General features: G+C 46.2%; 56 protein-coding genes (1 of these 56 running past the window's edge). 33 read left to right on the top strand and 23 right to left on the bottom strand.

Annotation, left to right across the window (positions count from 1 at the left end):
• Together GWO68_RS14875 and GWO68_RS14870 are read left to right on the top strand one after the other, a co-directional pair.
• Positions 1 to 364, top strand: partial view of a dipeptidase gene (locus tag GWO68_RS14875; RefSeq protein ID WP_162347260.1) — the end only. Its footprint begins 650 nt before the window's first position; 364 of the gene's 1,014 nt are visible here — the last part of the coding sequence; the start codon falls outside the window, past its left edge; its stop codon occupies positions 362 to 364.
• Between the two features lie 225 nt (positions 365 to 589).
• A complete protein-coding gene (locus tag GWO68_RS14870; protein ID WP_162347259.1) occupies positions 590 to 1,249 on the top strand; it encodes a hypothetical protein in 660 nt (219 codons plus the stop codon).
• A gap of 12 nt (positions 1,250 to 1,261) precedes the next feature.
• On the opposite strand, the gene GWO68_RS14865 is transcribed toward GWO68_RS14870, so the two are convergent.
• From GWO68_RS14865 to GWO68_RS14850, 4 genes are all read right to left on the bottom strand, one after another.
• A complete protein-coding gene (locus tag GWO68_RS14865; protein ID WP_162347258.1) occupies positions 1,262 to 1,819 on the bottom strand; it encodes a DUF4142 domain-containing protein in 558 nt (185 codons plus the stop codon).
• Between the two features lie 111 nt (positions 1,820 to 1,930).
• Entirely contained in the window at positions 1,931 to 4,246 is a 2,316-nt protein-coding gene (locus GWO68_RS14860) for a M20/M25/M40 family metallo-hydrolase (protein WP_162347257.1), read from the bottom strand.
• A gap of 141 nt (positions 4,247 to 4,387) precedes the next feature.
• Positions 4,388 to 5,179: a TerC family protein gene (locus GWO68_RS14855; RefSeq protein WP_162347256.1), complete on the bottom strand. Its 792-nt coding sequence runs from the start codon at positions 5,177 to 5,179 to the stop codon at positions 4,388 to 4,390.
• 122 nt (positions 5,180 to 5,301) lie between these two features.
• Complete coding sequence (locus tag GWO68_RS14850; RefSeq protein ID WP_162347255.1) at positions 5,302 to 5,799, bottom strand: YajQ family cyclic di-GMP-binding protein; 498 nt, start codon at positions 5,797 to 5,799, stop codon at positions 5,302 to 5,304.
• A gap of 351 nt (positions 5,800 to 6,150) precedes the next feature.
• Here GWO68_RS14850 and GWO68_RS14845 point away from each other — a divergent pair, with 351 nt between their 5' ends.
• Positions 6,151 to 6,582 carry a GNAT family N-acetyltransferase gene (locus GWO68_RS14845; protein ID WP_162347254.1) on the top strand — a complete coding sequence of 144 codons (432 nt, stop codon included), beginning with the start codon at positions 6,151 to 6,153 and terminating at the stop codon, positions 6,580 to 6,582.
• Position 6,583: 1 nt separating this feature from the next.
• On the opposite strand, the gene GWO68_RS14840 is transcribed toward GWO68_RS14845, so the two are convergent.
• The 7 genes from GWO68_RS14840 to GWO68_RS14810 form a co-directional block, all read right to left on the bottom strand.
• A complete protein-coding gene (locus tag GWO68_RS14840) occupies positions 6,584 to 7,777 on the bottom strand; it encodes a hypothetical protein (RefSeq protein ID WP_162347253.1) in 1,194 nt (397 codons plus the stop codon).
• Between the two features lie 59 nt (positions 7,778 to 7,836).
• Positions 7,837 to 8,319: a hypothetical protein gene (locus tag GWO68_RS14835; RefSeq protein WP_162347252.1), complete on the bottom strand. Its 483-nt coding sequence runs from the start codon at positions 8,317 to 8,319 to the stop codon at positions 7,837 to 7,839.
• 19 nt (positions 8,320 to 8,338) lie between these two features.
• Entirely contained in the window at positions 8,339 to 8,908 is a 570-nt protein-coding gene (locus GWO68_RS14830) for a GDYXXLXY domain-containing protein (protein ID WP_162347251.1), read from the bottom strand.
• Entirely contained in the window at positions 8,898 to 9,974 is a 1,077-nt protein-coding gene (locus GWO68_RS14825; RefSeq protein ID WP_162347250.1) for a DUF4401 domain-containing protein, read from the bottom strand. Before GWO68_RS14825 ends, GWO68_RS14830 begins: the two co-directional genes overlap by 11 nt.
• Positions 9,961 to 10,929 carry a DUF2157 domain-containing protein gene (locus tag GWO68_RS14820; RefSeq protein WP_162347249.1) on the bottom strand — a complete coding sequence of 323 codons (969 nt, stop codon included), beginning with the start codon at positions 10,927 to 10,929 and terminating at the stop codon, positions 9,961 to 9,963. Before GWO68_RS14820 ends, GWO68_RS14825 begins: the two co-directional genes overlap by 14 nt.
• Before the next feature lie 82 nt (positions 10,930 to 11,011).
• Positions 11,012 to 11,638, bottom strand: a complete 627-nt coding sequence (locus tag GWO68_RS14815; protein WP_162347248.1) for a hypothetical protein — start codon at positions 11,636 to 11,638, stop codon at positions 11,012 to 11,014.
• Between the two features lie 113 nt (positions 11,639 to 11,751).
• A complete protein-coding gene (locus tag GWO68_RS14810; RefSeq protein ID WP_162347247.1) occupies positions 11,752 to 12,276 on the bottom strand; it encodes a DUF2911 domain-containing protein in 525 nt (174 codons plus the stop codon).
• Between the two features lie 215 nt (positions 12,277 to 12,491).
• Between GWO68_RS14810 and GWO68_RS14805 the strand changes: the two genes are divergently transcribed.
• The 5 genes from GWO68_RS14805 (at position 12,492) to GWO68_RS14785 (ending at position 18,694) form a co-directional block, all read left to right on the top strand.
• A complete protein-coding gene (locus GWO68_RS14805; protein ID WP_162347246.1) occupies positions 12,492 to 13,151 on the top strand; it encodes an SHOCT domain-containing protein in 660 nt (219 codons plus the stop codon).
• 107 nt (positions 13,152 to 13,258) lie between these two features.
• Positions 13,259 to 13,705, top strand: coding sequence for a PepSY-like domain-containing protein (locus GWO68_RS14800; RefSeq protein WP_162347245.1), 447 nt, complete (start codon positions 13,259 to 13,261; stop codon positions 13,703 to 13,705).
• Between the two features lie 164 nt (positions 13,706 to 13,869).
• Positions 13,870 to 15,627 (top strand): ABC transporter ATP-binding protein, encoded by a 1,758-nt coding sequence (locus tag GWO68_RS14795; RefSeq protein WP_162347244.1) that lies wholly within the window; start codon positions 13,870 to 13,872, stop codon positions 15,625 to 15,627.
• Positions 15,628 to 15,733: 106 nt separating this feature from the next.
• The gene (locus GWO68_RS14790) at positions 15,734 to 16,795 is read left to right on the top strand and encodes a J domain-containing protein (protein ID WP_162347243.1); all 1,062 of its coding nucleotides are present in this window, start codon (positions 15,734 to 15,736) and stop codon (positions 16,793 to 16,795) included.
• 111 nt (positions 16,796 to 16,906) lie between these two features.
• Positions 16,907 to 18,694, top strand: a complete 1,788-nt coding sequence (locus tag GWO68_RS14785) for a DUF6044 family protein (RefSeq protein ID WP_162347242.1) — start codon at positions 16,907 to 16,909, stop codon at positions 18,692 to 18,694.
• A 142-nt stretch (positions 18,695 to 18,836) separates the two neighbouring features.
• On the opposite strand, the gene GWO68_RS14780 is transcribed toward GWO68_RS14785, so the two are convergent.
• The 4 genes from GWO68_RS14780 to GWO68_RS14765 all read right to left on the bottom strand — a co-directional run bounded on the left by GWO68_RS14780 (position 18,837) and on the right by GWO68_RS14765 (position 21,357).
• A complete protein-coding gene (locus tag GWO68_RS14780) occupies positions 18,837 to 19,289 on the bottom strand; it encodes a YybH family protein (protein WP_162347241.1) in 453 nt (150 codons plus the stop codon).
• 91 nt (positions 19,290 to 19,380) lie between these two features.
• A complete protein-coding gene (locus tag GWO68_RS14775) occupies positions 19,381 to 19,923 on the bottom strand; it encodes a transposase (protein ID WP_162347240.1) in 543 nt (180 codons plus the stop codon).
• Positions 19,924 to 20,212: 289 nt separating this feature from the next.
• Positions 20,213 to 20,458, bottom strand: a complete 246-nt coding sequence (locus GWO68_RS14770; RefSeq protein WP_162347239.1) for a hypothetical protein — start codon at positions 20,456 to 20,458, stop codon at positions 20,213 to 20,215.
• A gap of 50 nt (positions 20,459 to 20,508) precedes the next feature.
• Complete coding sequence (locus GWO68_RS14765) at positions 20,509 to 21,357, bottom strand: hypothetical protein (protein WP_162347238.1); 849 nt, start codon at positions 21,355 to 21,357, stop codon at positions 20,509 to 20,511.
• Between the two features lie 192 nt (positions 21,358 to 21,549).
• On the opposite strand from GWO68_RS14765, the gene mfd reads away from it, so the two are divergent.
• The 6 genes from mfd (at position 21,550) to GWO68_RS14735 (ending at position 31,716) form a co-directional block, all read left to right on the top strand.
• Positions 21,550 to 24,921 (top strand): transcription-repair coupling factor, encoded by a 3,372-nt coding sequence (gene mfd, locus GWO68_RS14760; protein WP_162347237.1) that lies wholly within the window; start codon positions 21,550 to 21,552, stop codon positions 24,919 to 24,921.
• Positions 24,922 to 24,958: 37 nt separating this feature from the next.
• On the top strand, positions 24,959 to 25,369 hold the full coding sequence (locus GWO68_RS14755) for a PAS domain-containing protein (RefSeq protein WP_162347236.1): 411 nt from the start codon (positions 24,959 to 24,961) through the stop codon (positions 25,367 to 25,369).
• Between the two features lie 165 nt (positions 25,370 to 25,534).
• On the top strand, positions 25,535 to 29,752 hold the full coding sequence (locus tag GWO68_RS14750; RefSeq protein WP_162347235.1) for a PAS domain-containing protein: 4,218 nt from the start codon (positions 25,535 to 25,537) through the stop codon (positions 29,750 to 29,752).
• A 27-nt stretch (positions 29,753 to 29,779) separates the two neighbouring features.
• Positions 29,780 to 30,187 carry a response regulator gene (locus GWO68_RS14745; RefSeq protein ID WP_162347234.1) on the top strand — a complete coding sequence of 136 codons (408 nt, stop codon included), beginning with the start codon at positions 29,780 to 29,782 and terminating at the stop codon, positions 30,185 to 30,187.
• A 153-nt stretch (positions 30,188 to 30,340) separates the two neighbouring features.
• A complete protein-coding gene (locus GWO68_RS14740) occupies positions 30,341 to 31,129 on the top strand; it encodes a hypothetical protein (protein ID WP_162347233.1) in 789 nt (262 codons plus the stop codon).
• 164 nt (positions 31,130 to 31,293) lie between these two features.
• Positions 31,294 to 31,716 (top strand): hypothetical protein, encoded by a 423-nt coding sequence (locus GWO68_RS14735; protein ID WP_162347232.1) that lies wholly within the window; start codon positions 31,294 to 31,296, stop codon positions 31,714 to 31,716.
• A 42-nt stretch (positions 31,717 to 31,758) separates the two neighbouring features.
• On the opposite strand, the gene GWO68_RS14730 is transcribed toward GWO68_RS14735, so the two are convergent.
• Entirely contained in the window at positions 31,759 to 32,337 is a 579-nt protein-coding gene (locus GWO68_RS14730) for a hypothetical protein (RefSeq protein ID WP_162347231.1), read from the bottom strand.
• 234 nt (positions 32,338 to 32,571) lie between these two features.
• On the opposite strand from GWO68_RS14730, the gene GWO68_RS14725 reads away from it, so the two are divergent.
• The 3 genes from GWO68_RS14725 to GWO68_RS14715 all read left to right on the top strand — a co-directional run bounded on the left by GWO68_RS14725 (position 32,572) and on the right by GWO68_RS14715 (position 35,252).
• The gene (locus GWO68_RS14725) at positions 32,572 to 33,153 is read left to right on the top strand and encodes a uracil-DNA glycosylase family protein (RefSeq protein ID WP_162347230.1); all 582 of its coding nucleotides are present in this window, start codon (positions 32,572 to 32,574) and stop codon (positions 33,151 to 33,153) included.
• Positions 33,154 to 33,206: 53 nt separating this feature from the next.
• The gene (locus GWO68_RS14720) at positions 33,207 to 34,355 is read left to right on the top strand and encodes a methionine aminotransferase (protein ID WP_162347229.1); all 1,149 of its coding nucleotides are present in this window, start codon (positions 33,207 to 33,209) and stop codon (positions 34,353 to 34,355) included.
• A 120-nt stretch (positions 34,356 to 34,475) separates the two neighbouring features.
• Complete coding sequence (locus tag GWO68_RS14715) at positions 34,476 to 35,252, top strand: amidohydrolase (protein WP_162347228.1); 777 nt, start codon at positions 34,476 to 34,478, stop codon at positions 35,250 to 35,252.
• 307 nt (positions 35,253 to 35,559) lie between these two features.
• Here GWO68_RS14715 and GWO68_RS14710 read toward each other — a convergent pair whose 3' ends face one another.
• Both GWO68_RS14710 and GWO68_RS14705 read right to left on the bottom strand, forming a co-directional pair.
• Complete coding sequence (locus tag GWO68_RS14710; RefSeq protein WP_162347227.1) at positions 35,560 to 35,958, bottom strand: hypothetical protein; 399 nt, start codon at positions 35,956 to 35,958, stop codon at positions 35,560 to 35,562.
• The gene (locus GWO68_RS14705) at positions 35,955 to 38,144 is read right to left on the bottom strand and encodes a T9SS type A sorting domain-containing protein (protein WP_162347226.1); all 2,190 of its coding nucleotides are present in this window, start codon (positions 38,142 to 38,144) and stop codon (positions 35,955 to 35,957) included. Before GWO68_RS14705 ends, GWO68_RS14710 begins: the two co-directional genes overlap by 4 nt.
• Positions 38,145 to 38,273: 129 nt before the next feature.
• Between GWO68_RS14705 and GWO68_RS14700 the strand changes: the two genes are divergently transcribed.
• From GWO68_RS14700 to GWO68_RS14685, 4 genes are all read left to right on the top strand, one after another.
• The gene (locus tag GWO68_RS14700) at positions 38,274 to 39,560 is read left to right on the top strand and encodes a UDP-N-acetylmuramoyl-tripeptide--D-alanyl-D-alanine ligase (protein WP_162347225.1); all 1,287 of its coding nucleotides are present in this window, start codon (positions 38,274 to 38,276) and stop codon (positions 39,558 to 39,560) included.
• 320 nt (positions 39,561 to 39,880) lie between these two features.
• Positions 39,881 to 40,654: a hypothetical protein gene (locus GWO68_RS14695; protein WP_162347224.1), complete on the top strand. Its 774-nt coding sequence runs from the start codon at positions 39,881 to 39,883 to the stop codon at positions 40,652 to 40,654.
• A 35-nt stretch (positions 40,655 to 40,689) separates the two neighbouring features.
• A complete protein-coding gene (locus tag GWO68_RS14690; protein ID WP_162347223.1) occupies positions 40,690 to 40,956 on the top strand; it encodes a hypothetical protein in 267 nt (88 codons plus the stop codon).
• Between the two features lie 216 nt (positions 40,957 to 41,172).
• Entirely contained in the window at positions 41,173 to 42,519 is a 1,347-nt protein-coding gene (locus GWO68_RS14685) for a T9SS type A sorting domain-containing protein (RefSeq protein ID WP_235942087.1), read from the top strand.
• A 145-nt stretch (positions 42,520 to 42,664) separates the two neighbouring features.
• On the opposite strand, the gene rfbC is transcribed toward GWO68_RS14685, so the two are convergent.
• Both rfbC and GWO68_RS14675 read right to left on the bottom strand, forming a co-directional pair.
• Positions 42,665 to 43,207: a dTDP-4-dehydrorhamnose 3,5-epimerase gene (gene rfbC / locus GWO68_RS14680; protein WP_162347221.1), complete on the bottom strand. Its 543-nt coding sequence runs from the start codon at positions 43,205 to 43,207 to the stop codon at positions 42,665 to 42,667.
• 24 nt (positions 43,208 to 43,231) lie between these two features.
• Entirely contained in the window at positions 43,232 to 44,350 is a 1,119-nt protein-coding gene (locus GWO68_RS14675; RefSeq protein WP_162347220.1) for a glycosyltransferase family 4 protein, read from the bottom strand.
• 146 nt (positions 44,351 to 44,496) lie between these two features.
• Between GWO68_RS14675 and GWO68_RS14670 the strand changes: the two genes are divergently transcribed.
• The gene (locus GWO68_RS14670) at positions 44,497 to 45,210 is read left to right on the top strand and encodes a SirB2 family protein (RefSeq protein WP_162347219.1); all 714 of its coding nucleotides are present in this window, start codon (positions 44,497 to 44,499) and stop codon (positions 45,208 to 45,210) included.
• Between the two features lie 3 nt (positions 45,211 to 45,213).
• Entirely contained in the window at positions 45,214 to 46,401 is a 1,188-nt protein-coding gene (gene hflX / locus GWO68_RS14665; RefSeq protein ID WP_162347218.1) for a GTPase HflX, read from the top strand.
• Between the two features lie 806 nt (positions 46,402 to 47,207).
• On the opposite strand, the gene GWO68_RS14660 is transcribed toward hflX, so the two are convergent.
• Positions 47,208 to 48,110, bottom strand: a complete 903-nt coding sequence (locus GWO68_RS14660; protein WP_162347217.1) for a histone deacetylase family protein — start codon at positions 48,108 to 48,110, stop codon at positions 47,208 to 47,210.
• 487 nt (positions 48,111 to 48,597) lie between these two features.
• Here GWO68_RS14660 and GWO68_RS14655 point away from each other — a divergent pair, with 487 nt between their 5' ends.
• The 3 genes from GWO68_RS14655 (at position 48,598) to GWO68_RS14645 (ending at position 50,635) form a co-directional block, all read left to right on the top strand.
• On the top strand, positions 48,598 to 49,239 hold the full coding sequence (locus GWO68_RS14655) for a porin family protein (RefSeq protein ID WP_162347216.1): 642 nt from the start codon (positions 48,598 to 48,600) through the stop codon (positions 49,237 to 49,239).
• A gap of 62 nt (positions 49,240 to 49,301) precedes the next feature.
• The gene (locus tag GWO68_RS14650; protein ID WP_162347215.1) at positions 49,302 to 49,985 is read left to right on the top strand and encodes a YceI family protein; all 684 of its coding nucleotides are present in this window, start codon (positions 49,302 to 49,304) and stop codon (positions 49,983 to 49,985) included.
• Between the two features lie 104 nt (positions 49,986 to 50,089).
• The gene (locus GWO68_RS14645) at positions 50,090 to 50,635 is read left to right on the top strand and encodes a DUF6992 family protein (RefSeq protein WP_235942086.1); all 546 of its coding nucleotides are present in this window, start codon (positions 50,090 to 50,092) and stop codon (positions 50,633 to 50,635) included.
• A 52-nt stretch (positions 50,636 to 50,687) separates the two neighbouring features.
• Here the strand turns inward: GWO68_RS14645 and GWO68_RS14640 are convergent, their stop codons facing one another.
• The gene (locus tag GWO68_RS14640; protein WP_162347214.1) at positions 50,688 to 51,245 is read right to left on the bottom strand and encodes a type 1 glutamine amidotransferase domain-containing protein; all 558 of its coding nucleotides are present in this window, start codon (positions 51,243 to 51,245) and stop codon (positions 50,688 to 50,690) included.
• Positions 51,246 to 51,617: 372 nt separating this feature from the next.
• Here GWO68_RS14640 and GWO68_RS14635 point away from each other — a divergent pair, with 372 nt between their 5' ends.
• The 3 genes from GWO68_RS14635 to GWO68_RS14625 all read left to right on the top strand — a co-directional run bounded on the left by GWO68_RS14635 (position 51,618) and on the right by GWO68_RS14625 (position 54,179).
• Positions 51,618 to 51,944 carry a hypothetical protein gene (locus GWO68_RS14635; RefSeq protein ID WP_162347213.1) on the top strand — a complete coding sequence of 109 codons (327 nt, stop codon included), beginning with the start codon at positions 51,618 to 51,620 and terminating at the stop codon, positions 51,942 to 51,944.
• 538 nt (positions 51,945 to 52,482) lie between these two features.
• Positions 52,483 to 53,565 (top strand): tetratricopeptide repeat protein, encoded by a 1,083-nt coding sequence (locus GWO68_RS14630; RefSeq protein WP_162347212.1) that lies wholly within the window; start codon positions 52,483 to 52,485, stop codon positions 53,563 to 53,565.
• Between the two features lie 59 nt (positions 53,566 to 53,624).
• Entirely contained in the window at positions 53,625 to 54,179 is a 555-nt protein-coding gene (locus GWO68_RS14625) for a GNAT family N-acetyltransferase (RefSeq protein ID WP_162347211.1), read from the top strand.
• A 35-nt stretch (positions 54,180 to 54,214) separates the two neighbouring features.
• Here GWO68_RS14625 and GWO68_RS14620 read toward each other — a convergent pair whose 3' ends face one another.
• Positions 54,215 to 54,592, bottom strand: a complete 378-nt coding sequence (locus tag GWO68_RS14620; protein ID WP_162347210.1) for a hypothetical protein — start codon at positions 54,590 to 54,592, stop codon at positions 54,215 to 54,217.
• Positions 54,593 to 54,874: 282 nt separating this feature from the next.
• Between GWO68_RS14620 and GWO68_RS14615 the strand changes: the two genes are divergently transcribed.
• From GWO68_RS14615 to GWO68_RS14600, 4 genes are all read left to right on the top strand, one after another.
• Positions 54,875 to 55,513, top strand: coding sequence for a C40 family peptidase (locus GWO68_RS14615; RefSeq protein ID WP_162347209.1), 639 nt, complete (start codon positions 54,875 to 54,877; stop codon positions 55,511 to 55,513).
• A gap of 186 nt (positions 55,514 to 55,699) precedes the next feature.
• Positions 55,700 to 56,242: a YkvA family protein gene (locus GWO68_RS14610; protein WP_162347208.1), complete on the top strand. Its 543-nt coding sequence runs from the start codon at positions 55,700 to 55,702 to the stop codon at positions 56,240 to 56,242.
• A gap of 18 nt (positions 56,243 to 56,260) precedes the next feature.
• Positions 56,261 to 56,446: a hypothetical protein gene (locus tag GWO68_RS14605; RefSeq protein WP_162347207.1), complete on the top strand. Its 186-nt coding sequence runs from the start codon at positions 56,261 to 56,263 to the stop codon at positions 56,444 to 56,446.
• Positions 56,447 to 56,700: 254 nt separating this feature from the next.
• A complete protein-coding gene (locus GWO68_RS14600; RefSeq protein WP_162347206.1) occupies positions 56,701 to 57,441 on the top strand; it encodes a M48 family metallopeptidase in 741 nt (246 codons plus the stop codon).
• Positions 57,442 to 57,671 lie beyond the last annotated feature (230 nt).

The following is a 57,671-nucleotide window of genomic DNA, read 5'->3' as shown; positions in this document are numbered from 1 at the left end:
GCACGAACGCAATTTGCCAGCCGAACTCGTGCAGGAAATCATCCGTCGCGATGGCTTGATAGGCATTAACTTTCTGCGCTCTTTCCTGAACAACGATGCCCCCGATGCTATACTGGAACACATTAAGTATGGCTTTGCGCATGGCGCCGAAAATGCCATCTGTTTCGGGGCAGATTACTTTTATACTGCTGATGAAAAAGATGCCAGCCGCCTGCCTTTCTACTTCCCGGACCTGGTACATGCCGGCATCAGCTATACGTATATATTAAACAGGCTGAAAGAAGAACTTAACACAGCACAACTACAGCAACTTGCCTACAAAAATGCGCACCGGTTTTTAGAACGTATCTGGTCAAAACCTTAACACCGGCTACACTATCCGTTCACAAAAAAATCTGATCAGCTTAAAAAATACAACAATTTATATATCAGTTGTTTATAACATAGCGTTAAAAAATAATAGTATGCTTTACTAAACTTTCTATATAGAAGGGTTGCCATATCTCCGGGAATGCCGTATACGCCAAAAAAGCCCTTACCATTTTTGCCATGCAGTAATATTGCATTTCGTACTTAAAGCCGAACCCACATGGATACTCCGGAATATTCGCCTTACTACGTTCAGATAAATGAACTCTACATCGATACAGTAGTAATCGACGATACGGAGTTTATAACCCTGTGGTGCTTTACCATGCTGGATGATGAGTACAAATTTATTTACCTGGGCTGCGATTTTACACAGTTTAACCAGATACTGCTGGCTGCCGGCGAAAAAGGCAAGGAGATATCGCTGCACATGGCCAACATCCTGAACAAGCCATACGACACCCCTACCCTTATACCTATTAAAGAACAATTTGACGAGTACCTGGAGCTGCTTGGCTTTGATATAATTGTGTATGAGCCGATGGCTGTTGAAGATGACCAGGACATTGAATTTGACGACGACGATACCCCGATTGAAGAACTTTTTGGCGCCCGCCAGAACAAGACGTCGCAGAAATACCTGATCTACCAGCTTGATAAACTATACCCTTCTAAAGTATTTGAGCCTGAAAAAAAGCTGGTAAAAAGCAAACTGACCGAGTGCTTTGAGGATGACTCTTTAGAACTTGCCCAACTATACTACGATTACCTTAACGCCATCGAGAACGGGTACGAAGAATGCGAAGCCCGCCAGGTAGCCGGTCTGGAGCGCGACCTGTTCTTCCGGATGGCATGTAAGGCTTCAGAGCTCTGGAGCTAACCAACTATAGTTTTACTCTTCTTCTTTTACTGAGTCGGCTTGGGCGTAAAGTTGTAGCTGGTTGCTTATCCGTGCCTGCATGGTTGTTAGCCATTGGCGCAGGCTGGGGTCATCGGTTTCGTGCATTGTTTCCCGGTACCTGCTAAGCTGGGCTTTATGTGTCAGTGTAATATACTCCAGGTAACGGCTTTCAAAATCTTCGCCTTGTAGCGCTTCAAACTCTTCTACCATTTCTTTGTCTGAGCCGGTCAGGCTGTCGGGTAACTGCACGCGTTTGTATTTGCCGGCAATGATACGCAGCCGCTGTAACGCCTTGGAGTGGATCAGCAACGCAGAATCAGCATAAGTATGGATAAGTGAGTCTGTTGTTTTTTGTATGGCAAGTTTGCCGAGCTGCTGTTGCAGCATACTGGTGCTGGCGGCATAATCCCAGAACATAAGGCTGGGCTCGTGCCTGTCTAAAGTATAAGTTATTTCGGTTGTTTTATAGTCTGAGGTACGGTTTTCGCAGGCCGGTAATAACAGCAAAACACTGCCCAAGGCAATGGCACGAATCTTATCTGTAAACATGATGCAGCAGAGGCTTTTATAGTTTTATACTACGCGTGCTGCACGGTAAGTTTTATACTCCGATTATTCCCCGGAAAAGTACAGCTATAGATTGCACCCTTAAACTATAGCTTAGAAACTATAGCCTTTACGCACAATGGTCAGGTTGCTGTCGCGGCCCTGTTCTGGTACTACGTACGCTGGCATGGCTTTTTGTACCAGTTGTTGCGGTAGCCCTATACTTTGGTCGTACAGCAGCAAATTAAGTGGAGTATTAAGAGGCTGTTCTACTTCCAGCATCACTTCTTTAGAAACCGGCAAGCCTTGTACCCTTATGTGGTAATAACTTTTGCCGTCTTTTTCGATTGGCTGTAACGAAAGCACTTCACCATTTAAGGCAACGCTGCTGATGCCTGTACTGTCCTGAGTCTGTAACATTAGCTCGAAGTGCGCGGCTCCTCTCGGGGATTGTAACTTTAACTGTAGCCTTCTTTTACCACTTACGGTTGTTTCGTTTACCAACTCTGCCACAGGTGCCTGTAAAGCTAAGGGTTCGGCTTCATTTTTCAGGAAACCGTAAGATGCTGTCGGATAGATTTCGGTTAGCGGAGCAGTTACAGGATTTGGGAAGAACTGCTTGTTCCAATCATCTGTTGTTTTAAATGCAGAAGCCCAGACAGCTTGTTTGGTATCTGTATTCAGGTAATAACTTACATGGCTATGCAAGGGCTTTTTAGCAGACGGGGTTTCGCTCTCGATGGCACTGTAAACCTGTATACATCCGGCTAATACCAGCAAAAGCGGCAGCAACGGAAGCATTCGCCAGCTGAAACTACGCTCCAGCAACACAAGCAATGGCACTGCCAAACCGAGTACCAGCACCAACATAACGACCATGGCAACGGGCATCTGCAGGGCAAACACTGTAAACAACAGCTTCACGATTGGCAAGACGATAAAGATAGCCGGCAAGAGCCCTGTTAGCAGAATCAGACCATACGTCCATCCGACTTTCTGCTGCAGGTGCAGCCCGCCCCGTAAAATTGCTAACGTAGCAGCCAGGCTAAACAACAACGGGAACAGAAACAAGTATGCTACAGACGGCACCAGGAAGAGCACAACCAGCAATAACACAAACCAAAGCAGGAACACGCCCGTTACCACCGAAAACAGCCTAAGCCAGCGCAGCACCAACCACGACAGCAACATAAACAACCCGATGGCCAGCAACAGGTAAGCCATAAAAAAGGCATCGGAACTATACACGCCATTGTGCTGGTGCCAGTACGGCAGCAGACTAGTTACAAAGGTGTTTATGGGAACAAAAAGCCCGGCAACTATAGCAAGCATCACTACATACAAGCCAAAACCACCCAGCACCTGGGCTATAGTTAGCGCCTGCTTTCTGAGCCCTGCCCTTAAAACCAACACAAGCAGCAGTGCCGCCAAGGCAACAAGTATATAGTTAAACCACGCCGGGTACTGCACCAGCAATGTACCTGCCGGGTTAAAGAAAACTTTATCAGGCGCTTTTGTATTTACCAAGCTGATGTTACCGAAGTGTCTGGCAAGTGCCAGCATGTTGCTGCCATGGTGTTGCAGGCTGTTACGGTCCAGGTTTTCGGGCGAATCGGTAAGTTTGTGGTAGTTTACAAATCCATCTATAAAAGCCGAATTTACACCGGTGTAGCCCTCTTTTCTAAAAACGGTAAAGTCGGTATCGTTGGGCAGGTTGCGGTACACTTCATAAGCCAGCGAGTTGGCGATAGGGTATGGTGCTGCTTTGGCAAACTCTTCAATCACCCAACCATTTTCCGGACTAATCTCGAAGGTCATGCTGGGGCCACTGTTGCCGCGTGCTTCCAGGTTTACGATCATGCCTACGTCCTTTGCCCACGGGTGCCGCAGAAAAGCTCTGGCACCGTACAAGCCGTATTCCTCCCCGTCTGTCATTAGCAAAATAACATCGTTCTGCAGTTGTGCTCCCTGTTTCAGGGCTCTTGCTGTTTCCAACATGGCGGCCACACCTGTGGCATCATCGGCGGCGCCCGGCGTGTTAGGCTGCGAGTCGTAGTGCGCCATCAGCAATACAGCTTTGCCATTGCCACTCCCTTTAAGCCGGCCCACTATGTTGTACACGTACCCTGCCTGCGCTACATAGCCCGGTTCTGCGGCAACGGTTGCTTCCTGCACCTCAGCCCCCAGCCCGAGTTGTTGCAGTTGGGCAAGCAGGTAACCCCTAACTTCGGCGTGCGCTTTTGTGCCCATAGCATGAGGTTCTTTTGCAACCCGACGTACATGGGTCATGGCTCTTTCAGCTGAAAACTGGGTAGCAGGGGCAGTAGCCGGCAAGGCCTCGGGGGCACGTACCAGCGAAACACTAAGTATAGCCAGGCCGGTAAGTGCCAGAAAAACAAACAGTGCCAGCGGGTAATTGCGGTATTGCATAAGTAGACTATAGTATATGATTACACTAATATATAAACTTATCAGCTATAGTTTATACTTACACCACCAGGCAAACTATAGAAACAAAAAAGGCTTCCGGCTGATAACACCGGAAGCCTTTTAACTTACTTTTAAAAGAGGTTAGTCGATAACGGTATACTTGTCTTCATCCAGGATCTCGTTCTGGCGCAGTTGCACCGGATTCACTTTCTTGCGAAGCCGCATGTTCAGCATTTCCACCATCAGCGAGAAGAACATGGCAAAGTAAATGTAGCCTTTCGGGATCTCGACATGGAAGGCCTCGGCCACCAGCATAACGCCAATAAGCAACAGAAACGACAGCGCCAGCATTTTTACGGTCGGGTGCTTGTTCACGAAATCGCTTACATACTTGGCAAACAGCAGCATGATAATCATGGAAATAATTACCGCAATAATCATGATGAACACATTATCTACCAACCCTACTGCCGTTAGGATAGAGTCGAAAGAAAATACAATGTCTATCAGGATGATCTGGATCAGGACCTTGCCCAGCGTAACACTGGACTTGGCAGTACCATGGGTTTCTTCTTCGCCCTCCAGTTTGTTGTGTATCTCGGTGGTGCTTTTGGCCAGCAAAAACAAGCCGCCGGCAAACAGGATCAGGTCGCGGATAGATACGGCCAGCTCGTTTTCGGTAAACGGCAGATTAAGTGTAAACAGCGGCTCTTTGGCCTGCACAATGTAGCTAATAAACAGCAAAAGTATCACCCTGAACACAAGTGCCAACAACAAACCAATTGTCCGGCCTTTGCTTTGCTGCTCTTTGGGTAACCTCGCAACTATAATCGAGATAAAAACAATGTTATCTATACCCAACACCACTTCCATAAAGGTTAATGTCAGTAAGCTTATCCAGGTGTCGGGGTTGGCAAAAATTGCGAAATCCATAGTTCGTATTGTTAATTGTTTATTGCTGGTTGTTGAACTATACTTTATACAAGCTTGATTTACTGCTGATCAGGAGCATCTATTGCCAACAATCAACAATCTAACAATTTAGAAATCAACAATTAGCTCTTCATGTTTACATATTGCAGGGGCATACCTATTGTTTCGGTGTTAGCGCGCAGTATGCCTATTATTTCCTGTAGGTCGTCTATTTTTTTGCCGGTTACCCGAATGGTCTCATCCATAATAGCTGCTGATACTTTTGCTTTGCTATCTTTTATCAGTTTCATGATCTTTTTGGATGTCTCTTTATCGATTCCGGCTTTCACTTTGATGTCTTTTTTAACCATGGCGCCGCTCTGGTAAGCTTCTTTCGAGAAATCGAGGGCAGTTGCATCAAGACCCTGCTTCACCATTTTGCTCATCAGCACGTCTTCGGTATGCTGCACACGCATGTCGTTTTCCATCACAATCTTTACTTCGCTGGTTTTTTTGTCGTACTCCAGAGAGCCTTTGGTGTCACGGAAATCGTAGCGGTTCATGATCTCTTTGCGAGCCACATTTACGGCGTTGTCCATAACCTGTGGGTCTACTTTGCTTACAATATCGAAAGATGCCATAGTTTTTAGCTTATGTTTTTAAGATTTGATTTTTACCTCTATTCAGGCAACAAAGTTATCTGATAATTGCTGAATTGTTAAATTGCTATATTGTTAATTGTTAGATGGCTTGATTTTAGAGAGAAAACGGTTTGGTAAGGAACAGCTCAACTGGCAACTTTTAGTAAAGGATAAGATCAGAAACTATAGTTTGATGCTAAATGGTAGTTGTGCAAGTATAGCCTGTGCCGCGAGGCTGTAGGCCTCCCAAAATTAGTTTAGAAACTTCGGCCTTATAGTTTATGTCTCACCAAGCCGCTATTCTATCCTGAACGCTTTACAATCAACGATAAACCCTTTAGCTAGTAAACCATGCACATATTAGAGCCCGCCACCCCCGAGCAGTTCGAGAAGTATTACCAGTTGCGTTATCTAACTCTGCGCCAACCATGGGGTCAACCCAAAGGCAGCGAACGCGCCGACGACGATGCAACAGCCACACATGCCCTGCTGGTAAACGATGCCGGCGAAGCTATTGGCGTATGCCGGATGCACCTGCAAACCCCGCACGAAGCACAGATCAGGTTTATGGGTATACACGAAAATTACCAGGGCAAAGGCTTAGGAAAACTATTGTTGGATTACCTCGAAAATAAGGCAAAAAGTATGGGCGCTACCAACATGGTGCTGCAGGCCCGCGAAAAGGCCATCAGTTTTTATGAGCGTAATGGCTATAAGCTGATTGAGAAAACCCACCTGCTTTTCGGTACTATACAGCACTATAAAATGGAGAAGCAACTATAGCTTACTTCGGACTTTTAAACTCTGAAATTATGGCTTTAGGTGCAGCCGCAGGGTTGTAGGTGTTAATTCCATGCTGGCGCCAGCGGTTTACATTATACAGGGTACGGGCAAGCGGATAAGCAAACCAAACTATAAAAAACAGCCATACTAGTTTTCGGTTTATAGTTACCATTCGGTTTTGCAGCACATAAAAAAGCAGGATGGTTAAGGGCGCATAAACCAGCGAAAGATAGCGCTCGTTGTCATCAGTAAGTAAGTCGCCTTTTAAGAGCATAAGCCCCGCATACCCTCCCGAAGTAAGCAGAAATAAAAGAACCAAATGCCTTGCTTTAGAACCATAGCTTTGCCGTACAGCCAGCCAGGCAACTATAGCATAGCCTATAAAAGCAACTATAGCCAACACTTCCGGAAAGGGCAAACCGGGTGGTGCCAGCCATACTTTCAGCACATCGGCGTACACCAGAAAATTGCGCTGCAGGTTTAAGTTACGGATAAGGTTATACTCCCCGGCATCGCCACTATGTGCCACTACCTGGGTGTGCCACCACAACAGGGCCAGCACCGGCAGCAGCACATTTAAAATAATAGGCATTAACTGCTTTCTGCTAAAATATTTGTAATGCATCAGCACATATACACCGCTGCACAGCACATACACTACCCCAATATGGCGCAACCCGACAAGTAATAATCCCAGTACGGGCAGTACATATAGCCAGGCAGTTTTATGAGTATGTAACAGGGCATGGTAGCTCAGCAAAAAGTACACACTAAGTACAAACAAAAAGAACGGCTCCGACCACAGAAAGCTATGCACCAGCATAAAAGGCGTAGCCGATGCCAGCACTGCCTTTGTAAGCCTCCTGAAAAAGAGATCATCTATGAGTATAGTTGCCAGTTTGAAATTTACCAGCAGGGTACCCGCCAGAAATAGCAGGTTCGATAGTTTTATAAGTTGAATATTGTTTTGCAGCAACGCATAAAGCGCCGATAGCACAGGAGGCTTCGTACGAAAGGCCGGCACTGTAAACAAATCTGTAAAGCCGTGTTGTTGCAGGTAGGTGCTGCCCAGCAGGTATAAATGCGAATCGAAAGTAATGCCAATTCCATCCCAAAGGCAAACCGAAAGGAGGGCCACCCCAACTGTTGCGAGCAACAGGTCTTCTTTCAGGGTGTTGTGTTGTAACAGATGCATGCAGGTGTAAAGGTAAAACAGATTTATACTTTTAGGGTACAGTGCCTGCCTTATAGTTATTAAAATTTCCTGTCGGTCTGGTCGCGCAGCACTATGCCAAGGTCATCGGCTATTTGCTCCAGTTTCTGTAGGGCTTTTTCTTTTGTGTGTTCCTGCACCAGGTGTAGTTTGGTCGCATCAGCCAGTTTCAGGTAGCCATCGTAGGTTATGCTCCGGAACTGCCTAACAGATGCCCTGGACATAGCTACGCTGGTACGTTTATTTTTATTCAGGTACAGGAAATCGACACCAGGCAATGGAAGCAGTTTACCAAACGTAAAGCCCAGTAACCGGACGCCCACTTTATAGGTTCTGTGTACCAGGTCAATTTCAAAACGACGATACAGGAGCAGCGACACGATACCGGCAGGTAAAAATAAAAATGCCACATAGGAGCCATTCAGAATGGCAAAGAAGGCAGAAACAGTAGCTACCCAACTATAGACCTGTGCCGTAGCGCTAAAAAAACGACCGGTGGTATAGCCGTGGATAGTTGCTTTCATCCTGGTAACTATAAAACCTTTACTTTTCCAACGTTTCGGCGCGTTTGGGTTTCAGCAGGTTCCGGTTCTTATCATAGAGCCCTACCAGCACGCTGTTCCCCTGTTTGTCTACTCTTAAACCACCGTATTCGGCCTGTTCAAAGGTTTTGGCCTGACCTTCTTCAAAAAAGTAAGATTCTGCCCCCAGGTTAAGTGCCCAGTCGCCTTTAGTATACTTTAATAGCAGCTCGCTCTGGTGCAGCGGTTCTTCTTCTGGCTGATACCGTACGAGTTGCGCTACGTGGTGTGCATCTAATTTCAGTACGGCATAGCCCCGGCTTTTCAGGTTGTCTAAAGTCTGTTGAGGTTGCTGGGTTGGCCTGGTTGTGCTATCGCCGGTCTGTAGTTGTTGCCAGGGTTGGCTGATGGCGTAATTCAGGCGCATGTAATCGCCCTGCATTAAAGAGCGCGGGTCTACCGGGGCTAGTTTCAGCAGCACCAGTTCACCGTTTTCCAGGGTATCCTCCTTCTCAGCTACCGACCAGTTTACATAAGCCAGCACCAGGACAAGGTTTACGAGCACAACTATAGCTTTCAGGTTAGTTTGCATGGTTTCTGAGGTAACGGTTCAGCAGGTATAGGCCACCTAAAAACAGGCAGCCGGTAAGCACCAGTATCCCCGATTTTGCCAGTAGCGTGAGCTGCAAATTATAGTAATACAGGATAATGAAATAGCCCAGCGCCAGCAAGCCAACTATAAAACTCAGGTGATGGCCTATGTAAAAGCTGGCCAGCACAACAAGCAGTGCCCCTGCCAGCGAAGGCGTAAGTATCGTTGGTGCAAGAAGGGCAATGCAGCAGGTATAAACTATAGTTTGAGTCTTGCTATCGGTAACGCCGTTGTCGTGCATAATGCGGCGCAACACTACCAGCAATGCAACTATAAGCAGCAGACTAGCCACCCACAGATACTCCAATTTTTCGGGGAGAAGGGTATGATGCGCCAGCAGTATAAGCAACCCTATAAACGAAAAAACCGACCCTATGCGTACCGGCGCGTATAGTTTGTTCAGGCGTGGGTGTTGGGCTATCAGGCGGGCTTCGTGAAGGCTGAGGTAAACAAGTATAGCTGCCATCACCCCGACATGCACATATAACAATTCAGGCATTTCAAAAATAAGCGGCAGGCTAACCAAACTTCCCCAGAAAACCAGCGTGGCCAAAAACAACAGCACCATACTTCCCGAGACAACTATAAATATAGCTGCTATGCCAGCCAACAAAAGGGCCAATGTTACATCGCTGTTCAGCTCGCTTACCCCCATCCCGAAAAGCAGGTACCCGGTAATGTTCAGCGATACACTCACAGCATCCAGCAACAGATCGTGGCGCAGGCGGCTTATTACTTCTGAACCAACTATAAAGGCTACGCCAAAAACCAGCAGCGCCACAGTAGAGTTGTAAAGACCCGTTGAGAACAAAAAGCCCATAAAAAAGAGCGTAGCCAGAAAGCCCCCGAAAATAGTGAGCAGCTTAATGGGAAGGTTGGTGTACCGCGATGAGCTGTAACGCGCTTCAGTTTCAATTTCAGCAGCATCATATGTAAAGCTATTGCCTTCTTCGTGGGCTATTGTTTGCAGCACGCGCTGCAGCTTTTCATTACTAAACTGTGCCATGCCATTTACGGTTTATCTGGATGATGTTGCGGATGAGCAGGGTAATGCTTCCAACTACGAACACGCAGGCCAGCAAAAACACGCCTACCGGGTCGGAGCCAGCCAGTTTTATAATGCCGGCTGCGCCAACTATAATTACACAAAACGGGATAACTGACAGGTAAAACAGGTCGCGGTGGCTGTACCCATACCAGATGCCAACTATAAAACCAACTGCTGCTAACCCAAAGCACAAACCCCTGTCACCTGAACTATAGGTATCAAACATAAACAGGATCATGCTAAGCGTAATATAGACCAACGCGGCCAACGCTACCAGCCTCGGAAACCACTTCCCGAAACGGCTGATCATGCCTTTACTATAAAGCACTTCCCAAACCAGCACTGCTACCGCGTTAACCCCAAACAAAACATCGAGCGCTACCGGAAACGCAAGTCCTGTGGCCACCTGCTGTACATATAGTATAAACGTGGTGTTGATGAGCGCCATAAAAATGACCCAAAGGGGTTGAAAGCGGGCTGCCAGCACCCAAAGTAATACAAACACCGTCCAGCCTAGGAAGAAATCGTACGCGTTGGCCCCGGTCTGGTAGATCTGCCCGTAAACGGCAAACAGCACGCCCACCAGCATGGTGGCAGCCAGCAACAGAAGGTTTTTTACAAGTTTGGTCCATGTAGTAAAAACGGCCAGCACGGTAACCGCCAGCAGCATAAGCTCTATTAAACCAAGCTTCAGGAACTTGTGCATATCGGCCCAATTGTAAGCAAAAAAGAACACCACACCCGAAACTATAAACCCGCCACCCAGCACCAGTAACAGCAACTGCATAAAGCGGATCCAGGCGGTGGTGTTGGCGTAAATGCGCTCTTTCCGGAACCATGCAGCTATACTTTGCCCACGCCAGTTGCTGTGCCGGGCAATGCTGTAAATAAGGTCGCGGGTAATTTTCTGCATACGTTTTATCCTGTTTGGGTACAGGAAGATACAAAAGTGGATAGTCTGAAACAACAGTGCTGTAACGGCAACTATAGCAGGCTTATTTCTGAAGTTTTTGGATTAGTCTGGTCAGGCGACGGTGTTTGGTTTCTGTAGTAACGTCGGGCAGGCGCTGCATTAAAATACGGAGCATTTCGGGTTTATAGGTAGGCGTAATGATGGTGACGGTGCTCTCGGCGTAGGTGGGCAGCTGGTTTACAGGCGCGTCTTTCAGCTGGTCGAGCAGCAGGGCAATGCAATCCTGGGTGTAAGCGGGCGTGGCGGCAAGTATAACCAGTATTTTAATTGTATGGTCTTTGGTGATAACTGAGCCTTTGGCTGCTGCATCCAGAATAGTGCCCAGGTTATTGTAAAGTATAGTTGGTGCGGCCGGGGCAAGGGCACTTAGGGCAGCCATCGTTCCCCATACCATGCGGTTATTTTTGTGTTGCAGTAGTGGTAGCAGTTCGGCAACATAAGGTGCTACTAGTTCTGGTTTCAGAGCACCGGTTTCTTGCAGCACTTTTATGGCATCACCTTGTATGTTTTTGTTTGCGTGGTGCAGTAAACTTACCAGTTCTTTTACAGCTGCCTTATTATTGGTATCGGCTATAGTTTGGGCCAGTTGCTTGTTCGGTTCTTCGTTGCGGCAGTTCAGGCTGGTAGCCAGCTTATCTATAATTTGCATGGTATTACTCCGGTTTGTAAAGTAAATCTATCAATTCCGGCAACCTAAACAACAAACCCCTGCACCACCGGATTTACCAGTAAATGCAGGGGCATGTTTACCTGTAAGTTTGCTTATTTCTTTGCTGTAATTTTAACCGGCACGGCCAGGTTTTCCCAGCTTAGCAGCAGACCATTGCTGTTTATGTCGTACTTCAGTCGCTCGTTCATGGTCGGGGCTTTACTTGGGGTTACAGTCAGGCGCAGGGCATCCTGTTTTTCGTCGTACTGGGTGCCCCATTGTTTGGCAGTTTTGTTAAAGATCACGGTCCACTTGTCTTCGGTAGGTATCGTATAGAAACTATAGGTTCCGGCTGCCAGCGGCTTGCCTTCTACCAGCACATCCTTATCAAATGTAACAGTAGTAGCCTCGTTAGCCCCGGAGCGCCAAACCTGTCCGTAAGGTACCAGCCCGCCCCAAATGGTACGGCCTTTAACCGATGGGCTGCTATAGTTTATAGTTACCGTTGCACCACCCACTTTGCCAGTAGCAGTTGCCGGCGGGCTCGCCTTTGGTTTTGCATCCTGGGCCATTACTGATGTAGAAACTAAAAATGCCAGCAGCAGGGCAAGCAAGCTAAAAATACGCGTGTTCTTCATAGTGATTTACTTAAAATGAAATTTAATAGGGATTTTTTACAAACTAAAGTATACCTACGAAACTAACGTTAAAGAGATATCTGAAAGTATATAAGCTACATAAATGTTATACTTATAGTACATATTCTTTAATTAAAGCAACATACTGCACCCTATGTTATATTAAAAAAGATTAATATTGCGCCGTTAAAACATCCTTAATTTCAGAACTGCTTATGAAGCTAACTTTTACCCGGTTAACATTTCTGCTCACGCTTACCTTTTTAACGTTTCTGGCCCATACAGGCACTGCACAACGGCTTGGCAGGCTAATGCAGGAACGCGACCAACTATACGAAGAATGGGAGTATTACCAGGACCAGAACAATGCGTTTTTTGGCGGGAAATCTAAGGATGATCTTGCTAATATTATTGGGGTGCAGAACGGAATTATTGCCAAGGATAACGAGATAATGGAGGAAGTACGCTCCCAGAACAACAGAACCGAAAAAGGCCTGCGCGACCAGCACAACATCACTAAAGACCAGCTATCGTCTGCCGAAGAAACTATAGCCAACCTGCGCACCGAACTAGAAACCACGACAGAGTTATACAACAATGCTATTTCGGATGTCGGCAGCCAGAGCGACTATAAGAATACCTCATTCATGCTTTCGCTTATTTTGCTAGGCACTACCGTATTTCTTGCCTTTAAACTACGCAAAGCCAAACTGCGCCAGGAAGAACTGTCAGAGCTTTCAATCTCGAGCAGGATAACCTACGACGCAGATGAATGCATTGCCCGCCTCGAAAAGATAGGTAAGCTAAAAGAAAATGGCCTGATAACTGAAGAAGATTTTAAAACACAGAAAGACAAGATACTGGCTGCTATGTAGCCTTAACACAGTTGATCACCTGACTTTTTTACTGCTACAGATTTGCTTCAGAATTGGGTTATAAGTTTACAGCATTAACTAACTGTTTAACTTATAACCAACAGCTTATGAAGACGCTATTATTTGGATTTGTATTTGCCGGAGCTGCCGGCTTAGCAGTAAATGCCCAGGATGTTGCCCCTAAAGATGTACCGGCCGCAGTAACCAACGCCATTTCTCAGAAATACGCTAATGCTGCGAAAATTGACTGGGAGATGAATGAGACAAACTACGAAGCTGAGTTTAAGATTAACCGCACAGAGCATACCGTGTTAGTAGACCCAGCCGGAACGATACTGATGGCCAAGCATGACGTGGATAAAAAAGAACTTCCGCAGGCTGTTAATACTGCCATAACCCAGAGCTACAAAGGCCTTAAACTGGATGATGTGGAAGTGCTGGAAAAAGACGGCACCACCTATTACCAGGTAGAGCTAAACGATAAAGCCGGCGACAAAAAGCTTGTATTTACAGCCGATGGCAGCGCCGCTTCCAACATCACGTACTGGGATTAACGTTCATAACTTTCATAGCAAAAGCGCCTGTAACTATAGTTGCAGGCGCTTTTGCTATGTTATACTTTATTGTTGCATCTCAGGCTATAGTTTGTAAGCCCCACCATGTATTTATACTTATAGTTTGCACAGCCGTACGTATAAACCTTTACAATTAAGCATACATGCGCGTACTTTGGAACTACCTGCAGCCTCACCGTGGGCTGGTTATACTTTCGCTTATACTTGCCGGCATCAGCCAGGTGCTGGCCCTCGTCGATCCTATTATTTTTGGGGAGATAATAGACAAATACGCCACGCCGCCTTTTACCATGACCAACGACGAGCGCGTAAAAGGTGCTTTGTGGCTGATGTTGCTGGCAGTTATAGTTGCGTTACTTTCAAGGTTGGCAAAGGCGTTTCAGGAGTATTTCACCAATCTGGTAGTACAAAAATTCGGGGTAAAGATCTTTAACGACGGCCTGAAACAAACCCTGAAGCTATCTTACCAGGAATACGCCAACCAGAACAGCGGCGAAACACTTTCTATACTTCAGCGCGTACGCCGCGACACCGAGCGCTTTATCTCGGCTTTCATCAACATCCTGTTCTCGTCTATAGTTGGCGTGGGCTTCCTGGTGTGGTATGCGGTTACAAAACACTGGGCACTGGTGCCTATTTTTGTTATTGGTATACTTGTGCTGGGCGGATTAACCAGTTTGCTGAGCGCCAAAATTAAAACCATGCAGCGCTCTATTAACCGGGCATCCAATAAAATGTCGGGGGTGATAACGGAGTCGTTGCGCAACATTGAGCTGGTAAAAAGCCTGGGCCTTACCTACCCCGAAATACGCCGCCTGCGCGAGCACACCGAACGTATTTTTCAGCTGGAAATGGAAAAAGTAAAACAGGTGCGCACACTTTCTTTTTTGCAGGGCACTGCGTTAAACCTGCTCAAGCAATCTATACTTTTTACGCTGCTGTGGCTTATTTTCAGGGATGTTTTAACGACGGGTGAGCTGATCTCGATGCAGTTTATTTCGGTGAGCATTTTCGGGCCGCTGCAGGATTTGGGCACCATTATACTTGCCTATCGCGAAGCCGAAGCATCGTTACAAACTTTTGATGCCCTGATGAACAAGCCCGTAGAAACCCGCCCAGAATCTGCCATCGACATTGGCCCGTTGCAGCAGCTGCGTTTCGAAGATGTGGTTTTTCACCATAGGGGCGCGAAGCAGAATGCGGTAGATGGTATCTCGTTTGAAGCCAACACCGGCGATACGATTGCTTTTGTGGGACCGTCGGGTTCGGGTAAATCTACGCTGGTAAAGTTGCTGGTGGGTTTGTATAAACCGGTGAGCGGCGAAGTATACTATAACAATTACCCCACCCACGAGATCTGGCTGAACGAAGCACGCCGCCAACTCGGCTTTGTAACTCAGGAAACCAACCTTTTTTCGGGAACTATAAAAGAGAATCTGCAATATGTAAAACCCGACGCTACCGACGACGAAGTGCTGGCTGCCATGAAAAAAGCATCTGCCACTAACCTGCTGTCCCGCTCCGAAAAAGGCATTCATACCCAGATCGGGGAAGGCGGCCTGAAAATGTCGGGTGGCGAAAAGCAGCGACTTTCCATTGCCCGCGCCCTTATCCGCAACCCGCGCCTGCTCATCTTCGACGAAGCCACTTCTGCTTTAGATTCGCTTACCGAAGAAGAGATTACCAGTACCGTCCGGGAGATTTCTGCATTGCGCGAGCAGATAACGATACTAATTGCCCACCGCTTATCAACTATCATGCACGCAGACACCATTTTTGTGCTTGAAAAAGGCAAGATAGTGGAGCAGGGCAGCCACGCCGAATTACTGGAACAAAAAGGCCTGTACTATGCCATGTGGCGCCAGCAGATTGGGGAACGTAAGGTGGAACTGATCCGCTAGACCTCACAGTGTCTTTCAGACCTGTGAGCGTCCGGTAGGCAAAGACGGATATACAACGGATAACCTGTACTTTTGTAACACCAACACTAGCTTATACTTTCTGTACATGTCCGCGTCCAACAAACCCGCTCCAAACCTAACACCCCAGATCTCCACTTCAGCAGAGCGCAAACTGAGCAAACTGCAGCAGGAGTTTAACCATAAAACCGAACAGATAGAGCTGCTTAAAAAGGAAATAACCACCCGCCGCGAAAGTATAAACCTGGCCCAGAAGCGCATCGAAAAAGAACTGCGCCCTATTATACTTCAGCAACTGGACAAGCGCGTAGAGTTAGCGCATTTGCTGGATCAGGCTTTCCCGCTTCCCATTTTCAGTATCCGCGAAAAGTTAAAAATATCCGCCCTTATCGAGAACATTACCTTCGATCTGATCTCGAACTATGAGCGCCGCGACATGATTGAACTCCATGACCGATATGCAGAATATACTTACGCCGAGCGCAATGCTTTTGAAGCCGAAGAAGAGAATGAAACTATAGCTGATGAGGAGCCAAGAATAGAAGATACGTTTGATGACCTGGACGATTTCGAGCGCATACAAGCCCAGCTGGACCGCGAACGCGAGCAGCGCGAACAGGAAAAACAGAACCGCCAGAAAAACCGCAAAACCAAAGCGCAACGCGAAAAAGAAGCCAAGGCAAAAGCCGAACTCAGTAACATCAGCAAAGCCAGCCGCCGCGTGTACACCGAGCTCGCTAAACAACTGCACCCCGACAAAGAACGCGACGAAACCAAACGCGCCTGGAAAGAAGAAGCCATGAAACGCGTCACACAAGCCTACCACCACGACGACTTTTTTGAGCTGCTGCGCCTGCAAATGGAGTTTATGCAGGAACAAGGCCAGCCATTAGACACACTACAAGACGAACAACTGCAATACTACATCAAGATCCTGACTGACCAACTGGAAGAACTAAAAGCAGAATTCCAAACTATAGCAACCGGCCCCGACGCTGGCTTCTACACCCGTTTCTGCGGCACACCCAAGCAAATGGACCATAAATTCAAATCCGCCAAAGAAGACCTGACCAAAGAACTAGAGCAGTTAAAGCAAAACGTAAGAACGTTGCAAGATGATCCGCAGATGATTAGAGTGGTTTTGAAGTAGATTATACTTCAGCCAGGCCAACCAAAGCGTGCTTCTAACCAGTGAAGTACCCGACATACTATAAAGCACTGCAGAAAATAAGTACATTTGTTAAGTAAGATTATTTCATCAATGGCTTTAAAGACAGTAGCACAAAATAAGAGCACCAGGTATAATTTAAGTCAACCAGAAGAAACTGGCAATGTACTTTTCTGGATAGGCTTGGCATTTGTAATATTGCTCTTTTCATTACCCAGAATACTTCTCGGCGAGGACTCTTATATAACTATACATGATAACCTGGACTCTGAGTTGGTTTGGAAAATGATCATGACCGAAGGCGGGAAACTAATCGGTGATAATGCAGTTACTCAACGGGTAATGAATGGCTTCCCTTCTAAACTATACCCGAGTCAGTTTAATATTTCTGTATGGTTTTTCCTGTTTTTAAGTCCCTTCCAGGCCTATGCGGTTAATGAGGTTGTGGTTCATGCCATAGCATTTATAGGGATGTTCCTGTTACTTAAAAGGTTCGTGTTACCATCAAAGAACTATAACTGGATTGTTTTGGGGGTATCAGTAACATTTGCTGCACTTCCTTTCTACTCTGTGTACGGTCTCTCTATAACAGGGCAACCATTCTTACTTTACGCTTTTCTTACACTTTTAAACAAAGGCTATAATTGGAAAAGCTATAGTATAATTGTACTGTATGCCTTTTACTCGAGCCTTCCTTTAACAGGCTTCTTTATACTTATAGTGCTGGCAGGGTGGTTTATAGTGCAATACTACCAGACTCGTGTCATTAATGTCCCTTTCCTTTTGGGCAGTATACTATTAGGCCTATGTTATGTAATTACAGAACATAATTTGCTTTATATGATGTTGTTGGAGTCCGGTTATGTGTCACATAGATTGGACTACGCTTCTGAGAATATATTTTCGAATGACATAAATGAATTAATTAAAAACACGACGGATGGTTTCGTTTTCGGGAATTACCATGCAGCCACAGTACACAGGCCAGTGTTGATAGCAGCTTTAATTGCCTTGATAATATCCTGGAGAAGAAAAGACTATAGAGCCTATGGCAATATTATGGTATTACTGGTAATTGCCTGGATATTGTCACTGATCCAAGCCGCGTATAAAAGCTATGCATTAGTAGAACTTAAGGATGCGATCAGCATCATAAAAACGTTTGACTTCTCCAGGTTCTTCTGGTTCAGGCCATTGGTATGGTTCGTAACCTTTGCACTTTCTTTGGTAGTTATAGCCAAGGGTAAAAAATGGGGAAAGGTACTGGCTGGTTTCTGTGTTTTGCTCCAATTGGCTTTCTGCCTGAAAAGCACCACCCAGACTACCAACGAGTTTAATGAAAATCGCCATCTGCTTATGGCAAAATATTTTGGTGCCCCAAGGCTGGAGCAAAACCTGTCTGTTACCTACAAAGAGTTTTATTCTGAGCCGTTATTCAAAGAAATCAAGGAATATATAAACAGACCTCAAGCATCTTACCGCGTTTTAAACATCGGTTTTCATCCTAGCATTGCTCAATTTAATGGGTTTTACACGTTGGATGGTTATCAGAACAACTATCCGCTGGAATATAAAAAACAGTTCAAAAAGATAATTGAAGAAGAACTTGCTAAAAACGACAAATGGCAGTCTTATTTTGATGGCTGGGGAAGCAGGTTTTATATTCTGCCAGCAGAACTGGACAATTACTATGATAATGTTAAGACAAAATCAGTTGTAATTAGGCAACTTAACATTAACACGTCTGTTGCAAAAAGTATGGGGGCTGAGTACATTTTTTCATCTATAGAAATCGAAAATGCGCCTGAGATTGGAATGCACCTGGAAAAAGTATTTGAGCATAAAGACTCGCCCTGGAGAATTTACCTGTATTCTCTGTAAGTTGGGCAGTGCTATAGTTTAAACCTAGTTACTGGTTAAAGCTCTTATATATCATCCATAGGTTAAACTGATGCTAATCCAGCGATAAGGAAAGGCAAAAGACGCGCACAGGTCTGGTAAACACTGTGAGGTCTTGTTATAGTTAATTCGAATGGTCGTGGAGTATTTTCCAGCCTTTATCAGAATGCTCAAATACCAGCGTATAGCGGCCGCTTTGTTTGGATGAATCCTGTGCAGTTAACGTATAACGGCCGGTTACCAATGCATGGCTGTTGCCTAAGGGGCGCATTTCCAGGCTATCGAAGCTTAAAGTTGAGGTTGGGGTGCCGGTTTCGGTAAAAGCGGCTTTGTAGTGCTCCTTCATCTCATTCACTCCAATCGGGCCTTTGGGTAGCATAAACGTAGCCGCGCTGTCATAAACAGTCACAAACTTATCCAGGTCGCCTTTGTTCCAGTCAGCTGTAATGGCATTTAAAGTTGGGATAACCTGCGTAAAATCAGCCTTTTCTTTTACAGTAGTTTCAGGGGAGTTACAAGCGGTAAACAAAAGGGAAGCAGCAAGTATAGCGCCGCTTATTGCATTCAATAGTTTCATTTTGTGTTGTGGATTGTGAAGTATGGATTTCGTGTAGCAAATATGCAATTTTTCAAATATTTATCACAGGCGAAGTATAAATTAGCTGGGTTTATACTTGCTGGTAAAATACATCTTCCGGCCACTTTTCCGGGTTACCCAAAATGTAGTCTTTGATCTTGAAATAGGCTTTATCGCTTCTGATGATGTGATCGTGGAAAGAGCGCTGCCAGGCAAAGTCTGTTAACCCTGCTGCCCGAATCAATTTAGAAGTGGTGGTTTTGTAAACGCCTATTAACTCTGAAATAGATTTGATTTTCTGAATTGGGTAAGTATAGTTTTCTGTTTCATCGGCAGATCCTCGCGCGGACAGGTCGCGACCTGTCACTACAAGTTCGCGGTCAATTTCGATGATGCCGTGTACATGGTTCGGCATTACCACAAAAGCATGAAGCAACACATACGGGTACTGTTTTTCAAGCCAGTTCCATTGCTGTTCTGCGACGGCGCCATATTCATTCAGTTGCATTTCTTCATTCACCACGTTGCCGAACACACAAGCCTTATCTTGCACACAAGATGTTATAAAGTACAGCGCATCGCGGCTATAGTCAAAACCATTCAACCTGTTCAGTTTCCGATCCGGCCATTTCATGGATGAAGTATACGGCCCCAGCGCAATTTGTATTTGGTGCAAGATGCCCCTGTAGGGACAGGTCGCGACCTGTCCGCGCGACAGGCTGTACGATGAAAATGGAACGGTTAATGCAGTAATACCCGATCCTGTTTATCCTTTAATCCTGTAAATCCTGATTCAGACATTCTTTCCGGGGAATGATTGCCGATGCACGATTCGGACAGGTCGCGACCTGTCCCTACAAAGGCGATTTGATGTTTCTACAAGCTGCTCTAACGCTAAACTTGCAGCATCTAGGGCATAAAGTTTAATAACCCATTTTGTTTCGAAAATCATCCCAATACTGTTCGTCTTTAAAAGGATAATCTGATTGCTTTTTAAAATAATCTTTAATCAGCTTAAGGAAAATACCTATAGGTACGAGAGCTAATGTGCAGCAAGCTAATGCATTTACCCATTGGCCATTATATAAACCAACAATAGCACCATATAAAGTGAGCACTCCAAAGCCTAATAAACCGAATCCCGATATTAGCCCAATTAATGTTTTCATGAGATTAAACTAGATTATAAAATTTATATTAGGCATATATCGGTCAGCTATTAACTAAGAATTTTCTTAAAATAAGCTGCTATCTTGTACAAGGTAAATCCTACTAATGCGAAAGACACTCCTGCGATAGCAGTTAGTATAATTGGGGTTGAAGAAGATGGGTAAGTCTTGAAAATCATCGTGAGCGCACTTACAAAAAAAACAGAGCCTAAAACTATTGAATAAATTAATGTCCTTTTTTGCTCCTCGTCGGGTTCTACATAATCTTTAACCCTAATTGAAGCATGAGTTATACTTGCCGTCACTTCAGGATACTCACCTTTATAGTTTTCAACAAGTAGATTAAACGTAGCTGATGATTCTCTATTTAGAACTGGGACATGGTACCTTCTTAATCTAGTAACAAAATCTACATCTCTTTGTAATTGCTTTGTTACTGCATCAATTTCCCCTTTGCTAATTCTTTCTAGTTCTTGGTGATATCTTGTATTTACATCAGTTTGATAATTAAAGAATTCATTTGTAAGAAGAAGCAGCGCATTATTCTCATCTAACACACCATTATTTGCTAAAATAACGCTTCCATTATCAACGTTTAGATCAACCACAATATTGGTAATATCCTTACTACTTTGATTGAAGATTTCAACGGTAAATAAATTTAAATTCTTCGCCTCATAATCATTATTATAAATAACTTTAATATGTCCCCAATGGTCATCTTGAGTAGAAAAAGCGATAGGTTGCGAAGAAATCTTTCTCTTCAAAACAGTTATCTTATTCTTAAACTTTTCTAAATAAACGCCAATAATAACACTTGCCAAACCAGTAAAAATAAAACCTATGATGGCAGGCAGTACTGATTTAATGATTTCAGGTGTGATAAATATCTTATCCATAATAAAGTTAAGGAAGAAGGTTTGCAACCAATATTCAAAAATAGCAATATTAATTGCTTTATTATAATATCCCTCCCCACCTCCCCTCCCAACAAAACATTAACTTCCGTATCTTTGTAAAAGACCTACCAGCAGAACACGGCTATACGATAAGCCCTGTGTTCTGCCTTTCTTGTTTTGTAATAGAGCTGAATGAAAGTATCTGATTTTTTAGAACTGTACCGCCTCGATGGCATGGTGCAAACCATAGCCGAGCGACTGAAAACGAACAACGCCTACCGCCTGCAGCTAAAAGGTATAGCCGGTAGTTTGGATGCTGTGCTGGCTTCGGCGGTGTATACTATAAATTACCAGCACCAACTCTTCGTTCTCCACGACAAAGAAGAAGCAGCCTATTTCTATACCGACCTGAAGAACCTGCTCGGCGACGAGAAGGAAGTTCTGCTATTCCCGACATCTTACAAACGCCCTTATAGTTTCGACGATACCGAGAATGCCAATATATTGATGCGGGCCGAAGTGCTTAACCGCCTGAACCAGAAAACTGGAAAAGGTGAGCTCATCGTTACTTACCCCGAAGCGCTGACCGAAAAGGTGATCAACAAAAAATCGCTGGTTGAGAACACGCTGGGCGCGAAGGTGGGCGAAAAGCTGGATGTGAATTTCCTGAGCGAGATGCTGGCTGAGTATGGCTTTGAGCGCACCGAGTTTGTGTACGAAGCAGGCCAGTATGCTGTGCGTGGTGGTATTGTGGATGTGTTCTCTTACGCCAATGATTTGCCGTATCGCATCGAACTTTTCGGCGACGAGATCGAAAGTATAAGAACCTTCGACCCGGACACGCAGCTATCTGTAGAGACCAAGAAATCGATCTCGATCATCCCGAACGTACAAACCAAACTATTGCAGGAAACCCGCGAAGCATTCCTGGATTTTTTGCCTGCCAATACCAACATCTGGTTTAAAGATGTGCGCCAGACGCTGGATGTGATCGATGAGTATTTCGATAAGGCTTCGCAGGCGTTTGAGAAGCTGATGGCCGGTAGTGGCGGCATGCAGATCGTATCGGACCCGGAGCAACTTTTCCAGACGCAGAAGCAGTTTAAGAAGCTGCTCGATAATTTTAACATCATCGAGATCGGAAAACGATTTCATTTTAAGTCGGCTGAAGTAATACAACTACAGGCCAAGCCACAGCCATCCTTTAACAAAGATTTTACGAGACTGGTAAAAGACCTGCACGAGCATCAGGGCGCTGGTTTCGTGAACATTATCGCTACGGACTCCCCGCGCCAGATCAACCGCCTGACCATGATCTTTGATGAGCTGGACCACGACGTGCGTTTCCAGCACCTGGCTATTTCGTTGCGCGAAGGCTTTATAGATCAGCTACTAAAAGTAACCTGCTACACAGACCACCAGCTGTTCGACAGGTTTTATCAGCACAAGGCCAAGGAAGGACACTCCAAGAACAAGGCCATGACACTGAAAGAGCTGCGTTCGCTGCAGCCCGGCGACTACATCACACACGTAGACTATGGCATCGGCCGTTTTGCAGGCCTGGAGAAAGTAGAAGTGGGCGGCCGTTTGCAGGAAGCCATTCGCTTGGTTTACCGCGACGACGATCTGCTGTACACCAGTATTCACTCGCTGCACAAAATAAGCAAGTATAGCGGCAAAGAAGGCGGCCCGCCAAGTATGAGCAAACTGGGATCGCCGGAGTGGGAAAACAAGAAGAAAAAGGTAAAGAGCAAGGTAAAAGATATTGCTGCCGAGCTTATTAAACTATACGCCAAGCGCAAAGCTGCGCCCGGTTATGCCTTCACCAGAGATGGCTTTTTGCAGGCCGAGCTGGAATCGTCGTTTATTTACGAAGATACCCCGGACCAGGGCAAAGCCACTGAAGACGTGAAAACCGATATGGAGCAACCGCACCCAATGGACCGCCTGGTGTGCGGCGACGTGGGCTTTGGCAAAACCGAAGTGGCCATTCGCGCTGCTTTTAAAGCGGCCTGCGATGGCAAACAGGTAGCCGTGCTGGTACCTACCACCGTATTAGCCATGCAGCATTTCAAAACTTTCCGCGATCGTCTGGCGCAGTTTCCGGTTACTGTGGATTATATAAACCGCTTTAAAACTGCCAAGGATACCAAAGAAACCCTGAAGCGTGTAGCCGAAGGCAAAGTGGATATTCTGATCGGTACGCACCGAATCGTCAGTAAGGACATCAAATTTAAAGACCTGGGCCTGCTGGTAATAGATGAAGAGCAGAAGTTTGGTGTAAAAACCAAGGACAAGCTGAAGGAAATGCGCATAAACGTGGATACACTTACGCTTACGGCCACACCTATTCCGCGTACGCTGCACTTCTCCCTGATGGGTGCCCGTGACCTTTCGGTAATAGCCACGCCACCACCAAACCGCCAGCCAGTACAGACAGAGCTGCATGTATTTGATGAGATTCTGATCCGCGATGCAATTTCGGCTGAGCTGAAGCGTGGCGGACAGGTATTTTTTGTGCACAACCGTGTAAAGGACATCGACGAGATCGCTAACATGATCCTGAAACTGGTGCCGGATGCACGCATTACGTTTGCCCACGGGCAGATGGATGGCGAGCTGCTGGAAAAACGCATGATGAAATTTGTGGAAGGCGAGTACGATGTGCTGGTCTCAACTAACATCATTGAGTCTGGCCTGGATATCCCGAATGCCAATACCATCATCATCAACCGGGCGCACATGTTTGGTTTGTCCGATCTGCACCAGATGCGTGGCCGCGTGGGTAGATCCAACAAAAAGGCTTATTGCTATTTGCTTACACCACCGGTTTCAGGGTTGCCTTCCGATGCCCGCAAGCGCCTAAGCACACTGGAAGAATTCTCTGACCTGGGCGAAGGCTTTAAGATTGCGATGCGCGACCTGGATATACGTGGAGCCGGTAATTTGCTCGGCGGCGAGCAAAGTGGCTTTATTACAGACCTTGGTTTTGAAATGTATCACCAGATTCTGGATGATGCCGTGAAAGAGCTGAAAGAAACAGAATTCAGGGAGCTGTTTTTGGGCGATAACCTGGAGCAGTTTATAGAGCCGGTGCGCGACTGTAACATCGAAACCGATATGGAAGTGCTGATACCGGACTGGTATGTGGGCAACATCTCGGAGCGCTTGAATCTGTACAGCAAACTCGACAGCACCAAAGACCTGGACGAACTGGAGAAACTGCGGGCAAGTATAGTTGACAGGTTTGGCCCACTGCCTGAAGAAGTACAGAAGCTGGTAGAGATCGTGAAACTACGTTGGCAGGCACAGCAGCTTGGCTTCGAGAAACTGACGATCAAGAAAGAAGTAATGAAAGGCTACCTCCCAAGCGAGAACAACGACAAATACTTCCAGTCCGATACCTTTGGCAATATCTTAAAGTATGTGCAGCAGCACCCGCGCCGCTCACGGCTGAAAGAGGCCAAAGATAAGCTTATAGTTATAGTGGAGGATATCCGGAGTATAGCAGATGCAAAAGAAGTGTTTGAAGAGTTGGGGGTAAAGGAAATAACGTCTGCATAATTTCTCCCGTAATGTGATGACGTAAAACCAATTGCAGATGGATGTATCAATATACAAGCAGGTAAAGAGCGCACTAGATGTAAGTTATAAGTACCTGACCGAGTTTATGGATGCATTGCCGCAAATGTGCTGGACCGCTGATACTGCCGGGAAGATCTTATACTTTAACAAAGCCTGGTATGCGTACACCGGCATGATGCACAATCAAACACAAGGGTGGATAAATGTTATTTATCCCGAAGACTCTTCCCGTATTATCGCAAGCTGGAACAATTCGCTGACTACTGGAGACTACCATGAAGAGTACCGAATCCGGAATAGTAAAGATGGCTCTTACAGGTGGTTTCTGGAACAGGCTATGCCTATCCGTAACGAAGATAACGAAGTAATTATCTGGTTTGGCACTTACACCGATATCGAAAATGAAAAGCAGTTTACAGAACCCTGACTAATTGCAATCCATTACACAACTATAGTTACAAGTAACAGCATCTCAGGTAGTAGCCTAAAATTTAGAGTTCTCTCATCAAATAAACATTTGAATAGGAAAATTCTTTAATTAAATTTACTCACTTGCCTATCCCATTACAGGTAAGGAAATACTTTTTTGGCTATGTCCGCTCAGCAACTGATTGCAACACCCGATCTTGGTCCGATCTTTCGTATGTTACCCGGCTTGTATGTGGCTCTTACTCCGGAGCTTACCATACTGGAAACTACAGACGCGTACCTGAAGGCGCACCTTACGTCGCGCAGTACACTGCTTGGCCAACCCTTGCTACAGTCATATGCCGAGATGTCTGCTTTACATTGCGCCCCACCTGTGCACGCACTGGAAGAGTCGCTGCAACATGTAGTGCTTTACAAGCAAACACACCATATTCCGGAGTTTTGCTATAGTATGAAGCTGCCTAAGGCACTGGGTGGAGGCATTAAAGAATATTACTGGAGCATTACCAACACCCCTGTATTTAATGCGGAGGGCAACCTGCTTTACATACTGCACGAGGTACAGGAACTGCCAGAACGTAAAGATTATACAGGCAGCCACCACAAACCGGAACACATTTCGCTCATCACAAACGCTGTTAAATCTGTATCGTGGGAGTATGACCTGCTGCACAATAAAATGTACTGGGGAACCGGACTGCAGGAAATACTGGGTTACACACCAGAAGAAATGGGACCTGGAGGCGAGTCGTGGGATGAACGCGTACACCCCGAAGACTTTGAGTCCGTGCAGGCAAGTATAGAACAAGCCAACACATCGGGCAGCAAAATATGGACGGGCGAGTACCGTTTCCGAAAAGCCGATGGCACCTACATACCCGTACTGGACCAGGGCTACATCATCTACCACACCGACGGAAGACCGATCCGGACGCTTGGCTCTATCATAGACCTTTCGGAGAACCATAAAGAGGAAGAAGAACTAAAGGAAAGTGATGCCCGTTACCGCCACCTGCTGGAGGTGCTGCCCCATATGGCCTGGTTATCGGATGCAAAAGGCAGGGTGCTTTACTTTAACAAAAACTGGTACACCTATACTGGCATGCCTACCAGCCAGACCGAAGGCTGGACAAGCGTAATACACCCCGAAGACACAGCCATGCTCTTAACAGAGTGGCATAATACCCGAGCGGAGGGTGTGCCTTACGAAATCGAATACCGCCTACTCAACCATCACGACAAAAATTACCGTTGGTTTCTGGAGCGTGGCGTACCTATCTATGATAAGGAAGGCAAACTGCAACTATGGGTTGGCACCCTGACCGATATTGAAGAACAAAAACAGGTAATGGAGCGCATCCGCGAAAAGGACCTGCAGCTCGAAAACATCCTGAACCATTCGCCGGTACATTTCTGCCTGCTGAAAGGCCCCGAACATATCTGCGAGTATATAACCCCAGGCGTAAGCCTGCTGTTCGGCAACCGCAAATACCTGGATAGGCCTGCCCGCGACGTATGGCCGGAGCTGCAAGAAACCCCATTCTTTACGATTCTGGATGAAGTGTACAGCTCTGGCAAAAAGGTACAGACCATTGAGTATAAACTAACAGTAGACCTTCGCAGAAACGGCGAATTATCGGATATATACCTTAACCTGGAGTACAGGCCACTTACAAACAGCACTGGTACCGAAGGCATACTTGTATCAGCCATTGATGTTACCGAACTGGTAAAAACCAAGCAGCAGATGGCGCAAAGCCAGCACAGCATCCAGTTGCTGTCTAAAGCCACCCGCTCTGTTACCTGGGAGCAGGACGTTAGAAGCAAAAAACTAACCTGGAGCAAAACCTACAAAGAGCTGTTTGGCTACTCAGATGCAGACCTGGAAACTGACTCCGGCACCTGGGATAAAAACGTTCACCCCGAAGACTATAACAACATCCGGATAAGTATAAATGCTGCAATAGCCAAAGGCCGCAAAACCTGGGCCGGTGAGTACAGATACCGTAAAGCAGATGGCAGTTACGCAAGCGTGCTGGACCACGGGTACATTATGTACGATGAGGCAGGCAACCCGGAGCGTATGCTGGGATCTATAGTTGACCTTACCCGCCAGAAACAACACGACCTGGAATTGCTGTATAACAGCGAGCGCTTTAAACGCATTGCTATGGCCTCCTCTGACGTGATCTGGGACTGGAACCTGCAGGACGACAGCCTTTGGTGGAGCGATGGCTACAGCACACTTTTCGGGTTTGAGGAGCAGCGTGCAGAGTTGCAGATAGATTCCTGGACAAACTATATTCACCCGGAAGATTTGCAATGGATAAAAAAATCTATCCAAAAAGCTATAGAGAGCAGCGCCAAAACATGGGAGGCGGAATACCGCTTCCGGTGCGCTGACGGCTCTTACAAACTGATACTGGACAAAGGCCACTTTATACATGATGCATATGGCAAAGCGATCAGGATGTTTGGCTGTATGGTGGATGTTACGGAAAAGCGGGCCATTGAAAAACAGTTACAGGAGAGCAATGACCGCACCCTAAAAATCATGGAGTTGCTGCCGCTCATGACCTGGACTGCCACCCCCGAAGGGCTCGTGAACTACTTTAGCCAGCGCTGGTACGACTACACCGGATCTACTCCCCAGGAAATGGAGAATAACGGCTGGAAAGACCTGATACACCCGGATGACCTGGAAATAACATCTAACCTGTGGGAACATGCCATTGCAACAGGCAGTAAATTTGAGGCTGAGAACCGTTGGAAATTTGCAGCAGATGGTACGTACCGTTGGTTTCTGGCACGCGCAGTACCCATCCACGACGACGAAGGCAACATAACTATGTGGGTTGGCTCACACACCGACATAGAAGAGCAAAAACGGTTTATGCTGGACCTGGAAGAGAGCAACAATAAATTCCGCTACCTTACCGAGTCGAGCCCGCAGATTGTGTGGAGCGCTAACCCCAATGGCAACATTGACTTTACCAGCAAGCAGTGGAACGAGTATACCCAGATGACGATAGAAGAATCGCTGGGATATGGCTGGGAGCCCGCCATCCACCCGGACGACCTGCAACCCCTGCTCGAAAACTGGACACATTCTATAGTTACCGGCGACCTATTTTATGTAGAGGTGCGCGTACGCAACGTAAAAACCGATACGTACCAGTGGTTTATTATAAAAGCGCAGCCACTGCGTAACGAGGATGGGGAAATAGTAAAATGGTATGGCGTAGGCATTAACATAAACGACATGAAAGTGCTGCAGGAGCAACTGCAGGAATCAGAACAGCAGTTCCGGTTTCTGACAGAATCTATACCGCAAATGGTATGGACGGCTACTGCAGATGGCGCTACAGATTATTTTAACAAGCGCTGGATTGCCTATACCGGCCTGTCGCTTAAAGAAAGTACAGGTCCTGAGTCGTGGTTAAAGGCCTTGCACCCCGATGACCTGCAAATGGCATTTGAGCGTTGGCAATACTCTGTACAGACTGGCGCCTATTACGAGATAGAATATCGCATCAGGAACGGAAGAGAAGGCTCTTATCGCTGGTTTCTGGGGCAGGGCATTCCGATGCACGATGCACAGGGCAATATTGTGAGATGGTTTGGCACCTGCACCGATATTGAGGATCATAAAAAAGCTGAAGAAGAACTGGTAGAAAAAAACCTAGAACTGGAACGTATAAACCAGGACCTCGATAGCTTTGTGTATACTGCGTCGCACGACCTGAAACTGCCTATCGTAAACATGGCGGGTATCTTTAACGAGCTTACGCTTAGCACCGAATTTAAAGATCCGGACGCGCAGCAGCTTATTGGTATGTTCAATAAATCGCTGGAGCAGATATATGTAACTATAAACGACCTGGCCGAGGTAGTAAAAGTGCAGAAAAGCCATACACGCACCCATGAACTGGTAAGCCTGCAGTACCTGACCGAAAAAGTTACGCTGAGCATACAGGACACCCTGCAGGCCACAGGCGCAACTATAACCACCAATTTTGAAGAAGTACCGTTGCTGGCTTTTGGTAAAGCAAACTTAAAAAGCATACTTTACAACCTGATCAGTAATGGCATTAAATACCGTAAGCAGGACCAGAAGCCAGAGATACATTTAAGCACTACCCGGAAAGGCGATTACGTAGAACTTAAGGTACAGGACAACGGTATAGGGATTGACATGAACAAACATCAGAACAAACTGTTTCAGATGTTTAAACGTTTCCATAACCACGTAAGCGGCTCCGGGCTGGGCCTGTATATTGTAAACAGGCTGCTGACAAACAGCGGCGGGTACATTAACATAGAAAGCACTATAAACGAAGGCACCACATTCTATTTATACTTTAAACAGAAACAAGCATAGCGTGCCTGCACAAATAAAATAAGCCACATGAAGCGACTACACACTATCCTGCTCATCGACGACGACGAAACAACCAACTACCTGAACCACCGGCTGCTTTCGCGTATGAACACCGCTGACGAAATACGGGTAGTAACCAACGGCGAAGAAGCACTGGACTATCTGGGCAAAGCCTTTGCCGGCACTGAAGGATATCCCCGCCCCGACCTGATATTTGTGGATATTAAAATGTCGGTGATGGATGGGTTTGAGTTTTTGGAAGAGTACCAGAAATTTGATGAGGCAGACAAAGCCAGAACCGTTATGATGATGCTTACCTCATCGGCCAGCTTTTACGACCTCGAAAAATTAAAACAGTTCCCGGAAGTGCTAAAGCATTACTCCAAGCCCCTGGCCGAAGCTGATGTGCGCGAGATAATAGAAGAGCATTTTTAAACCACTGTTGACACACAAACTATAGCGGGATGCCTTTTGCAAAAGGGCATCCCGTTGCTTTTACAGCCTGACCATCAACTATAGCCCTGCCTGCCTCGTAAAGATAGGTACCTGCCATATGGTAGCAATTGATGATTAAAAAGACTGAAAGCAATGGCAAACTATAATGAAGACGAAAACAAACGCGTAGACCGGGAACAGCACCGCAGTGGCATGGACCAGAACCTGCCACAACAACGCTATGGCTACCGTGCCCCGAAAGATCAGAAATGGGATGAAGGCAACTATTTCCATACCGGGCCAAGCCGCAGCGGCGCACAGGACCGCGACAAGCAAACCCGCTACACAGGCCCTTCGCAGCAACACAACTATAGCAAAGACCAGAACGCACACCTGAACGAACACTACGGCAGCCGCCCTAACAGCTCTTACCGCAACGAGCGCTCTTACCTGGACCACGGCGATTCGTTTAATTCGGATACCTATAACAGGCAGCGTGACATGGGCAGCTCGCAGCCCGGCAACTATAACGAGCCACCTACCAGCCGCTACGAGCAATGGAACGATGTGCCAGGCGGCAGAAGCCGTTACAAGGAAACCGATTTCAGGTATGGCAGCGGTACACATAACTGGTACCAGGAAGGCCGTTATACACCAGACAGCACCCCGGAGCCACAACGCGACAACAGAAGCTTTTTTGGCCGCATAAAAGACACCTGGAACGACATTATGCACTCAGATGACCCGGACTACCGCCCAAGCCATGGCTACCCGACACACGAAGACCGCAGAAATGAGCGAAAACGTTACGGAAACGACCTTTACAACAGGCAGCAGTTTAACCGTGGCTACGAAGGTGGTCCGCGCTGGGCCGACGAAACAGACTCTGGCAACGATAGTTTGTACGATGATGAAAACAGAGGCCAACGTTTCAGGAGGTAGTTGCGTATAGGGGAAAAGGTTAGATAGATTGGTTATAGATTAGTTTTAGTTAGTAAAAGCGAAGCAGGCACCACTTGCTTCGCTTTTTTTATGCCCGGCCAGCGCATCAACCTCCTCACATTGCCGTCGTAAACCACTATAAGTACCAACCAAACTATAACGCTATGAGACACGAACAGGATTTTGACGATAGACATTACCGCAACAGGTTTAACGAAGAACGCAACCGCCGCCCCGAAGACTTACAAAACGCGCAAAACCGCTGGGGAGAACCTGACCACGCAATGCAACCGCCGCATAATGACCGGGAAAGGTTTGAGCAGGACCGGGACCGGCACAACAACTATAACCCGTACCAAAGCTGGGCTCCGTTTGAGCAACGCGACAACCGCCACTATCAGAACAACGACCGCAGACCCAACTATAGAAACCAGGAATCTGAATGGCAGCGCCACAACGACCACTACGGCAACTATAACCAACACGCCAACGACCGCTGGAACCAGCCTAACGAAATGCACCACCCACACCACCCGCGGCACGCCTCTGAACGGTTTTACAGAGAACAGCGCAGGCGCAACTGGTAATAACAATCCCCTGGCACCACAAACAGCCAGGGGATTGTTGTTTCAGAACCGTTGCCTTACACCAATACCAACAGACACAAGTTCGGGCAGGCCAGGCACCAGGCTTACAGACAGGTCGGTTTTACCTTGTAGTTTATAGTTGTACTCCAGTTCGCCGGCATACCAGTAAAACTTATATTGCCAGCCACCGCCCTTGTTAAAATAACCATCATCTTTGTAGCCAACTATGCGGTTCCAGTCGCGGCGGTACACCAGGGTCGGGCCGATGCCGCCATTGAGGGAGTGCCTGTTTTTTTGGAAGATGCGGCCCCGCCAGCCAATGTGAGTAAAGCCCGCCAACGATGCAGCACAATCAGCATACAAGCCCTGCTCTAACCTGATGGCATGTACATTCCGGACTATAAAGCGGTCGTAGCCTACTATAGCGCCATAGTTAAACGTTATGTAGCCTTTGTCATCGAGTCGGTTCGGGAATATTTCTGGGTGCGGGCTTTCTTTGAGGTGTACCGAGAGGCCAAAAGCTTTTACCGTGATGGCATTTTTATACGCTTCATCCGTTTGCTGCGCCAGGCACGGCATAGCAACTATAGCCAGCAGCAATATGACTGAAAAACAACGCATCCGTTTTGCTATACGAGAGTTAAACTTAAACTATAGAAGGACTTATTAACGCAAAGGCAGAAAGCGTGAGGGATGGAGCGGTTGTATGAGCTCCTATTGTGAGGCACGAACGATAGAGCGAGCCGCGAGAGCCCGACGGCCCGGCCGGCACGCCCAAACTATCGCTCTTTACAGACTATAGTTTGAAAATAAAGCGATCAACAATCAGCAACTTAGTACCTTTGCAAAACAGCTATGGCCCAACTCGATGAATTACTGCAACAGATACGCGCCTGCCGCATTTGCGAGGAGCATTTGGCGTTGGGACCGCGGCCGGTATTGCGTGCAAGTGCTTCGGCCAGGCTGCTTATAGTTGGGCAGGCACCGGGCACCAAAGTACACGCCAGCGGCAAACCCTGGGACGACCAGAGCGGCAAACGTTTGCGCCACTGGCTTGGGCTGGAGCCGGAAGTGTTTTACGACGAGAGCAAGGTAGCTATCGTTCCGATGGGGTTCTGCTACCCGGGCAAAGGCAAAAGCGGCGACCTGCCACCCCGCCCCGAATGTGCTTTGCACTGGCATCAGCAGTTACTGGCTTTGCTGCCAAACATTGCGCTGACTTTACTGGTAGGCAAATATGCCCAGGATTATTTCTTAGGCGATAAAGCTGCTACAACTCTTACCCAAACCGTAGCCAACTGGCGCGAGTATTTACCTGACTACATGCCAATGCCGCACCCCTCGCCGCGCAACCAGTTCTGGGTAAAACATAACCCCTGGTTTGAGCTGGAGGCCGTTCCGGTTTTGCGCGAACAGGTAAATCAGTTGCTCTCTTAACCCTAACTATAGTATATTCGTTGCAACAAACTCTTACTGATAAAAACAACCCTATGGCAAATTACCCAACCAGCAAACTACCTGATGTAGGCACCAGTATTTTCTCGGTGATGTCGGCACTGGCCAACGAGCACAAGGCCATTAACCTGTCGCAGGGCTTCCCGGACTTTAACTGCCCCGAGGAGCTGATGGAGCTGGTTACCAAGTATATGCACGCAGGCTTTAACCAGTATGCGCCTATGCCTGGAGTGGTAACATTGCGTGAGAAGATTAGTATTAAAACTGAGAAACTGTACGGTTACCGCCCCAACCCCGACACGGAAATAACAGTTACATCGGGTGCAACCGAAGCTATTTATGCCGCTATTACGGCTGTTGTGAAGCCTGGCGATGAAGTGGTAGTGCTGGAGCCCTGCTACGACTGCTATGCACCTGCCATCCGGTTAAATGGTGGTATACCGGTGTATGTGCCGCTGGCGCTGCCTGGCTTTACTGTGGATTGGGATTTAGTAAAGCGACATATTTCTTCCAAAACACGCCTCATAATTATAAACACGCCGCATAACCCTACGGGCGCCGTTATGACCAAAGCCGACATGGACGAACTGGCGCGTATCGTGGATGGTAACGATATTTTTGTAATAAGCGATGAAGTATATGAGCACATGGTTTTTGACGGGCAGAAACACCATAGCGCCCTGGAAAATGAGATACTTCGTGAGCGCAGCTTTGTGATATCGTCGTTCGGAAAAACCTACCACACCACTGGCTGGAAGATTGGTTATGCTGTAGCGCCTCCTGCTTTAACGGCAGAGCTCCGTAAAATGCACCAGTTTATTACGTTTTGCACGGTTACGCCTCTGCAACTTGCCATCGCCGATTTTATGGATAACGAAGCCCATTACCTGAACCTACCGGACTTTTACCAGGAAAAACGCGATGCTTTCTGTGAATTGCTGGCGCCCTCCCGGTTCGAGCTTTTACCGTCGGCGGGTACGTATTTCCAGTTGTTGAAGTATGATGCTATTTCCGGGGAGCACGACCAGGATTTTGCCCGCAGGTTAGTAACCGAAGTTGGAGTGGCTGCCGTACCGGTTTCAGCTTTCTACCATAACAAAACCGACCACCATTACCTGCGTTTCTGCTTCGCCAAAAGCAACGAAACCCTCTGCGCCGCCGCCGAAAAGCTGGTGCGTTTGTAAGGTTTGATTGTTGATGGTTAAATTGTTGATTGATCAGCTAAAGTAAAAGACACAAAATATTGCGTCTCTACATTTTTTAACTTTCTAACTTACCCTTTTCTAACTTTCTAACTCTTAATCATGAATCTTCGGGTAACGATAGTACAGACGGAACTGCACTGGCAGGATGCGGACGCGAACAGACAAATGTTTGCGCAGAAACTGGCTGCTGCTAATCTGCAGACAGACCTTATTGTGCTGCCTGAGATGTTTACCACCGGTTTTAGTATGGATGCCGCTGCACTGGCCGAGCAACCGGAAGGTAAAACGCTGCAATGGATGAGAGAGCAGGCTGCCAACTATAGCGCTGTAGTTACCGGGAGTATTATTGTGCAGGAGAGTGACCACTTCTATAACCGTTTGTTGTGGGTAAGGCCGGATGGCAGTTACGAGCAGTACAATAAAAAGCACCTGTTCCGGATGGCAAAAGAGCATCATACCTATACTTCCGGAAGTGAGCTTTTGACAGTTGAGCTGAAAGGCTGGAAAGTTTGCCCGTTGGTGTGTTATGACCTGCGTTTCCCGGTGTGGAGCCGCAACACTGGTAACAGATATGATCTTTTGCTTTATGTAGCGAACTGGCCTAAAGTACGCAGCCTTGCCTGGCGTACCCTGCTACAAGCCCGCGCTATCGAAAATATTGCTTATGTAGCTGGCGTAAACCGCATCGGCACCGATGGCAACGATCATCCTTATTCCGGCGACTCCGCCATCATTCACCCAAAAGGCCATAAACTTATAGAAACCACCGAACAGGAAAGCATCCTGACTATAACATTAAGTAAACAGGAGCTACTGGACTTCCGAGAGGCTTTCCCGGCGCACCTGGATGCAGATGAATTTGAATTGAAGGGCTAAGTTTTACATGAAAAAAGTTTATGCTGGCACGGATCTGTAATCCGACTGGGGCAGAGACTCAACTATAGTTCGACACGAGACGCAGATCCCGATTATTTCGGGGCGAGGACGCTCGCGCCATAGCTAGTAGTTTGTTAGAAGTATAAAAATGCTCTTTCGGACTTCCAAGTCCGAAAGCCCACTGCCGGGGATTTCCTAATCCCCGTGTTGCAGTTTACGCGGATTAGGAAATCCGCAGCAGCTATAGTTTCGGATTAAGAAATCCGAAACAGCGGTAGGTAGAGTGCTTATCAACTATGGTAAAACCTCAACTATAAAACTGCTTTGCTACTTTTATCAAATCTACATCATCCTGCCCAACTATAGCTTTTAATTCGGGGCGGGCTTGTACCATGCGTTGTAGGCGGCTGTGCTCATTTCTGAAAACTATAAGCTGCTCCTTCTGCCCTTCCAACACCAACTCCAGCAACGGAAAAATACTTCCAAAACCGGCATCCATCGTAGCGCTTTCAATATAAACTATAACCTGTGTGGCTTCCTGTAGTAACTTCCGGGCATAGTGCAGCACCAGTTCCCCCGACCCCGAATCTACGTCCAGCATGGCTACATCCGGGAGTTGCTTTTTTACCTGCTCCAGCAGCGGGTTGCCATAAACTATAGTTTGGTCTTCAGCTAATAGCCGGATGTACAACAGGGCTTTCATCATTGTACTACAAATTTTGCGGTTTTATACTTGCCTTGCCGGTTTACTGCCCACAGGAAATACATGCCCGCTTTCAGGTGTTGTAAGGGCAGGCTGCTGTATTGCTTATAGTTGTTGCCACTGCTATAAACTTTCTTCCCGATGGCATCATAAACCACAAATGTTACCGGCTCCGAAGCCTGCACACGCGCGGGTGTTTTTTTGTCAGTCAGGTTGGGGTACACTTCTACGGCGAGCCCATTTGTTGCATCAGGATTTTGCTGGTAGCCAGATATTTGCTGTAGTAAGTAAAAGCCACCACCCTGGGTACCTGCTACTACATATAGTTTGCCTGCTCCGCCCAATGCTGCTACGGCTATACTTGCGCCTTTGCCCAGGTTGGTCGGGAGCAGCTCGTCAGCAAAAGTGTTTTCCAGGATGTTTGTTTCGGGGGTAAAGGTTTGGTTAAGTATAGCTGCCAGGTTACGATAGATGTTTATAGTTCCGCTGTCGTCAGTAGTCAGTAAATCTATCGTTCCATCACCGTCTATATCTATCGTTGTTGGGTGCAAAAAGCGCTTATCGAAACTGAAACTGATGCCGCCCAGGTTGGTTTTAGCTAAACTATAGTTTGGGGTGCCTGTCGTGCCGGTATTGGTGTATAGTTGCAGCTCGCCGGTCGCTTTGCCCAAAATCATATCCAGGTCGCCGTCTTCGTCAGCATCAAAAAAAGCAGGGGCATCGCCGTCAGTTACAGTTAAAAGCAACAACCTGTCAGCCCACCTATAGCCTGGTCCGGGCAGGTAAACTATAGTTGTAGCATTGGTCTGCGCATTTTTAGACGTTAGTACCAGGTCTGGTTTGTTATCGCCGTTAATATCTGCAAATGTTGGTTTTATGTGGAGCAGTTGCTCGCTTCCGAGGTTCAGGTAATCATCTTTAACCAAGGTAAAGGCCGGATTTGTGGCGGTGCCGGTATTCTGGAAATAACTTATAGTTGCCACATAGTTGCCATTGCGGTAAGCGCCTTTGTTGCCAGCCAGCATATCCAGGTCGCCGTCGTTGTCCAGGTCCGCAAATGCCGGGTAAGCGCCTTCGCCTAAATCCAGCATCTGGTCCTGCAAAAAATTATCCTGCACAAACGTAAGGTCCGGGTTGTTGGCGGGGCCGTTGTTTTTGTAAAGCCACACCGACCGCTGCAGTTCCGGCTTTACCTCGTTAGTATTGGCTAAATTAGGCGCTACCAAAAGATCTGGTATCCCGTCAAAGGTAACATCCTCGTAGTAAGCGGCCGGAAATTTATTTAAGCTGATCCTGCGCGAGCTTCTCGGGAAAATAGTGGTCAGTTCATCCATTCGGGCTTCCTGGGCTGTGCCTTTGTTTTCCATCAGCACCAGGTCGTCGCATTGCACTGAGCCAGTCAGTAACTCTTTATCGCCATCCGCATCTAAATCCAGCAACAGCAAACTACTGCCCGTGTGCCCCGAATGCAGTGGTCCGGCTACCCGGCAGGCCGCGTTAAAAACATAGTTGGTACAGCCGTCGCACTCGGTTATGCCACCCCACCAGGTACTGTTTCGCGCAAAGGTAAGCGAGTTGCAGCCCAGGTTATTTTCTACGCGCATGTTCTGGTAATACTCCAGCTTTTGCCCATGCGAGAACTCCGACACCAGCACATCCAGGTCGCCATCGCCATCCATGTCATCTATAGCTGGTACGTCGGCGGCCAATAGCTGCAGGTTTACGCCCTGGTTGTAAACGATGGCTTCTTCGGCAACTATAAATTTAGGCAGGTTGTTGATACCTTTTTCCTGGCGGTAAACTTTAATGCCCAGCGCCGTGCTGGTAAAAATATCTTTCAGACCATCGCAGTTATAGTCGCGCAGCAGCACCCAGGCCTGCAGGTCAGCGGGGAAAAGCGCCTCGTACTCCGGGCTATACTTATAGACCCAGGTTCCGTTCTTCATCACGGCCAGCCAGGTAAATACTTTGTGCTGCATTCTATCATAAGCAAACAGGTCGGGCTGGTTATCGAAGTTAAGATCTATCGTCGAGAATTGTGGAGAGCTTAACCCACCGCTCCAGGGTTGTGGCAACGCTGCCTGGTTTATTGTTACCGGCACATCGTGGCGCAATACAAACTGCAATGGCTGTTGGGCTATAGTTGTAGTAGCGATCAGCAACAGGAACAGGGTAAATAACTTTTTCATAGAGCGATGTAAGGAGCGTTGCGGTGCTGTAGTGCCTTTACGGTTTTGAGTGTATATTGCACCTGGTTTGGCCGGCTATACTTTAACGTAAGTTGGTTGCAGCGTTTATACTTTAAAATTAACTATTTCATGCAGACCAGCATCGAATTCCTATATCAAAAATACCTGGAGTGCCGCCACGTAAGCACCGACTCGCGCGCCGACCAGGACCAAAGCCTGTTTTTCGCCCTGAACGGCCCCAACTTTAAAGGTGCAAAGTTTGCGGCGATGGCCCTGGAGAAAGGCGCTAAATATGCGGTGGTAGATGACCCAACTATGGCTGCCGAAAATGTTTTTGTGGTTGAAGACACTTTGCAAGCACTGCAGGATCTGGCCCGCCATCACCGCAAACAGTTAAGCATACCTGTAATTGGCATAACGGGCAGCAATGGCAAAACCACCACCAAAGAGCTGATACACGCCGTACTGAGCCAGAAATTCAACACGCTGTACACGCAGGGCAACCTGAACAACCACATTGGCGTGCCGCTAACCTTACTCCGCATAAAACCGGAGCACGAAATGGCCATTATCGAGATGGGTGCTAACCACATCGGCGAGATCGAAATGCTTTGCACCATTGCCCAGCCAACACACGGCATGATCACGAACATAGGCAAAGCGCACCTGGAAGGTTTTGGAAGCCTGGAAGGCGTGGCCCGCGGCAAAAGCGAACTATACGTACACTTAGATAAAGCTGAAGGCACCGTGTTTGTGAACACCGGCAACGACCACCTGGTGCGCATGAGCCGCCGCATTGCAAGCAAAATAACCTACCCGGCCACCGGCGATTATTACCATAGTGAGCTGTTGGAAGCATCACCGTATGTGGTGTATAAAGACGAAGAAGGAAGCGTGGTGCACACGCAGTTGGTAGGCAGCTATAACTACGAGAACATGGCTGCTGCGGCCTGCATCGGTAAATACTTTGGAGTGCCGCTTAGCAAAGCCAACGAAGCCATCGCCAACTATAGCCCGGTAAACAACCGCTCGCAGGTACTGCAAAAAGGCAGCAACACCATTATACTGGATGCCTACAACGCCAACCCAACCTCTATGGCAGCAGCCATCCGCAACTTTGGCAGCATGAACGCACCACGTAAAGTGGTTATACTTGGGGATATGTTTGAGATGGGCTCTGAAAGTATAGCCGAGCACACTACCCTGGGAACTATAGCCGCCGAACAGCCTTTTGATACAGTTATACTTTGCGGAAAAGACATGCAATATGCAGCCCAGGCTAATCCTACCTTCAAGCATTTCGAGACGAAGCAGGAACTACAAAACTGGCTCCAGCAAAACAAGATATCTGATAGCTATGTCCTGATAAAAGGTTCGCGTGGAATGGGACTGGAGACGTTGGTGGAGTTACTATAGTTTTGAATGAGTGATTGAGTGAATTTTGTCTGAACCGGGATTAATAGGGATTTTTGAGATTAAAGTGATAATGCAGAGACGCAATACCTTGCGTCTCTTTTTTTTGCCTGAACCTCAGATTAATGGGGATTTGTTGGATTGATAAGATTTTATACTTGCGGCATAAATGTACTTCTGTGTTGAATTCACACTTTTTACTAGTGTTAACAGTCCTTCGAAAGCAAGTAACAGGTGGCATTATACACATGTTACTTTTACATATATATTTTCCTATATTTATACAGCTGCCACGCTTATATTTACCCAAAAAAAATCTTTTTATGAAAACAAAAACACTTTTGCCTGCACTGCTACTGCTGTGCTTGTTGTTTACGGGCAGCAACACTAGCGCCCAGACACCGGACTCTGTTTTTTACCGGCACCACATTGGGGTTAATACACAGATAGCTTTCGACTACTTTCTTAAGCCTGATAATCGAACTCCTTTACAAATCCTTTATAAATATCAGGTTAGAAAAAATACTGCGCTGCGGTTAGCTATTACTTCCCGATTTTCACACCAAAGCTTTATAGATCCAACCAGAGAATACTATGCTGGGGAGTTCAAAGACTTTAACAATGATTCTACCTCTACCAGCTATGAACTAGCACTCGGCTTAGGATATGAGTGGCAGCAGAATCTTACCCCTAAATGGCAGTTTTACATAGGAGCTGATGCCGAGCCCTATTTAGACAAAAGAAAAGTCACAACTACAAATTATGAAACCTTGGTTAAAAGTGTTTCACCGAATAATTCTGAACCCTTTCCAACTACGCATATTACTCATGTTGAGCATAACTATACTACTAAAGGATTTCGCTTCCGCCCCTTTCTGGGAGTAAGACATCAGTTAGGTAAAAGGATTTATGCATCAGCAGAGACTGCCCTGATTACAGATATTTCACGTTTTGATTATAGGGCCGCTGGCGGTGGATATTGGCCTGAGTTATCGCTTGTGCATGAAGGCTTCCGGATTGAAGGACGATATATCACTAAGGATGTGGATATCAGTATGCAGCCAATATCATCTCTTTCAATATTTTATCTCTTTTAAGCATTTGTAAATGGTAATCCTTTTAATTTATTCCTATGAAACTACAAACCTACTTTAAACGAAGCCTTTTTACTCTCTTATTTTTCCTGATCACCTATTCTGGCCTTTGTCAATCAAGTAATGACATTTTACCAGGCAATAGTATTCCTGTTTGTCCAGGTAGTAGTGAAAAATGGTATTTAGACCCCAATATTAATAATGCTCCTGCCAATAGAATATATACCTGGGAGGTAACAGAGGGTGTATTCCCTAACCACAATAACAGTACAAAAGTGACTTTTGCTTCCAATATTGCCTTTTAAGATAAAAATAATATTACTGTAGTATGGAATGATGCTGTAAAGAAAGGAAGTATAAAATTAACCATAAGTGCTAGTGGTACAACAGATATTATCTATCTGACAAATAATATTATAATTAAATCTCTTAACAATATTTCACCCGATGCAATTAATGGCAAGAGTGTGCAGGAAGTAAGTTGGTGCTTAGCAGGGCCTGTCAATTTCACTATACCTACTATGTACTATCCCAATACTAACAAATTAGCAGTTGAAGCCTATATTTGGGAAATACCATATGGTTGGTCATACCCTAATGGGGTAGTGGCTAGCTCTAACAATCCGTATTATATTACAAATTCTAACTCTATTAATGTTATACCCGCTAATGGCGTTGGCGGACAGGTTAAAGTAAGAGGTTATAATCAAGAGTGTAGTGCATTTAGCTACCCCAAAAAAGATTACTTCAGCAACTATAGTACACTTACCATTAACCGCGAACCAACGCTTGGTGCCATTACAGCCTCTGCAACCACGGTAAACTGTGCAAACACAACTCCGGTAACTATCAGTGTACCAGCCTTACCGGGAGAGGCCTACTACACCTGGTCGCTGCCTCCTGGCTGGGTAATCTCCGGTCCTGGCAACGGCAATACCATAACCGTAATACCTAGCGGTACAAATGGCGGGCAGGTGTCTGTGTCGGCTACACTTACCTGCACTAGCCCAACTAAAACAGTTAATGCCACCTCCATTACCATTGCCTACAGTAGCACCCTTGCCAAACCCGCTTTTAACAATAACAACGCCCCTTATGATATCGGTGCTTCTACTCCATACAGCATACAGCCGGTGCCGGGCGCCACAAGCTATACCTGGGAGGCAAGCAGCAACATTTTAATAAACGGCGGGCTATCGCCTGTTACCACCTCAGATGCAAATGTAACGTTGGCGCAACGGCCGGGCTACAGCGGTGCAGGCTGGGTTAAGGTAACAGCCACTAACCCGCAATGTGGTGCCAGCTCTGTAGAGAAAGAAGTATGGGTAGGCATACCCGAGATCATCGGTTTCAGGTATACATGTATGTGCACCAATGGTTTTAATTACCCCGCTTGCCCTTACGAGCAGGGCGCGTTCGAGCCTATTTACAACGGCTATAAAGGCCAGGTGCAGGAATATGCCTGGACAGCCACAAACGTAGACAGCCACCTGGGTTTAACTGGTCCCAACTTATTTATAGTAGCAGCCAGCCAGCCCCGCACAGTTATGGTAATAGGCTTAAAAGTTCGTACAGCTATTGATTGGACCTCTTATTGGGATGAGGAGTACGAAGTACGAAATTGTGATGCAGGCGAAGAGCCGTACATAGTGGCACCAAATCCGGTAACAGAAGACGACTTTACTATTGAGACCCAGACAACCGGAACCTATACGTATACCTTGTTTGACCAGCAGGGCAACAAAAAGCTTTCGGGAAGCTCAAAAGAGAAGACCAAAATAAGTGTACGCAACCTGCCGGCAGGTTTATACTTCATGCATATAGCGCAAAACGGACGTACATCTAAAAAGCAGCTTCTTATTAAATAATATGCAGAAGCGTATTAATTAAAGTATAATCCGAAGGCCGGCAACTATAAAATTGCCGGCCTTCGGTTTTATTAATCCATTAAATCCTTAATTCAGGTTCAGACAAAATCCTGTTATATCAGATAAATCCCTTAAATCTCTGGTCCTAAAACGGCGACTCAAAGTTTCTCAACAGCGGCAATACTTCATCCTTCGGCGAAACCAGCGGATTTTCAATTCCCCAGTCTAAACCTAATTCCGGATCGTTCCAGAGCAGGCCTCCTTCTGCTGATGGCTGGTAAAAATCGGTGCACTTGTACAGGAAAGTAGTGTTATCTTCGAGGGCTACAAAGCCGTGGGCAAAACCTGCGGGTATATAAAATACATTTTGTTTTTCAGCATCTAAAATGCAGGTTACATATTTGCCATAGGTCAAAGAATCTTTACGTAAATCAACAGCTACATCCAAGGCGCGACCTGAGGATACACGCACCAGTTTGCCCTGCGCGTAAGGTGGCTTCTGAAAATGCAATCCGCGCAACACTCCTTTCGTAGATACAGACTGGTTGTCCTGCACAAAGTTTGGCTGTATGCCCAGCGGCTCAAACCACTTCATGCTAAACGTCTCTAAAAAATAACCCCGGTCGTCGCGGAACACGCGCGGCTGGAACTCTACTAATCCTTCAATCTCAAACGTCTTAAAATCCATTTATACTTTTACTGTAACTATAGTTTATACTTGCTTGTGGGCGGTAACTTCGGCAACTGCTTTTAGGTAGCGCTGAATCACAAAGTTCACATCAAATTTGGTTTCGGCAATATGTCGGCTGGCTTCGCCCATTTTCTGTAGTTGCTCGGGTGGCATTTGCAGCATCTGTTCCATTTTATCGGCCAGGTCGGGAGCATTACGTACACGGCAAAGCAGGCCATTTATATTCTGCTGCACCACTTCGCGGCAGCCGGGCACATTGGTTGCAATTAAAGGTTTGCCCATAGCGGCAGCTTCCAATAAGGTGCGGGGCGTGCCTTCTCGGTAAGAGGGCAACACCACACAATCGGCCTGTGCAATTATACTTGCCACATCATCCGTAGTCCCCAGGTAATCTATTACGCCGGTTGCCAGCCAGGCATCCAGGGTGGTTTGTTTTATACCAGATCGGCTGCGCTCATCTACCAGTCCCAGCAGTTGGCATCTTATAGTTGGGTATTTCGCTTTTACCAGTCCGCAGGCCTGTACATATTCCGCCACACCTTTTTCATACAGCACTCGTGCAATCATCAGGAAGGTAAAAGGGGCAGTTGGGTCTGGTTTCGGCATTGGCTTAAAGGCATCCAGGTTTATACCAGAGCCCGGCAATACTTCAGTTATACCTGCCCGCACCAGTTCGTGCTTCAGGAAAAGTTTGCGATCGTCGTGGTTCTGGAAAAATACTTTAGCCGGGTACTGAAAAGCCTGTTTGTATAGTCTAAGTGCGATATTGGAGATGTAGTCTTTCTTGATAAAAACCGTACCCAAACCCGACACATTATTAATAGCCGGAATACCTGCCCAGTGCGCAGCTATAGCACCGTAAATATTAGGTTTGATTGTATAATGCAGCACCACGTCGGGTTTAACGCGCACGTAAGCACGGTACAGGCGCCAGATCAGCCACAGGTCTTTAAAAGGGTTTGTGCCTTGCTCCATGGTTACGGGCACAAACCGGCAGCCGGCATCTAGCAGGCGCTGCGAGTAGTTGTCGTGGGGGGCTATAGCTATTACCTCATGTCCTTCCGCCAGCAATGCCTGTATAAGGCTAAGCCGGAAGTTGAAGATGTTCCAGGAAGTATTGATAACTATAGCTATGCGCATAAATGCATTCTAGAACCGGAGGGGTAGTCAGGATACCGACTTTTGTACTGTTTTAACGTGCCAAGTTACCGAAATTAGCGCTACCATCTGAAAAAAATAAGTTAAATTGCATCCATTCCAAACCTTTACTAAAAAAATAAAACATCATGCCGATCACCGCTTTCTTACATACGCACGTGCTGGTAGTAATTTTATTCCTGCTGCTTTTTACGACAAAAACTGTATTGCTGCTCCTGAATAAACGTGATGCGTTAACCAAGCTGCGCAACAAAACAAAAGTGGTAGAAATGATCCTGGGCACACTGATTTTGATAACAGGTGGCTGGATGCTGTTTAACTATAACGGTATACCAAGCTGGCTGATAACGAAAGTAGTGCTGGTACTGGTAGCTATTCCGCTGGGTATAGTTGGCTTAAAGCGCGAAAATAAAGTGTTGGCTGTACTTGCCCTGTTCATCTTTTTATACGTGTATGGCGTGGCCGAAACCGACAGCCTGACCATGAAAAAAGAAACAGCCACAACCGGCGTTATTGATACCCCGGAGACAGATGCAGCCGAAACCGGCGACTCTACCCTGAGCACATCTGAAACGGCACACCAGGAAATTGTTTCTTCTATGAACGCAACGGCATTAGCCAACGCCGAGAAAATTTTCGTACAACAGTGCGCTACATGCCACGGCGAAGACGGAACCAAAGGTGTAAGCGGCGCTGCAAACCTTACAGAGAGCCAGCTTAGCCTCAACGACCGCAAAGGAGTTATTGCCAATGGACGTGGCCTGATGCCGGCTTTCGGAGAGCAACTGAGCGAACAGGAACTTGACGAAGTGGCGGCCTATACCATGACGCTTAAAAAATAATTAATGGCCAAACAAAAATTTTACGAAACCACCAAGCCCCAGGAAACTGCGGTGCTGGTGGCCGTACCAGGCTACCGCCAAACCGACGAGCAGACCAACGAGTACCTTGATGAGCTTGCTTTTTTAACGGAAACAGCCGGAGCCAGAACTATAAAACGCTTTGTTCAGAAACTCGACAAACCAGACCGCGCCACTTTTGTAGGCAGCGGCAAACTGGACGAGATAAAAGCCTACGTGCAGGAGCATAACGTGGACATGGTGATCTTTGATGATGACCTTAGCCCTTCGCAGGTGCGCAACATTGAGCGCGAGTTACAGATAAAAATTGTAGACCGCAGCTTACTGATACTCGATATTTTTGCGCTCCGTGCCAAAACTGCCCAGGCACACGCCCAGGTAGAAATGGCCCAGTACCAGTACCTGCTCCCACGCCTTACCAACCTCTGGACCCACTTATCCAAGCAAAAAGGTGGTATCGGTATGAAAGGCCCCGGTGAGACCGAGATTGAAACTGACCGCCGTATTGTGCGCGAAAAAATAACCTTGCTGAAAGAGCGCCTGAAGAAGTTTGAGAAACAGAACTTTGAGCAACGCAAAGCGCGTGCAGCTATAGTTAGGGTAGCACTGGTAGGTTATACCAACGTGGGCAAATCCACGATCATGAACCTGCTCTCTAAATCGGATGTGTTTGCAGAAAACAAGTTGTTTGCAACTGTAGATGCCACCGTGCGCAAAGTAGTGCTGGATAACATCCCGTTCCTGCTTTCTGATACGGTTGGGTTTATTCGTAAACTGCCAACCAAACTGATCGAGTCGTTTAAATCTACGCTGGATGAGATACGGGAAGCAGATCTGTTGTTACACGTAGTGGATGTATCGCACCCGTCTTTTGAAGAGCACATTGAAGTAGTAAACGATACGTTAAAAGACATTAACGCCGCCGAAAAACCGGTGCTGTTGGTGTTTAATAAAGTAGACCTGTACTTACAAAAGCGTGAGCAGGAAATGCAGGAAGAAGGTCATGAAACTCTTCCTTCGCTGGATGATCTGAAGGCAACATATATGGCAAAAATACATGCCCCTGCCCTTTTCATCTCTGCTACCAACAAATTAAACATCGAAGACCTGCGCGATGAACTACAGCGCCGTGTTGCCGAAATCCATTTCGAGCGTTACCCGAATAATGTGTAGCAGGTGTATACTTGTCTGAAATTCTGAAAGAGCTACCAATGCTGGTAGCTCTTTTTTTGTTTGTCTAAATCATGATTTTTGGGTTAGTAGGATTTGAGATTGCTGCCATAGTTTAAGTTACAGTTTCATAGTTGCTTTTTACTAGTATACCTGACTAGAGCCCACCCGTAGTTTATCATGGCGTTAAGTCTCCCTGTCTATACTGTCCTAGCAGAGACAGATAGGGCAAAGGCGGAAGCTGTAGTTATATAGTTTACGTTTTACCTCACCCCAGCCCTCTCCTACCAGGAGAGGGAGTCTCTGCTACTTTTTCATTTGTCATCCTGGAAGGATCTTGTAAGAAGATGCGTTAAGCTTTTGCTATAACACACCCCTGCCCCTCTCAAGAGGGGAATTTCTGCCTTACCAATTTTTAAACTATAGTTCTATAGTTACAGTCCATCCACGGACAGGTCGCGACCTGTCCCTACGAAATTATAACCACGATCAATTTCGAAGCGAGAAGTATCAAACTATAACTGGTAGTTGACAGTAGAAAGATCACAGTCTTTGGGTTGAGCGCCTGGTAGATTTCTGGTACCGCAAGGTATTGCGACGCAGGAGCAAAAGAAATGTACACCGCGCGATACCCGAAGACGGGGCCTCCCGGCCGTGAGGGCACCAAAGTTGAGTTGAAACTATAAGTTTATAGAGCTCCCAGGAATACAGGAAGTTTGAAAGGATGGCTTGGTTCCAAGAAGCATACACTTCGACTATAAGCAGAGATCGATTTCTCACGTTGTTCGAAATGACAGAATAGAAAAAAATTAAAACCACAACTGCTGCGCTAATCTGAATGTATTGGCATGCGCTTCTATAATATGAGCGATCTGTTTCGAGTAGCCTCCTCCCATACTTACGGCAACAGGTAAAGCATGACGTTTGCAGAGCTCCAGCACGGTTCGGTCGCGTTCTTTGCAGCCGGCTATGGTCATGCCCAGTTTGCCCAGTTTATCGGTAGCCAATACATCTACCCCCGACTGAAAAAATATAAACTCCGGTTGCACTTCATCTAACAGGCGCGGCAATATAGTTTGCAGTTGGCGCAGGTACGCTGCATCGTCAGTGCCTTCGGCCAGCGGTATGTCCAGGTCAGATTGCTCTTTATGGAACGGGTAGTTGTGGCCGCAGTGCATGCTAAAGGTAAAAACACGCGGTTCATCCCGGAATATCTGTGCAGTGCCGTTACCCTGGTGCACATCTAGATCCACGACCAATATTTTATTTACACCTTTATAGTTGAGCAGGTAATTGGCAGCAATGGCAATGTCGTTAAGCAGGCAAAAACCTTCGCCTCTGTTTGTGAAAGCGTGGTGGGTACCGCCGGCAATGTTCATGCCTATGCCATATTCCAACGCAAACAGGGCAGCCTGCACCGTTCCGTTCATAATAATAACCTCGCGGTTAACCAACTCATCCGACAACGGAAAACCCGTTTTGCGAATCTCAGAAGGGGTGAGTTGCAACTGGCGAAGGCGTTGCCAGTAAGTAGGGCAATGGGTATCCAGTATAAAACGCTCGGGTAGCGGGGCAGGTGCAAACAGGTTAGCTTCGGTTATAGTGCCTTCATACAACAGTTGTTCAGGCAACAAATCATACTTGGCCATCGGGAAACGATGCCCTTCTGGCAAAGAGTGTGCAAAAGCGTCGGACCAGGCAATTTTTAGCATAGCACAAAGGTAACAACTATCAGGTACAGCAGGTTTAGAGTAAACTGGTAAAACTATAGTTTAGGTTATAACAGCGGTGCAAAAACTAACCTGTTTAGCAGCTATTAGCAGCATGGTGTATAAGTTTTCCGGAAGGCTTAATTTACTCTGAATATGCGGGTTTTACGATGTGCATAAATGTGGATAAGTGTGTTGAATCAACAAAGTTATCCACTATTTACTGTGCATTTATAGGTAATAGCCTTGTAAAAGTATCATATAATCCTATCCTAAAACTGTAAAGTATAAATCCTGCTAAATATTTTGTCATCTGTGTTGGTAATCCACCATATACCTAATTATAGTTACCTGGCAAAAAACTACCACCTCTTATAGCAACTTAATCAAGGGTTTGGCATATAGGTGCAACTTTATACATAGCCTTTATAGTATACTATAGCGCAGGGCACCCTTCTACACAAAATACTCCTGCCAAAACATGAATACTATGAAAAATTACCTGCTTCCGGCCTTATTCTTTTTTATTAGCCTGGGTTGCTTTGCCCAGGAACAGGAGCCCGAAGATCTGCAGGGCCCTACTACCTTGCAAAAGAACCACAACCTGCTGAGCGGCGCTGATGCTCCAAACTCTGGCTTTGGGATTAAAGGTGGTGTAAACTTTGCCAATGTATATGGTACGCGTGATATTATCAACACTGATACGCATACCAATTTCCATGCAGGGGTATATGCCCAATTCGGCCTTACTGAGTCGTTTTCGTTGCAGGTAGAAGGCTTGTATTCGCGCAAAGGTTTTGAGACAGAAACTGAGAACAGGTTTGATTACCTGGAAGTGCCCCTGCTGGCCGTGTATAATATTACAGATAATTTCAGCGTGCATTTAGGCCCGCAAATGAGCATTATGGTGGCTGCCAAGCAGGATGGGAAGGAAGTTAACATGGACAACCTGAACACCTTTGACTATGGCGTGGCAGGCGGCCTGGAAGCCCGTTTCAGTTTTGTAAGAGTAGGTGCCCGTTATAACCTGGGTTTTGCCGGCCTCACAGATGAAGGCGATACAGGTTTACCACCATACGGCTCCGATATGAAGAACAGCGTGGCACAACTATACCTGGGCGTCGGGTTTTAAACAGGTTTTTAGCAGTGAGCAGCAGCAGGCATAGTACCGCTATAGTTAGACCATGTATATTATTGGTTCTGCTTTTGCTTTCGGCCTGCGACACCAGCGTTAAAACCGAAGAAGCTGAAGTAGGCGCACCCGTAAAGCCATTAGCCCTGACCACTGCATCAGAAGTTTTTAAGATAGATACCGCCAAAAGCAAATTAACCTGGATAGGCGCTAAAATTACGGGCAGGCACAATGGTGTTTTCAGGATCACATCGGGAGAAATAGTAATGGCCAAGGGCAAACCAACTGGCGGCAACATACACCTGGACATGCTGGCCGTAAAATCTGATGACAAAACTATAGACGAAGCCTCGAACAAAAAGCTGACTGCGCACCTGCGCTCCGCCGATTTTTTTGATGTAGAACGCTACCCTACCGCCACCTTTATAGTTACCAGCATCACCCCCTACGACAGCACCCAGCGCAAAACCACCATCCACCCTGCCGCCCCCGATAAAGAACTGCGCGTAAAAGGTGCCACCCACCTTATTACCGGCAACCTGACTATAAAAGATATAACCAAAAGTGTACGGTTTCCGGCCAGGGTAACGCAACAGGATAGTGTATTGAAAGCCAAAGCCAACTTTAACATAGACCGCACTAAATGGGGCCTTATATACCGCGCCGACAATTCCCTGGGCAACCAGACCATCCACCCTGAAGTAAACATTGGGATAGACATTGAGGCTAAGCGGGCAAATCTGTAACAGAAATGTACTGTGCAGCCTTCCCTTTACTCTAGCATTACTGCCCTTAATATGCTAAAACCCAACCCTCTGCGTTTGTAGCTACAGTAACCAACCTTTTTATTATGAGAAAGTACCTTTGCCTGCTATTGTTTTTGCTGATGTCGGGGGTGGCAAATGCGCAAACAAACATGCTGGCAACGTTTAACCTGCACCAAAACGAAGTGCTTAAAATTGGCATGATCGTGCTGGGCGTATGGGCGCTGCTAAACATCATTATCGGGAGCTTTAAGCTGATGAAAGCCACCCGCAACAAGCGCTTCTTTTTCCAGATGAACATTTACTGGAACATCGTGAACATGGTCATCGCATCGGTAGCCTTATACTCGCTGCTCACACAAACGCCCGCTACCCTGGCCCTGCCCGAAAGCATACAACAACACGACTGGTATAAAAAGATACTGTACCTGAACATTGGCCTGGATGTGGCTTACCTGTTTATAGGCATCTGGCTGCAGGAGCGCTCCAGAACATCGCCTAAAATAGAACAACTGAAAGGCTGGGGCCAGTCTATAGTGCTGCAGGGTTTCTTTTTGCTGCTACTGGATGTAGTGCTGGCAACTATGCTGGAAGATAAAGCAACTATACTTTACAGCCTGATACCTTCATAAAAAACAAAGCCGCGGCAGCAGAACTGTCGCGGCTTTGTTTTATAGTTTATACTTATCGGTTGTGCCTGCCCTCAGCAAATTCCTCTATCATCTTTTTATTGAAAGCCGGAATATCATCGGGTTTGCGGCTGGTAACCAAGCCCTGGTCTACTACTACTTCTTCATCTACCCAATTGGCACCGGCATTTTTAAGGTCGGTTTGCAGTGTGTGGTAGCTGGTCATTTTGCGGCCTTTTATCTTACCGGTTTCTATCAGAGTCCAGGGGGCGTGGCAGATGGCGGCAACCGGCTTGCCACTTTCCATAAATTTGCCTACAAAATTTACGGCCTCTTTATTGGTGCGCAGTTTGTCGGGGTTCATCACGCCGCCCGGTAACAGCAGCCCATCATAGCTATCGGCATTTACTTCGCTTAACTTTTTATCTACCTTAAATTTCTCGCCCCAGTCGGTGTGGTTCCAGGCTTTAATTTCGTTATTCTTGTTCGGTGAGATGATGTGCGCTTCGGCACCTGCGTCTTTCAGGGCTTGCATTGGTTTAGTCAGTTCTTCCTGCTCAAATCCTTCTTCCACCAATACAGCTATCTTTTTACCTTCGAGTTTGTTTGCCATAGTTTTATGCGTTTATAGTTGGTTTTATACTTACCACTTAACGCACTATAAACGGTGTGGGTTTATCAACATTTACTGATCACCTTTAAGCAGCATGAAGCATACGTCACAAACTATAGTCTGAAGTATAGAGCACCTGTTATTCAGTTAGCAGATACATTTTTAATGTTTTGATTTAACTATATTAGCTAGATGTTATACTAATACTGTAGAAAAGCTGCATCAAAATAGAATTTCAAACCTACAGCTATAGTGTAGATAAGCGTATGTTTTCGTTTAGCTGTTAGTTAGCAGTAAGGCGCAAGTATAAAACTAACAATGAATAAAAGGTTTAAAATCATATTAGGAACCCTAAGCCTAATAGTAGTAGGAATGGCTTTATTCATTGCAGTCGGACTTTATGGAATGGAGATTGAAGACAGATATGGTGACAATCAAGACATTTTTTATAGGTCCCGACAAGGGGACATCGTTGTCAATCATCAAACAAAGCAATTTGGGGAGATAAAGAAAACTTGGACCAGATTTTATGTAGTAAACAAACTAGATACAATCGACACAAATGACTGGTGGGACGATAAGAATATTGAGATTTATGAAGTAACCGACTCAGAATCTCTAGATAAGAGTTTTAACTATTCTGACTTCGATACACTGAAAGAAGAAGGTAAATTAGAGCTTAAACAGAAACTGAGGTAATGAAAAGAATCCCTACTGCTAACCACACCCATAAGCCAGCTACGCCGCCTTATGGCCCAGTACGTTAGCGGTTATAGGAATTATAGATTCTCTTTAAAGGAAAAGAAAAAATGCTCAAACCATACCTGATTTGGATAGCCAATACTGCATTTTTCCTTTTTCTGTTAATTGTAATTTTATACTTAAATACGTTTATCAATAGCTCATTTATTCCTAATGCCTTACAAAGAAGTTTTGAAGTAGAAGTGCTTACCAGATGGATTATCGCAAGCATAGAAGGGTTTCTCCTCATCTTGATGTATACTTATCTGGTAAACAAAAGGAAAGCTGTACTTTCAGTATTGGCGTTTATGTTTTTGTTTGTTAATAGCATCATATTTTTTGCTATTTACTTTCATGATAAGTAGTACCATAGTTCGCTGACTGAGCAGAATTGATAACAAGAAAAATGAACTAAGAACTGGTTTATACCTAAAGCTTCGGCTGAAAGCCTCGCACAAGGTATACACGAACACGTTGACGGTCAAATTATAAATAAATGAAAATACTCTTTACCACTTTACTATTCCTATTCCTGATGGTCTTTGCTTTTGCACAGGAAGCTGAAGAAAGAATCCTTTATGTAGTAGACTCTATACCTGTTACTGATGAACCAGAAGAAGGCTTCAGTTCATTGAGCGAAGCAGATATTCAGGAGATAACTGTTGTCACTGATAAGGCAGCAATAGAGCAGTACGGCTACAAAGACCTTGACAAGGTGATTCTTATCACAACTAAAGCATATGCCAGCCGCTCATCAGAATTAAAGCAGATCCCATCCACAAAGGCTATGGAAAGGATTGACGGAAAGTGGCACCTTATAAACTCGCCAACTCATTATTCAGGACCTTTTATCGACTACTTCCTGAATGGCAAGAAGCAAGGCGAAGGAAACTTCAAAGAAGGAGTTGTAGAAGGTATACGAACAGTCTACTACCCTGATGGAAAGAAGAACTTTCAGAGAAACTACAGCAATGGAATTGAAAACGGTGAAGCAGAACAGTATTTCCCAAATGGACAACTCAAGTATAAGGGTGTGTTCAAAGACGGCAAAGAAAATGGTAACTGGGAAGAGTGGTATTCAACGGGCAACCTAAAACGCCTGACAGAATTTAAAGCTGGTAAAACCATGCCTTCTAAAGAGCAGGAGAAATACCATACGCTTCTTTCTAAGGCAAACCAGCAGTTCAGAGAGGGAAACTTTCAAGGCTCTGTAAAGACTCTTGACAAAGCCATCGAACTAGACCCAAATTACACCGACGCATACTTTGAAAGGGGAACAGCCTATTTCTATGACCTTAAGTTTGACGAAGCTATCAAAGACTACAATAAAACGTTAGAACTTGAGCCATTGCATATGAAGGCACTAAGCAACCGAGCGTTTGCCAGAATCCGCAAATACGAGTTTAAAGGCAGAAGAACCTTGAGCAAGACGAATGGAGTTACCGTGTTGGCATCGAGAGGCAAAGCAGAAATACCCAGAGAAGAGCAGGAGCAAATTTGCGCGGACCTGAAGCAAGGCTATCAATTAGGAGATAAGAAGCAGATGATAATTAACGCTATAAAAACTTATTGCAAATAGAAAAGGACTTTCCTCTCGCTACGCTTCCGCTGCACAAATCCGTTAACCAACAAACTCCAATGCAAAACCCCGCCAACCTAGCTATAAGAGAGATGCTTGCAGCCGACATCAACCTTATTGCCGATTACTGGTTAACCTCTAACCCTGCGTTTCTGGTAAGTATGGGCGTGGACCTGGCCAAATTGCCTACAAGAGAAGGGCTGACCAATATGCTACAAGCGCAGTTACAGGCACCCTACGAAGCAAAACAAACCTACGCCCTTATCTGGATGATGGATGATAAACCCGCTGGCCATTGCAATGTGAACCAGATCGTATATGGCAAGCAGGCTTTTATGCACCTGCATTTGTGGCAGCCCGAAAACAGGCAAAAAGGTGTTGGTTCAGAACTAGTAAAAAAGTCGCTGCCTTACTTTTTCGAGAACTTAAGGCTGAAAGAACTATACTGCGAACCTTATGCGCTTAATTCTGCACCTAATAAGACGTTGGAAAAAGTAGGCTTTGTATTTGAAAAGCAGTACACCACCATACCGGGCACACTTAATTTTGAGCAGGAAGTAAAACGCTGGAAACTTACAAAAGAACAGTATCTGAAAATTATACCTGAAGTATAGCAACAGCCGGTTATTGCCAGGTATTGTTTCAGAAACTAGACTTCCTTTTTAACATCAGATGGCAATGGCAAGCCGGAGGGTTTTACATTGCCCGTTTCTTTTTTAGTAGCAGCCTGGTGGCGTTTGTGTTTGCTGCCAGCTTCGCGGGCTTCTACTTCATACTTGTTGTTATAGTATCCAACATTATAACTTTCCTTCAGGTACAGCCACAAAAACCGGAAATACCCATGCTCCTGAAACTGCCGGATGTGGCATAATTCGTGCGCCAGCCAGCCTTCGTCGCGCTCAAAAGTATGCTTGTCTACACCGCTTAAATGTATCTTATTCCCGATTACCATTGCCACGTTGCTGCTCTTCAAAACCATGCGCGCAATCCGGGCAAACAGCGATTTTTCTACAATTTTATAGTGCATGTAACTACAATTATTTTTTATACTTATTCTAACACGTGACTAAACTATACTTATAGCAAATAGGGTTAACGGTAACTATAGTTGGGTAGAAGCATCTTATTTACAGGCGGATGCAATATATACCCGGTTTGGCAGTTAAGTTTTTTGTACTTATTTTTGCCCGCAGCAGCGCAGCACAAAAGGCTTCTTTATAGTTTAAAGCCAATTTTAGTGCAAAAAAAGCTGCTTAAATAAGGTGAAACTGTTTACCCGCACGGTGCGGGAGCTAACGAGCCAAACCCTATGAAGAAAACCATCATATTAAGTATACTGGCAGCTTTATCGCTAACCCTGTCATACTTTTACGAAGTAACGCCGGCTGCGTCGGCGGAGTTGCCGCAACCAGTAGCCGCTATTACCCCCTACGCCATTAACTCGGGTCAGGACCTGACTGCTGCACTTCTTGAAAAGGACCCACTGATAAAGCTCCCGGAACCTGAACCGGCACCTGCCCCGAAACCCGAATCAGAAGCGTTTTACTCTAAAAAGCTGGGGATGCAGTTTGCCACCAGCAAAAATAAAACCCTGGTACAGACAGTAGCCAGCTGGCTGGGCACCCCTTACCGCTATGGCAGCGGCTCTAAAAGTGGTACCGATTGCTCCGGGTTTGTTACCAGCATCTACCGCCAGGTATACGGCATCCGCCTGAGCCGTAGCTCGCACGCCATGTACCAGCATGTAGCCCGCATCAAAAAAGATAATTTACGCACCGGCGACCTGGTGTTTTTTAAACGTGGCCCCAATCAGCCCATCTTCCATGTGGGCATTTATCTTAAAAACGGTAAATTTATACACTCGGCAACAAACGGTGGTGTAATGGTTAGCTCACTTAAGGAGCCTTTTTACCGCAGAAACTACTATGCCGGCGGCCGCGTGATTTAAGCCCTGGTCAGCTATAGTTATACAAGCCTTGCAGCAAAACTGCGGGGCTTTTTTATTTGCTGCCAGGTACAACAATTTTATATCTGGTAAGTATAGGTAGGTTAGCATTACTTTAACCAAATTTGCACCCGCAAAGCAGGCATCCGCAAAAACACATACACAAACAGGTATTACACCCCACGACCCATGAACAACCAGGCACCCGACGGTAAAAACATTTCGCAGAGCTCTTTATTTAAAAAATTACTGGCCAAAGCCGAAAGATACCTGAAGCACCCGGCCGAAATAACCAAATTACTGAACGAGGCTTTTAAAAAAGCGACCGCTAAAAAAAGTGTTGGCAGCCTGGCCGCCGAAGCCTGGGAAAACCTGCAATTGCTGTCGCGCATGATAAAAGCTGCCGTTGCCGGCGACTATAAAGGCATACCAACTACAACGCTGGTAGGTGGCGTAGCGGTGCTGATCTACTTTATTATGCCTTTAGATCTTATTCCGGATTTTATTCCGGTAGTGGGTTTGCTGGACGATGCCAGCTTACTGGCCTGGTTTATGACAAGTATAAAAACCGAGCTCGACCGTTTTAAAGAGTGGGATATTGTGCACCAGGAGAAAATGCGTGAGCAGGCCCATAACCAGGCAGCACATACTGCCGATAGTTCTTTTGGCACACCAAAATACAGCGACCGCCCCTCAGATTCCGTAGAAATAGACAGGCATACCGAATTATAAACGTAACCTACTATACCTATGAAACCAGAAAACAAGAACGAGAACAAAACAACGGATCAGCAAAACAAAAAACCTGTTGACCCTGAAATTGCCGGTACTGGTAAAGTAAACAAAGAGCCAACCTTACGCTCTTATACTACCGACAGCAGCCGTTCGCACAAAAGCCGCCACGACGACATGGCAACCGGTGGCAACATCCGCTAACAACTATTAAGGTATTAAAACAGCCTGCCGCGTGAAAAACGGCAGGCTGTTTTTTTTATGCTTTTAGAGCCGCCTATAGTTAGTATTACAGTACTTACACCACGTTTTACACAGCTGACTTCCGTAAAAATATAGTACAATTCAAATACATATATTTAAATAAAAAAAGAAAAAAGCGCGCTATATATTGGATTGCTAAGGCAATAATTATCTATATTTGGTTCAGAGTTTTTGTATTTTAACTTTTAGCCAAAGTGCCTACAACCTTTTTAAAGCTCTCATCAGTTAATGTACACATTGACGGGATAGGGAAAGTCTTGATAGAGCGCAGCGACAAAGCAAAGCGCATCAGTATTAGTGTCAGGCCTCTGAAAGGTATCAGAGTGGCTGTGCCGCCCCACATCAGTTTTGATAAGGCCGAGCAGCTTATTTATACCAAAGCCGACTGGATAAAAGAGCACCAGAGCCGCATGCAGCAGCAGGAAACCAAGCTCACCACCTACGACCCCGACACAGAATTCAAAACCAGATTCCATACGTTGCGCCTCCTTACACACGCCCAGTATAACATGCGCTGCGTAATAGAGGGTGGCTACATTAATGTGTTGTATCCTGTTTTTAAAGACGCCAGCGACCCGGAAGTACAGAAATTCATTCGTAAATCTGTAGAGGAGACCTACCGCAAAGAGGCTAAAGAATACCTGCCACAACGTGTTGCCTACTTTGCAGAGCGCTTTGGCTTTAGTTACCAGAATGTGTTTATAAAGAATGCCAAAAGCCGCTGGGGCAGCTGCTCGCACACCAATAACATTAACCTGAATCTGCACCTGATGCGCCTCCCCGATGCCCTCTGTGATTATGTGATCCTGCACGAACTGGCACACACCGTAGAAAAAAACCACGGCCCCCGCTTCTGGAAACTGCTCGATAAGATCTGTGGCAACTCTAAGGCCCTGGATAAGAAACTGAAAGATTACAGGATCTCTATTTTTTAAACTACATTCTATTGATTACACGGTTACTATACTAAAGTATTTTACCTTCTATAACTTCCTTGCCCACCTTGGTTATTTGGTGAGCAGGGAAGTTTTTTTGTGCACGTTCCTTCTGGTAATCCTTCTGAAGCAAAAGGTATAGTTTTACCTCATACTATTTTCACCTCACCCTAACCCTCTCCTACCAGGAGAGGGAGTTTCTGCTACTTTTTCTTTTGTCATCCTGGAAG

It is taken from the genome of Pontibacter fetidus, assembly GCF_010119545.1.
Taxonomy (GTDB): domain Bacteria; phylum Bacteroidota; class Bacteroidia; order Cytophagales; family Hymenobacteraceae; genus Pontibacter; species Pontibacter fetidus.
Note: the sequence above shows the minus strand (reverse complement) of the source record. Positions and strands in the feature narration are given on the sequence as shown.

Excerpts from the sequence above, each read along its gene's own strand:
- GWO68_RS14815 (WP_162347248.1), bottom strand. The coding sequence starts at position 11,638 with ATGCAAATTATAGATAAGCTGGCTACCAGCCTGAACTGCCGCAACGAA.
- GWO68_RS14750 (WP_162347235.1), top strand. The coding sequence starts at position 25,535 with ATGTCCGCTCAGCAACTGATTGCAACACCCGATCTTGGTCCGATCTTT.
- GWO68_RS14860 (WP_162347257.1), bottom strand. The coding sequence starts at position 4,246 with ATGCAATACCGCAATTACCCGCTGGCACTGTTTGTTTTTCTGGCACTT.
- GWO68_RS14825 (WP_162347250.1), bottom strand. The coding sequence starts at position 9,974 with ATGGCACAGTTTAGTAATGAAAAGCTGCAGCGCGTGCTGCAAACAATA.
- GWO68_RS14660 (WP_162347217.1), bottom strand. The coding sequence starts at position 48,110 with ATGCTAAAAATTGCCTGGTCCGACGCTTTTGCACACTCTTTGCCAGAA.
- GWO68_RS14655 (WP_162347216.1), top strand. The coding sequence starts at position 48,598 with ATGAAAAATTACCTGCTTCCGGCCTTATTCTTTTTTATTAGCCTGGGT.
- GWO68_RS14615 (WP_162347209.1), top strand. The coding sequence starts at position 54,875 with ATGAAGAAAACCATCATATTAAGTATACTGGCAGCTTTATCGCTAACC.
- GWO68_RS14700 (WP_162347225.1), top strand. The coding sequence starts at position 38,274 with ATGCAGACCAGCATCGAATTCCTATATCAAAAATACCTGGAGTGCCGC.
- GWO68_RS14845 (WP_162347254.1), top strand. The coding sequence starts at position 6,151 with ATGCACATATTAGAGCCCGCCACCCCCGAGCAGTTCGAGAAGTATTAC.
- GWO68_RS14835 (WP_162347252.1), bottom strand. The coding sequence starts at position 8,319 with ATGAAAGCAACTATCCACGGCTATACCACCGGTCGTTTTTTTAGCGCT.
- GWO68_RS14625 (WP_162347211.1), top strand. The coding sequence starts at position 53,625 with ATGCAAAACCCCGCCAACCTAGCTATAAGAGAGATGCTTGCAGCCGAC.
- GWO68_RS14690 (WP_162347223.1), top strand. The coding sequence starts at position 40,690 with ATGAAACTACAAACCTACTTTAAACGAAGCCTTTTTACTCTCTTATTT.
- GWO68_RS14635 (WP_162347213.1), top strand. The coding sequence starts at position 51,618 with ATGGCTTTATTCATTGCAGTCGGACTTTATGGAATGGAGATTGAAGAC.
- GWO68_RS14675 (WP_162347220.1), bottom strand. The coding sequence starts at position 44,350 with ATGCGCATAGCTATAGTTATCAATACTTCCTGGAACATCTTCAACTTC.
- GWO68_RS14820 (WP_162347249.1), bottom strand. The coding sequence starts at position 10,929 with ATGCAGAAAATTACCCGCGACCTTATTTACAGCATTGCCCGGCACAGC.
- GWO68_RS14670 (WP_162347219.1), top strand. The coding sequence starts at position 44,497 with ATGCCGATCACCGCTTTCTTACATACGCACGTGCTGGTAGTAATTTTA.
- GWO68_RS14705 (WP_162347226.1), bottom strand. The coding sequence starts at position 38,144 with ATGAAAAAGTTATTTACCCTGTTCCTGTTGCTGATCGCTACTACAACT.
- GWO68_RS14765 (WP_162347238.1), bottom strand. The coding sequence starts at position 21,357 with ATGGATAAGATATTTATCACACCTGAAATCATTAAATCAGTACTGCCT.
- GWO68_RS14685 (WP_235942087.1), top strand. The coding sequence starts at position 41,173 with ATGTACTATCCCAATACTAACAAATTAGCAGTTGAAGCCTATATTTGG.
- GWO68_RS14755 (WP_162347236.1), top strand. The coding sequence starts at position 24,959 with ATGGATGTATCAATATACAAGCAGGTAAAGAGCGCACTAGATGTAAGT.
- GWO68_RS14605 (WP_162347207.1), top strand. The coding sequence starts at position 56,261 with ATGAAACCAGAAAACAAGAACGAGAACAAAACAACGGATCAGCAAAAC.
- GWO68_RS14800 (WP_162347245.1), top strand. The coding sequence starts at position 13,259 with ATGAAGACGCTATTATTTGGATTTGTATTTGCCGGAGCTGCCGGCTTA.
- GWO68_RS14830 (WP_162347251.1), bottom strand. The coding sequence starts at position 8,908 with ATGCAAACTAACCTGAAAGCTATAGTTGTGCTCGTAAACCTTGTCCTG.
- GWO68_RS14775 (WP_162347240.1), bottom strand. The coding sequence starts at position 19,923 with ATGAAATGGCCGGATCGGAAACTGAACAGGTTGAATGGTTTTGACTAT.
- GWO68_RS14620 (WP_162347210.1), bottom strand. The coding sequence starts at position 54,592 with ATGCACTATAAAATTGTAGAAAAATCGCTGTTTGCCCGGATTGCGCGC.
- GWO68_RS14870 (WP_162347259.1), top strand. The coding sequence starts at position 590 with ATGGATACTCCGGAATATTCGCCTTACTACGTTCAGATAAATGAACTC.
- GWO68_RS14735 (WP_162347232.1), top strand. The coding sequence starts at position 31,294 with ATGAGACACGAACAGGATTTTGACGATAGACATTACCGCAACAGGTTT.
- GWO68_RS14770 (WP_162347239.1), bottom strand. The coding sequence starts at position 20,458 with ATGAAAACATTAATTGGGCTAATATCGGGATTCGGTTTATTAGGCTTT.
- GWO68_RS14745 (WP_162347234.1), top strand. The coding sequence starts at position 29,780 with ATGAAGCGACTACACACTATCCTGCTCATCGACGACGACGAAACAACC.
- GWO68_RS14780 (WP_162347241.1), bottom strand. The coding sequence starts at position 19,289 with ATGAAACTATTGAATGCAATAAGCGGCGCTATACTTGCTGCTTCCCTT.
- GWO68_RS14850 (WP_162347255.1), bottom strand. The coding sequence starts at position 5,799 with ATGGCATCTTTCGATATTGTAAGCAAAGTAGACCCACAGGTTATGGAC.
- GWO68_RS14785 (WP_162347242.1), top strand. The coding sequence starts at position 16,907 with ATGGCTTTAAAGACAGTAGCACAAAATAAGAGCACCAGGTATAATTTA.
- GWO68_RS14795 (WP_162347244.1), top strand. The coding sequence starts at position 13,870 with ATGCGCGTACTTTGGAACTACCTGCAGCCTCACCGTGGGCTGGTTATA.
- GWO68_RS14715 (WP_162347228.1), top strand. The coding sequence starts at position 34,476 with ATGAATCTTCGGGTAACGATAGTACAGACGGAACTGCACTGGCAGGAT.
- GWO68_RS14865 (WP_162347258.1), bottom strand. The coding sequence starts at position 1,819 with ATGTTTACAGATAAGATTCGTGCCATTGCCTTGGGCAGTGTTTTGCTG.
- GWO68_RS14610 (WP_162347208.1), top strand. The coding sequence starts at position 55,700 with ATGAACAACCAGGCACCCGACGGTAAAAACATTTCGCAGAGCTCTTTA.
- GWO68_RS14855 (WP_162347256.1), bottom strand. The coding sequence starts at position 5,179 with ATGGATTTCGCAATTTTTGCCAACCCCGACACCTGGATAAGCTTACTG.
- GWO68_RS14740 (WP_162347233.1), top strand. The coding sequence starts at position 30,341 with ATGGCAAACTATAATGAAGACGAAAACAAACGCGTAGACCGGGAACAG.
- mfd (WP_162347237.1), top strand. The coding sequence starts at position 21,550 with ATGAAAGTATCTGATTTTTTAGAACTGTACCGCCTCGATGGCATGGTG.
- GWO68_RS14630 (WP_162347212.1), top strand. The coding sequence starts at position 52,483 with ATGAAAATACTCTTTACCACTTTACTATTCCTATTCCTGATGGTCTTT.
- GWO68_RS14840 (WP_162347253.1), bottom strand. The coding sequence starts at position 7,777 with ATGCATCTGTTACAACACAACACCCTGAAAGAAGACCTGTTGCTCGCA.
- GWO68_RS14640 (WP_162347214.1), bottom strand. The coding sequence starts at position 51,245 with ATGGCAAACAAACTCGAAGGTAAAAAGATAGCTGTATTGGTGGAAGAA.
- GWO68_RS14710 (WP_162347227.1), bottom strand. The coding sequence starts at position 35,958 with ATGATGAAAGCCCTGTTGTACATCCGGCTATTAGCTGAAGACCAAACT.
- hflX (WP_162347218.1), top strand. The coding sequence starts at position 45,214 with ATGGCCAAACAAAAATTTTACGAAACCACCAAGCCCCAGGAAACTGCG.
- GWO68_RS14645 (WP_235942086.1), top strand. The coding sequence starts at position 50,090 with ATGAGAAAGTACCTTTGCCTGCTATTGTTTTTGCTGATGTCGGGGGTG.
- GWO68_RS14695 (WP_162347224.1), top strand. The coding sequence starts at position 39,881 with ATGAAAACAAAAACACTTTTGCCTGCACTGCTACTGCTGTGCTTGTTG.
- GWO68_RS14805 (WP_162347246.1), top strand. The coding sequence starts at position 12,492 with ATGAAGCTAACTTTTACCCGGTTAACATTTCTGCTCACGCTTACCTTT.
- GWO68_RS14725 (WP_162347230.1), top strand. The coding sequence starts at position 32,572 with ATGGCCCAACTCGATGAATTACTGCAACAGATACGCGCCTGCCGCATT.
- GWO68_RS14810 (WP_162347247.1), bottom strand. The coding sequence starts at position 12,276 with ATGAAGAACACGCGTATTTTTAGCTTGCTTGCCCTGCTGCTGGCATTT.
- GWO68_RS14720 (WP_162347229.1), top strand. The coding sequence starts at position 33,207 with ATGGCAAATTACCCAACCAGCAAACTACCTGATGTAGGCACCAGTATT.
- GWO68_RS14790 (WP_162347243.1), top strand. The coding sequence starts at position 15,734 with ATGTCCGCGTCCAACAAACCCGCTCCAAACCTAACACCCCAGATCTCC.
- GWO68_RS14730 (WP_162347231.1), bottom strand. The coding sequence starts at position 32,337 with ATGCGTTGTTTTTCAGTCATATTGCTGCTGGCTATAGTTGCTATGCCG.
- rfbC (WP_162347221.1), bottom strand. The coding sequence starts at position 43,207 with ATGGATTTTAAGACGTTTGAGATTGAAGGATTAGTAGAGTTCCAGCCG.